We start from the raw sequence: 57,671 nt of genomic DNA on the forward strand, positions 1-57,671 counted from the left end.
CTCTCCGCGCAGCGCCTCGGGCGGGGCCTGGGGCGACGATGGGCTGCTCTATGTGACCGGCCACGACCGACCGGAGATGTACGTCCTGCGGGTTCCCACCAGAAGCGGCGTGCTGGAGCACGTGACGACGATCGCACTGCCCACCGATGGACAGGCTATCGGCTGGGAGCAGGGCGAAAACCGTGTGCTCTGGTCGATCGAGCGCAAGAGCACCGAAATGGTCGCCAGCCGGGTGCCTCCGGTACTCACCCGATAAATTCCGCGCCGCTCTCCGGATCACTCCGGATAAGCGGCAGCGGCGACGTCATGGGTTTGCGGCTCGCGAGTGCGAGGGCGTAACCGAACTGACGCCGTTTCATCATCACGTCGTCAAGCCGGTGGTCTAGCGCGCACGCGGGCGGAAACCCGAATGTGGGGAGCGACGATGTTGGAATATACCGGTCCGGGGGAATCTGCGGGGGCGCAGACTACTCTTGAGGCAACGAAGAACCGTAGAGCACGGACGAGCAGGGCGTATGTGGCAGCAATGCTCTTCGCGATGGCGATTGTGGCGGGGCTGGTGTTGGACGCGTTCCTCAGCCAGCCGGCCGTCGCACTGCCGATCACGGTAAACCCGCTTCCGACCGGGATGCGCGGCGATCTTTCGGTCATGACTTATAACGTCAAGGGCCTGCCCTGGCCGCTGGCGAGCGGGCGTCCGGAGGCGCTGGCGGCAATCGGCCAGCGTTTGGCGCAATTGCGTCGGATGGGCCGCCAGCCGCAGGTCGTGGTCTTGCAGGAAGCCTTCATTCCCGAAGCCAAGGCGATTGCGCGCGAGGCCGGATATGCGTTCGTGGCCACGGGCCCGCAAGGCCGCCCGGCGCCGAATGAGGATCAGGCGGCGACGCGGGCATGGACCTTGGGCGAAACCGGCGAGGCCCATGTCGATAGCGGTCTGGTGGTGATGTCCGACCTGCCGATCCGCCGCGCCGAGCGTGCGGCATTCCCGGCAGTGGCCTGCGCGGGCTATGACTGCCTTGCCGCCAAGGGCGTGTTGGTGGCCGAGCTTGCATTGCCCGGCGGCGGCACGGTGCGGGTGGCGACCACGCACCTCAATTGCCGCAAGGCTTCGGGCACGAGTTCGCAGCGCAGCGACGCGGCCTATGCGCAGCAGGCGGCCTTCCTGAGCAATGTACTGGCCCGCTCACGCGCCGATGGCGTGCCGACGATTCTGGCCGGAGACTTCAATCAGGGCCAGCGGCCGGACCGGATCGCGATGCTTCACGGCGCGCTCGACAAAGTGCCGGGCGCCGAGCGCGAGGATGCCCTGAGCCGTCGGTTTGACGCCGATCCCAGCGGGATGGCGCGGCTCACCGATGCGCAGTGGATCCGCCACAAGGCCCGCGACATGCAGTTCACGTTCGACGGCAGCCCCGCGCGGCTGATGCCGGTGGGGATCGAGATCCCGTTCGGCACCGAGCCCGATGGTTCGATGCTCTCCGACCACATGGGCTACACGGTGCACTACGCGATCCGGCGCGGCAGCCAGCGCGCCTGAGATCAGCGGGCGGGGGTTAAGGCAACTCCCGCCTCACACAGGGTGCGCGCAAATGCCCGGGCTTCCTCCGGCCGGTTCCAGCCGTGGAACGAGGCGCGCAGGATCGCCCCGCGGAAATCGTGCGCGAAGCCGGCTGCGCGGAGCGCCTGCGTTGCAACGGTCGGATCGTTGCAGGTGAGGCACAGCGTTCCGCCTCGCTCGCTCCAGTCGAGCGATTGCCCGGCTTCCTCCTCGAAGGCGGCGATGCAGGCGCGGTTGTTCGCCAGCAGTGCGTGCTGTCCGATTGCCAGCACGGTGCGGATGCCCTCGGCGGCCACCGCGAAGGGAGCGACCGAGGGCGTGCCGCCCTGAAAGCGCCGCGCGTCGGATGCGTAGCGGAAGTCGCGGATATTGAAGGCGAAGGGGGTCTCGTGCGCGAACCAGCCAACGTCGAGCGGTTCAAGCGCAGGAATCCGCTCTGCCTGCACATGAAGATAGGCCGCGCCGGGGCCGCCACAGAGCCACTTCACGCAGGAACCGATCATCGCATCGACCCCCCATTCGCGCGCGGCAATGGGCAGGATTCCGGCGGACTGCGCGACATCGACGATGGAGAGCGCGCCGTGCTTGCGGGCCAGCGCGGCGATCTCGGTAATCGGAGAGACTAGCCCGCTGTTCGAATGGACATGCATGGCGATGATCGCGGCGACTGAGCCGTCGCAATGGCGTTCCCACGTCGCGGGATCGGAGGGATCCTCATGCGCGGGGATAAAGCGCGGCGTCAGCCCGAGGCCGGCCAGCGGCGCGAGCACGAAGCCGACCGTTGGGAAGGCCTGTTCGCTCAATAGCACCACGCCTTTGCCGGGCTCCGGGCGCAGACCCGAAAGCAGCGTGAACAGCGCCGCCGAAACGCTCGTCTGCGGAGCTATCGTTGCGGCATCGACGCCCAGCAATGCGGCCACGGCAGAACGGAAGCCCTCGATGGTGTCCAGCCAGTTCGCCCAGGCATCGCCGCCAGCCGTGCGCCACGGGGCGAGCATGCCAGCTTCCAGCGCCGGACCCGCCGAGCGCGGCAGACAGCCGACCGAATGGGCGAGCAGATAAGGCCCGCCCTCGGGCAGATGGAACAGGTCGCACGTTTCGGTCATGCCGCGTCGGCTTTCCCGATGCTGTCTCGCACGCGGCCGTAATCGTGGCCCCAGTCGTCGGTCATTTCCACGCGCACGTCCCAGAGCGCGGGGAAGAAGCGGTGCTTCGCGCCTGCCTGCAAGAGATCGACCGAGCGGCCCTTGAGTGAGGCGGAGCCCATGCCGATGGAACGGTGGATCAGGAAGATGTGGTGCCAGCGGAACTTGCCGAACAGCTCGTCCAGCTCGATCAGCGCTTCGGCGAGCACATAGGCCTCGTCATGCGCGAAGCCCTGATCGTAGATCTCGCGCACGGTGCGGCCGGCGCCGGAAACGTAGGCCTTGTCGAACGTGTGCCACAGTTCGGGAACGATGCGCAGCAGCACGCGGAAACCGGGCGATTCCTGCCCACTGCCATTGCCGAGCTGAAGCCGGATTTCCTGATATTCGCGCGGGGACATCGTTTCCAGCAGGTCGAGCTGGGCCGTCATCAGCCGCATCAGCCGGTGGCAGCGACCGAGCAGCGTATTGGCGCGCAGGGCCTGCTTCGCGGCGATGCACTCGTCGATATCGAGCACGGTCGAGGCGATCAGCTTCATCCAGAGTTCCTCGACCTGATGGACGATCTGGAACTGCAACTCGTCGGCATTGCACAGCGCGTCCCACGGTTTCTGGCAGGCGAGCAGGCTGTCGGTCTTCAGATAGACCTCATAATCGAGCGCGGCGGGCGCCCCGAGCTGTTCGTAAACCTTGGCGCGATCCATGACCTCTCCCCTTATGCAAGAACGAGGACGATAGCAGTCTACGGGCGAAACATTGGTCTTGATTGGACGGCGATTGCGGGCGTTCGGGGAACGGAATAAGGAGATTTGATAATTCTGGAGAACAATCGTTCCATGCCCGACCTCGATCCCGTCGATATGCGCCTGCTCCGCGCTCTGGAGCACGACGCGCGGCTTTCCTTCGCCAGCCTTGGCGAAGTGGCGGGGGTCTCCAAGACGCCGAGCTGGAAACGGGTGCAGGCGATGGAGAAAGCAGGCGTGATCGCCGGCTACCGCGCGGTGATCGATCCGGCGGGTATCGGGCTTTCGACGAGTGCCTTCGTGCAGGTCTCGATCGAGTTCGACCGGCATGAGGCCTTCGAAAGCGCGGTGCAGGACGAACCTGCGGTGCTCGCGTGTCATGCGACGGTGGGGGATTTCGACTACCTCCTGCAAGTCGCCACGGCGGGTGTTCCCGAACTGGACGACCTGCTGCGCAACCGCCTGCGCAGGTTGCCGGGTGTGCGTCATTTCACTACCACTCTTGCCATGCGCGACGTGAAGCCGCGCGCTTACCTGACGGATGCGGCGAAGGGGTGATACGGGGCACGCCATACCCGCACCGCTCGGCGGAAAACCCGAATAACCCTCGTCATTGCGAGCGCAGCGAAGCAATCCAGAGCGGCTTGGCACGCCCCTGGATTGCTTCGCTAGGCTCGCAATGACGAGAGGGTGGGCGATTCGAGTTCCCTCCGAAGTGCCAAAGTAGAGGGGCCCGCTCACCCCCGCCCATGCGGTGTATCGAGGTCCAGAATCGGCCCCACCGGCACGATCCCGGTCGGATTGATGGTGCGGTGGCTCTGGTAGTAATGCCCCTTGATGTGCTGGAAGTTCACCGTGCCCGCCACGCCCGGGGTCTGGTACATATCGCGCAGGAACCCTTGCAGGTTCGGATAGTCGGCGATCCGGCGCAGGTTGCATTTGAAGTGGCCGACATAGACCGCATCGAAGCGGATGAGCGTGGTGAACAGGCGGATGTCCGCCTCGGTCATGGCCTCGCCGACAAGGAAGCGGCTGCGTGATAGGCGCTCTTCCAGCCAGTCCAGACTGTCGAAAAGCGGGCCCACCGCATCCTCGTAGGGTTCCTGCGATGTGGCAAAACCGGCCTTGTAGACGCCGTTGTTGACGGTGTCGTAGACGCGCGCATTCACCGCATCGATCTCCGCGCGCAGGGCTTGCGGATAGTAATCGCCCGCCTTGGCGCCGAGGCCGTCGAACGCCGAGTTGAGCATGCGGATGATCTCGGAGGATTCGTTGTTGACGATCGTCCCCGTCTGCTTGTCCCACAGGATCGGCACGGTCACCCGGCCGGTGTAGGCGGGGTCCGCCTTGACGTAGACCTCATAGAGATTGCGCGCGTGATTGACGCTGTCCGGCACGACGCCCGGCGCCGGATCGAACGTCCAGCCGCGCTCCAGCATCAGCCAGTTGACCACCGAGACGTCGATCATCGCCTCCAGCCCTTTGAGCGCGCGCATGATCAACGTGCGGTGGGCCCATGGACAGGCAAGGCTGACGTAGAGGTGATAGCGTCCGGCCTCGGCTTTGAAGCCGCGTCCGCCTTCCTGCGTGGGCGCGCCATCGGCGGTCACCCAGTCGCGGAAAGAGGAGTCCTTGCGCACATAGCGGCCGCCGGTCGATTTCGTATCGTACCAGACATCCTGCCAAACGCCGTCGACCAGCTTGCCCATCGCCTTGCCTCGTTCCAATCGGGGGGAGGGGCAGCATCGGCCATTGGCGACGGGCTGTAAACCGGCCCGATCAGGAGAAAAAAGCGAAAAGGGTGCGGCGCGCCGACGCAGGGGTGGGGATGACGTCGGCGCGCCGCGGCGGCACGATGGCGAGGGGCTTAGAAGCCGATCGCCACCGAGCCGCGCAGGGCAAGATTGGTATGGCCGTGGCGATCCTCGGCCGAGAGTTCGCCCAGCATCGTCAGGCCCACGGTGCCGCCGATGGCACGCAGGCGCGCGAACCAGCCGCTCGTCGCGTCGTCGCCTTCGAGGCGGAAGTCCTGCCCGCCGTCGAAATGCGCGGTGGTTGCGCCAAGGCCGCCGCTGACGATCTCGCGCCAGCCGCCCTCGGTTTCCATGCGGAACCAGTTATCGTCGCGGCCCGCCGCGGTCATGAAGTCCACGCCCACGGTCATCGCGCCGTTGACGCCCAGTTCGTCGCTGGTGCGCGAGGCCACGGTGAGGTCCAGCGCCTTGCCGCCGCCGGTCTCGGTATAGCCGTCTTCCTTGAGGCGGACGTAATCGACCGAGACATTCGGGCGGAAGTAGAGGTACTTGCCGCCGCCCTCCCACGAAGCGCCGCCCGCGAAGGTAACGAAGTTGCCGTTCCAGTTGCCGTCGATCGTGCGGTTGACGGTTTCGCTGCCGGTCGTGCCGCTGAACTTGCGCGCGCTGTCATAGCTGCCAAGGCCGACCGAGGCGCGAGCATAGCCCGCCAGCGGGCCGCTCTGGCCGCGCCAGTGGCCTGCGAATTCCCACGAGTTCGACTTGATCTCGCTCGCCGGACCGCGCGTGTAGCGGTTCCAAAGGTAGGAGAACGTGCCGCCGAAATAGCCCACATCGGTCGCGTATTCGCCGCCCAGCGACATGGCGTAGCCCTGAAGGTTGTAGGCGGCGGTGGCGCCCGCGTTCTTGTCGCTGCCCCAGAACGAGAGGTTCAGGCGCGTGGTGAAACGGGAATCGCCGAATACCGGGCCCTGAGGGTCTTGAAGCTGGCGCGTGAGCGTGCGGGTGCCAAGGCTGATGCCCTCGAACGCGCCGCCCGCGTGATCGGGCAGCATCTGGGCGACTTTCTCGCGGAAGGTGTCGCCGTCGGTCACGCCAAGGAATACCTTTTCGATAGCGTCGTCCTTGCCGAGTGCGGCGAAGACTGCGTCATAGGCCGTGGCCTGCGAGCGGTTGAGGCCGAGTTCCGCCACCGTGCGGCGGGCCACGTCGACGACGATCACGTTCGCGGGTGCGTCCTCGTCCAGCGAGGCCTTGAACATGAAGGGGACAAGGTCCGTCGCGGCCTTGAGCTTGTCGCGGCCGGTCAGCGTGCCGGCGGTCAGGACCTGATAGCTGCCCTCGGCGGTCGAGACATCGGCAAGGCGGATCGAGAGCTTGGCACCGTCCGCGAAAGCGGCGGTTCCGGCCACGGTGTAGGCGGAGCCAAGGCCCGCCGCCTTGTCCAGCGTTACCGCCAGAACGCCGCCCGCGCCGACATCGAGCGAGCCGATCGAGGCCGGCTTGTTGACGTCCAGCGTGCCGCCCGAAACCTTGACCGTCAGCGCGCCGGCATTGGCGAGCGCGCCGGAGAACACGGCGGTATCGGCCAGCGTCAGGGTGTCCGCGCCGCCGCCGAAATCCGTAGTTCCGGTGTAGCGGGACGTGCCCGCAAGGGTCATCGTGTCGCTGCCCGAACCGAACGTGACGTTGCCTGTCTGCACCGCGTCGCCCGAGAGCGCTAGCGTGTCATTGCCGCCACCTAACGTGACATTGCCGGACATAGTGCCGTCGGCGATGGAGAAGGTGTCGTTGCCGCTGCCGAGGCGCACGTCGCCGGTGATGGCGGGGGCGGCGAAGCCCGATGCGACTTGCGTCTGGCGGATGGTGACGCCGCTGGTGTTCGCCGAAAGATCGATGGCGACATTGCGGCCGCTGTCGGCCTTGGCGCCGGTAGCGGAGATCGTGCCGCTGTTCTCGATCAGGTTGAGGGTACCGCTGGCGTCGCCGATGGCTACGGCGGTGCCGGTCTCGCCCACGACCGCCTTGATCGTGCCCGAGTTGCGCAGGGCGGGCAGGCTGGCACCGGCCTCGACCTTTACGGCGGTGGCGATCGAGGCGGCGGTGTTGCCGCTGGTGGCCGAGATGGTGCCGCCATTCAGGATCTGCGGCGTGCTGGCGCCCGCGCCGAGGCGGATCGCGGTGGCGGCGGCGTCCTTCGAGGTGGCGGTGACCGAACCGGTCACGCCGATGCCGTTGGCCACGGTGACCTTGCCGCCAAGGCCGCCGATGGCGAGGCCATTGCCGTCGATCCCGGTGTAGACGCCGTTGCCTTCGATCCCGCCCTCGATCTGGAGGCCGAAGCCGCTGGCTGTGCCGGCTACCGCGCCGATGGCGATGTCGCGATCTGCTGCGCCGATCACCATGGCGGGTGCCTTGCCGTAAGTGACGACCTTGGCCGAGCCTTCCTTGGCGTCGTCAATGCCGTCGCCGTCTTCGTCGGCCTTGTTGGGATCGCTGTCCTTGGGCGGCACGGCGAGCACGATGCCGCCGGTGACATTGCCGCCGATCACCAGTGCCGAGCCGCCTTGCAGCAGGTCGTCGGCGTCGAGCTTCGAGGGATCGGCGGGGGCGGTGGTATAGCGATAGCCGGTCGAGGCGATGTTGCCCTGCACGATCATGGCCCCGGTCACATCGCCGCCGAAGTGCGCGCCGACCGAGTTGGCGCCCTGCGCCGTGACCGAGCCTGCAAGCCGCACACTGCCGTTGATCGCGCCGGTTTCGATGCCGACCGAATTGTCGCCAAGGACGTTTGTCGTGCCGTCATGCGTGAACGCACCGTTGAGGGTGCCGCCCAGCGAGATGCCCGCCGAATGATTGCCTTCGACCGTGATCGTGCCGCTCTGGGTGAGCTTGCCGGTGCGATCGCCGTCAACGCGGATGCCGGTGCGGTTCGAGCCGAGCGCGAAAGGCCCGTCGAGGTCGCCGTCCTTGTCGGTATCGGTCGCGGTATAGGGCTCGTCCACGGTGATCGTGCCGGTGTTGACGATATCGCCGCTGGTGCCCGCGAGCGCGCGGATGCCGATGGCGCCGTCGGCATTGCCGACTGCCAGAGCACCGGCATTGGTAACGCCGTTGCTGCTGTCCATCGTGATCGCCGTGCCCGACGAGAGCACGACCGAGCCGTCCTTGGTCACATTGATGGCATCTGCGGCGCCGTTCTTGATGGTGGAGGTGAGGAGGGGCGTGGTCTTCTTGGTCGACACATCTTCCGCATGCGCGGCCGTCGCCACGGCAAGCAGCGCAGTGGAGGCAAATAGGTAGCGAGGCATCTTCGTCCCTTCAGATCGATCTCGAAGGGGAAGACGGAGGCCCTGCGGCGGGGCCTTGAAAATAATTTCGGGCGCGCGGATTTCGCTCTAACTTGGCCTCCCAGACCTCGTCGTCCCCGCGAAGGCGGGGACCCCGCTTGTTCTTGCGGCTGGGCGAAAAGGAAGCGGGGCCCCCGCCTTCGCGGGGGCGACGGAGTGTTGTTTGGCGCAGGGTGGTTTAGCGAATGGCGATTTGGCCAAGGCCGTTTTGGCCAAGGTCAGTTTGGTCGGGGCCGGTTTGGCGAATACCGCCTCGTTATGCGGCTATCGGCGCGACCTCAAAACTTCGCGTCGAAGCCCAGCCGCACCGTGCGCGGGCGCAGCGGCGTCACTTGCTCGCGCCCAGTGGCGAGCGGGGTGCCCAGTGCGAAGCGGTTGCCGCGCTCGTCGGCAAGGTTGGTGACGCTCAATGTCACCCCGTATCCCGGCGTGCCGAGACGAAGGTCGAATCCGCTGTCGAAATAATCGCCCTGCAACATGCCGAGGTCCGGCCCGATCCCGAGCCGCGACTTGCCGAGGTAGCTGGCCCAGGCATTGCCCGAAATCGCAAGATCGCCGTCCAGGTCGTGGTTCCACGCCAGCGCAGCGCGTCCGGCGAAGCGGGCGATATTGGGCACCTGCATCTGCAAGGCCTGCACTGTCGCCGCCGCGTAGAAGTACTTCATCTCCGCACCCGGCTCGGGCTTGTCGATCCGGCTGCGGTTGAACGCCGCGCCCGCCTCGAAGCGCAGTCCCTCCACCAGTTTCACCCCGGCTGAGACGCTGGCCGACCAGACGCGCCCATCGCCGATATTGGCGGTGCTGGGCAGACCCGCGCTGTCGGTGAAGTCGGCCTGGATGTCGCGCCAGCGGGTGTAGGACAGGCTGACTGCTAGGTCGAACGGGCTCACCCCCGCGCGGCCGTGGCGGGCGCCCATTTCCACGGTGCCGGTACGGTCGTTGCGGAAGCGGCGCACATAGTCGCTCTCGATGGCGAAGCCGCCGGGGCGGAAGCCTTCCTGATAGCGCATGTAGAACTGGTCCTCGCCGGAGAACGCGGCGTGGAGCGCCAGCGCAGGCAGGAACGCGGTGAAGGTGCGCTGGGCGGTCGTGTTCCGGGCGGCCATGGCCAGCGCCACCAGCGGTGAAAGATCCTCTCCGTCGCCGCCCAGCCGGGCGTGGGTGAAGCGGCCCCCGGCCGTGGCCGTGAAGGGACCCGTCAGATGCAGGCTCGCCTCGCCGTAGAGCGTGAATTCGTCCACGGTATTGCGCACCCCGGTCGCGCTGCTGCGGAAGGTCTGTTCCTCGAATTCGCGCGTCAGAGTGGTGCGGTTGCGGGTGTAGCTGGCGCCGACCAGCCAGCCGAAGCCATGGCGCTCGGGCTGCCACAGCCGCGTCTCGTGCGCGATCATGCGCGTGGCGTTGTCCTGCTCGAACAGGCGCGGCGGGCCGTCGGGCGTGCCTGCGTCATAGCGTTCGTGGAGGTTCTGGCGCACGGCCCCGGTGGTCGAGCGCAGTTCCAGCCCGCCGATCCGCCCGGCGACGACCAGTTGGCCCAGCGCATAGTCGGCATCCGATCCTTCGCGCACGCGGGCGGAATTCTCCAGCGGCGCGCCGCCGCGATCGGCATATTGGCTGTCCGCCGCGTCGATCGACTGGGCAAGGCCCATGACGTCAACGGTCCAGTCCGGTGCCACCCTTACGCGCAGCGCGGCGCGGCCGCCGAGGACATCGGTGCGGTTGACGTTCTTGCGCCCCATCAGCGGCTTGTCGATATAGCCGCCGTAGCTGGCCGTATCGAACGTGGCGCGGAAGGCGGCGGTATCGGTGACCACGGGCAGGTTCACGGTGGCGCTGAGATCGGTGGAAGGCGCGCCGTGCTGCGTGAGCGCGCCGCCCAGGATGATCGAGCCGCCGGTCGTGTCGAACACGGGAGGATTGGGTACGAGGCGGATGATCCCGCCCAGCGATCCGGCGCCGTAAAGCGTGCCCTGCGGTCCCTCCAGCACTTCGACGCGGGCAAGGTCCGAAAGCCGAAGGTCCGGATCGGGCGCGTTGTAGGTGAGGCGCATGTCGCCGATGTATTGCCCCACGGTCGCCTGTGTCGGCCCGGTGAAGCTGGAATCGGCGATGCCGCGAATGAACAGCTTGTTGCGCCCGCTGCCAAGCTGGGTGGAGGCGACCGTGGCAAGGCGGCGCACGATCTTCTCGCTGCCGCCGACGCCGCCTGCCGTCAGGCTCTCGCCGCCAAGGATGGTGACTTGCGAGGGGACCTGATCGAGCCGCAAGTCGCGCTTGGTGGCGGTGACGACGATGGGCTGCGGTGCGGACTCGGGCTCCGGGCGATGGACCGGTGCCGGTTTGGCGGGCGGCGTTTCGGCAATGACGCGGCGCGGTTCGGGCGCGAGATCGAGCCGCCATGCGCCTCGGCCCGCAGATACCGCGCGGGCGCCGGCCGCACGGGCGAGGCGGGCAACGGCCTCATGCGCTTCCATCCGTCCGCGCAGGGCCGGGATGCGGCGGCTGGCGAGCCGGGGATCGGCGATGACGATGCTGGTGCCGGTCTGCCGCGCGAGTTCGATGGCCGCGTCGCTCGCGGTCCCTTCGCGCGTCGCCACAATTGCCGGTTGCCCCGGCGCTTGCGCAGCGACGGGCAGCGGCACGGCAAGCGCCGTCAGGCAGAGCAGGAACGCGCGGCGCATGGTTTCAGGGCTTGCCGATCGTCCAGACCTGGCCCTCGTGGCGGACCTGTAGCCCCAGAAGGGCGCCGATCATCTGCGGATCGTCATGGATCGGCGTGACAAGGATCGAGCCCGAGACGGGGGCATCGGAACCCGGCTGCGCGGCGAAGGCAATGCCGGTCGCGCGGCTCAGCCTTGCGGCGACTTCGGAAAGCGGGGCGGCGTCGAAAGTCAGGCGGCCCTCGCGCCACTCACCCACTTCGCGCGGGGGGACATGGCCGACCTTTACGCTGCCTGCGTCGGCGATGAGCCGGTCTCCGGGTGCGAGGCGCAAGTTCTCGGCCTTGGGGTTGTAGCCTACCGCGCCTTCGGCCACGCCGACGCTGAGCCGGGCGTCGTCGCGCGACACCTCGAACACGGTGCCGAGGTCCACCAGCGTGGCCTCGCCCGCCTCGACATGGAACGGGCGCGCCGCATCATGGCGCACGGTGAACAGCGCCTGCCCCTTGTCGAGCACCGCAAAGCGCGGGTCCTTGCGGTCCAGCCGGACCACCGTGCCGCCGGCAAGGTCTATGCGGGTGCCGCTCTCGAGTTCGACCGTGCGCATCTGCCCCGGCGCGGTTTCCAGCGAATAGATCTCGCGCGAATGGGTCTGCCAGAACCAGACGCCGCCTACCAAGGCCAGCGAGGCGGCAATCGCGCTGCCCAGCCAGATCCGGCGAGTGGGCCGGGCGGCGGGGGGCTCGGCATGGATCCAGGCGTCGTTCGCGGGGGCGGCGACGGCAAGTTCGGCCGCCTCGGCCACGGCAAGGTTCACCGCGTCGTAAGCGCGCCCGTGCGCGGGATCGGCTTCCAGCCATTGCATGAAGCCTTCCCAATCGTCGAAGCCGGGCTCTCCGGTCAGCACCGCCCAGCGTGCGGCGGCGTCGCGGATCATGTCGTCATTCGCCATCGCGCAGTCCTCCTGCGGCATTGACGGAGACGTTCGGCTCAAGCCTCATCGCGTCGTTCCTTCCATTCGCCGAGCGCGCGATAGGCAAGTCGCAAGTCGCTTTCCACCGTGCTGAGGCTGACGCCCAGTTCCGCCGCGACATCGCGCTGCGCCATGCCGTCTATGCGGTGGCGGCGAAAGGCCGCGGCCACGCGCGGGCCAAGCCCGTCGAGCAGCGCGATGACTTCGGCCGCCTCCTGCGCGGCGGCGACGCGGCGCTCGGGCGAGGGATCGGCGGCAATGCCGGTGGCGGTATCGGCATGGACCTCGGTCCAGTCGCGGTCGCGCTTGTCGGCCTGTCGCTGCGAGCGGTAGCGGTCGATCATCAGCATGTCCGCCATGCGCATGAGATAGCCCAGCGGATTGGCGATGGGGCCGGGGCGGCTGGCGGCGATCCGCAGCCAGACTTCGTGCAGCAGGTCTTCCGCCGCATCGCCCGCGCCGCGCGCGCGCAGAAAGCGCAGCAACGCATCGCGATGCGCGAGGAATGCCGCTTCGAGGCCGGCTCCGGGAGAGGGCAAAGTCACGCGCAGGGCTGTCAGTTCTTGTAGTCGCGCGCCCCGGATAGACGTTCCCGCTGCCGAGGGGAAGGCACATGCGAAAGGGGCGGACCCTGTCGGATCCGCCCCTTCGGTTTGCCGGGAATGGTAAGGCTCAGATGCGGCCCTTACCGAAGGCGACGATCTGCAACAGGCCGCCGGCCATCGCCACGTTCTTGAAGAAGTGGATGAACTGGTTCTGGTCGGCGAAGTTGTTGTGGAAGAAGGCGGCGGTGACGAGGCTGAAGACCGCAAGCACCGCTGCGATCGTGCGCAGGCGATAGCCGGAGATCAGCAGCAGTCCGCCGACCACTTCGACCAGTACCGCGCCGGCCAGTGCCAGTGTCGGGAAAGGCAGGCTGACCGATGCGATATAGGCAGTCGTTGCGGCCGGAGCGGCCAGCTTGGAGAGGCCCGAGAGCACGAAAATGGCAGCGATCAGCACGCGGCCGACGAGCGGCAGGGCGCGGACCAGCGGAGCTTCGGTGGTTTCGGAAGTGAAGGTCTGGGTTGCGGTGTTCATGGCGGATTTCCCTACTTTGCAGTTATGGGCGCCGGTCTTTCCTCATCCAGCGTCCTTCGATGGACCGGTTATGCGGGGAAATCGTTTTTCGGAAAATCCCGATAAGTTTGTTTGATATGTTCTGGAAAATAGAAAAGATATTCAGGCGACGTGCGGGTGGGCTGCTGCCGGATGGCGCACGCAGGCAAGAGTTGCGACGAACACGACCACGCCCGCAAGCGCCAGCGGTGCCGAGAGGCCAAAGCGCATCACCATGACGGCGCCGACCGCCGCTCCTGCGAAGATCGCGAAGATCGCGGCCAACCGTCGCACGAGATTAGGCGCGGTGCCGCCGGCCATGCGGGAATCGGCGGCGATGCCGGTGATCGTGAGCGTCAGCACCGTGGTCGTGAGGTCCGGCACCTTGAGCTGGCGGATCGTCGCATTGCGAAAGCCCATGGCGATCGCGGTCAGTGCGATTACTGCATAGAGCGCGGGCTTGGGCGAAAGCGTCGCCGGATCGTATCCCAGCGCCACCCAGGCCGCGATCCACAGCAGCGTCGCCTCGATCAGCGCCGCCCATGTGAGCCAGTGGCGCAAGGGGCGCGGCGAGAGCAGCTTGCCGGTGCGCCCGGCGATCAGTGCGCCGCCGATGAAAGCGCCCAGCGCCACCAGATAGGGCGCGACCGAGAAGCCCGGCGTGCCCGCTGCGGCAAAGCCAAGAAACACGATATTGCCGGTCATATTGGCGGTGAAGACTTTGCCGAGCCCCAGCACGCTCACCGCATCGACAAGGCCGGTGGTGGACGACAGCAAGAGCAACAGGCCGGGAAGGGGAGAGGAAGGCTTGTCCATCGGGAAGGGTTCCTAAAACCGGAAGTTGCTTTCGAGGCCGAGCATGCGGATCGTTTTCGCAGGCCCGGTATCGCGGATGAAGGCGCCCGGCGCAAAGGCCGACAGCGAGGCGGAAAGTTCGAGTTCGGCAGTGGCCTGCCACGCGACGGTGGCTTCCACTTCCTTGCCGATGAAGCGGGCGCGGCTATCTCCGGCATCGCGGATCAGGTTGCCCGGGATGTCGTAGATCCCGTCCTCCCGCGAATGACGCCAATAGGCCATCGCGGCGAGGCTGGCGGAGAGATCCGGCGCCACTTGCAGGCCGAGCGAGGAATAGGCGTTGACGATGTTGTAGGGCCCGACCGGCGAAAGCTCGCCGAAATACTTGCCCTTGGGGAACAGCGCGTTGAACGTGCCGAGGCGGTTGTCGGTCCTGTCCTGGTCGCCGCTCACCACGTTGACGCGCATCGTCAGGTCCGGCGCCATCGGGGCGTCCGGGAAGGCATGGCCAAGTTCGCTGCCCAGCGTCCAGGCCGAGATCGGGCCATCTGCGAAGCGGCCGAACTGGTAGACGCCCTCGACATTCCAGTGCCAGTCGTCCCGCGTGCCGTGCCAGCGTGCGCCGAGGCTGTGGCGGGTTTCCGTACCTTCGCGAGTGCCCCAATGCGCGGCGTCGTTGCGGTAGCCGAGGTAGTAGAGGTCGAGCCCCGGCAGCGTGGCGTAAGCGCCCCACAGCGATTTGTCGGGCGAAGTGCGGTCGTTGAAATCGCCCTTGCGCGCCTGCACGGGCTTGAATGCCAGCAGGCTCACTTTGGCCGCGCCCAGTTTTACGTCTGCCCGCAGGCCGTCGAAGGCGAGCGGTACGTTGGGGCCATAGCGCGTGCCGATCAGCCGCTCGGTGCCGAGCGACAGCATCTGCCGTCCGCCGCGCAGGGTGACGGGGCCGAGGTCGGCTTCGGCAAAGCCTTGCAGCAGGTCGAGGCCGGAGCCGTCCACCGGGCTCGGCGAGGGGGCGACGCCGATCGAGGTCGAGGCGATGGGCTGAACGAAGGCGCGCAGTTTGCCGACGTGGAGGTCGGCATAAGGCAGCGCGCGGAACCAGACGTAGCTGTCGTTCGGGGCTTCTGCGCTGCCCCAGAGGTTGTTCTCAAGGTTCTCATTGCGCACCCGCAGTTCGATGCCGGTGGAGAGCCATGCGTCGTCGCCGATGGGGATGTACTTGAACGGGCCGGTCCAGTGGTGGCCGCGCTTTTCGGCGTCGGCGAGGTCGGACCAGTCCTCGTCGTAGCGGGTGATCGAGAGGGTGGGGGCCTGCCAGGCTTCGGTGGGTTCGGCGTGGGCGAGGGTGGGCGCGAAGGCTATGATGGCTGCCGCATGGATCGGCGCGAGGCGCTTCATCGAACGGCTCCTGAATCAATCGGATTAAATCCTCCCCCGCTCGTCCTGAGCTTGTCGAAGGACGCTGGCGCTGCGCTGTGGTCCTTCGACAAGCTCAGGACGAGCGGGGGTTGGGGGAGGGACGAGGGAATGGAAGGAGTGGGGGAAGGGACAGCCGGGGAAGGCAGTGCCTGCGATTCAGGCACTTCGCTTCGCCCGGTGCGCAAGGATCGCCACGAGAACAAATCCGCCCACCAGCCCCATGTGCTCGAAGAAGGCATTGGTGGCGGCGAAGCGCTCCGGCCCCATTGGCATGGTCCAGAAAGCATTGGCGACCAGCGCGGCAAAGAATGTGAACACGCCCAGCATCCCCACGCCCAGCCAGACGAGGCGGCCGCTCAGGATCAGCAGCGGACCGACCAGTTCGACCGCGATGGTCAGCGCCGCCCAGAGCGCGGGCGGGGTCAGGCCGAAGTGGGCCTGTTCCGCCACCGCGCCGGGCCAGTCGGTGAGCTTGGTAACCCCGCCGACGAGGTAGGCGCCCACCAGCAGGAGGCGGGCGAGGAACCCGGTCGGCGCGAAGTCCAGCACCGATGCGACGAATTTTGGAGTACCGGTGCCGGACATGGCTCAGATCGCCTCGTTCGAGTGGATCTCGGCGATATAGCCGCCGGGGAAGCGCACGATGGCGGATTGGCGCTTGCCTGTATCGTAAGGCGCGACCAGCGTTTCCACGCCTGCCGCCGAAGCCTTGGCGAGCGTCGCTGAAAGGTCGCTCACCGCATAGCCGGTCATGTCGCGGCCATAGGGCCAGGGCAGTTGACCGTCGGAGACGTAGACCACCATCTTGCCGTAGCCGCTGTCTATAGAGACGCGGCGGATGGTCTTGCCGGGCTCGCCGATCTCGGCGCCGGAGGCAGCCTTGTCATCGGCCGTGACTTTGGCGTGGGCGAAGCCGGTCCAGCTCTTGATGAAGGTGTCGGCGGCATCGGCGGTCAGGTAGATGCGGTTTTCCGGCACCGTTTGGAGCGGGGTGTAGCTGGGCTTGGCGGTGTGCCAGTAGAGCTGCATGTTCACGCCGCCCGGCCATTGGATCACGGAATCCCGGCCGATCGGATCGGGGAAGGTTTCCAGACGGCGCACCGCGCCATGGCTCTGGGCCGACTTTACGGCGGCGTCGAGATCGGTGACCAGATAGCCGGTGCGCTCGTCACCGAACGGATAGGGGATCGGCGTCTTGAAACCGAAGACCGAGACGGTGCCCGCCGGCGTCAGCACGAGCTGCGACTTGGTGAGGCTCTTGGTCGGCGTCACCTGGAATTCGCCCTGCTTGCTGGTGGTGCCGCCGAAGGTGGCGACGAAGCTGGAGACGAACGTGTCGAACTGGTCCTGCGGCACGTAGACGTGCGTGGTGTCGTACTGGGCACCGACCGAGTAGTCGGCCGTGGGAGCGGCGAAGGCAGGCGTGAGGGTGGGGCTCGCGACCAGCATGGCAGTCGCGATGATCAGGGTGAAGCGTTTCATGTCAGTGGCTCCGATGGGGGAGGGCTGTGCCGCTCGGTCGTTGTCGCAAGACCTGTCTAGGCGGTGACCGAGGATCTATCGATCCGAATAATGTCGACTAATATGTTCGAAATTATGGAATAGTTGCGGCACGGCCCCTCCTCGCCCGAAGGGGCCGTGCTGGATCAGACGGCCCAGCAGCCGCAGCCGAGCGAGCCCCAGAAAGTCTGGACATCGGCGGCAGGAACATTGGCGCCCAGCGCGGCGGCGTGGTCGTGGCCGTGGACGCCGCAGGAACTGGCGCAGCCGCAGGCAGAGGCCAGCTTCTGCTTGGCTTCGGGCGTCTGGTAATAGCCGCCGAACGTGGCGACCGGCGACCAGTCCGGCATCGGGCGCGGCAGCTGCGGGGCGAGCGGGCGATAGTCGCCCTCACCGTGCACCACCTTGCCGCCGAGCAGGGTCAGGATCGAGCGGATGTGGACGATCTCATTGTCGGGCACGCTGAAGTAGTCATCGGAGAGCAGCGCGAGGTCGGCCAGTTGGCCTGCCTTGATCTGGCCCTTCTTGCCCACTTCGTTCGAGAACCAGGTGTTCTCGTGCGTCCACAAGCGCAGCGCCTTCTCGCGGCTGACGCGGTTGTCGCCGCGATAGAGCGAGAGGCCGCCCACGGTGCGCCCGGTGACAAGCCACGAGAGCGAGACCCACGGGTTGTAGCTGGCAACGCGGGTAGCGTCGGTGCCGCCGCCCACGGGGATGCCGGCAGCCAGCATCCGGGCGATCGGCGGCGTGCGTTCGGCGGCCTTGGCGCCGTAACGCTCGACGAAGTATTCGCCCTGATAGGCCATGCGGTGCTGCACGGCGATGCCGCCGCCAAGCGCGGCGATGCGGTCGATATTGCGGTCCGAAATGGTCTCGGCGTGGTCGAAGAACCAGTTGATGCCTTGAAGCGGGATATCCGCGTTGACCTTTTCATAAACGTCGAGCGCGCGGCCGATGGTCTCGTCATAGGTGGCGTGGAGGCGCCAGGGCCAGCGATGCTCGGCGAGCAGGCGGATGACCGGTTCCAGATCGCCTTCCATGCTGGGCGGCATGTTGGGGCGTTCAACGCGGAAGTCCTCGAAGTCGGCGGCGGAATAGACCAGCATCTCGCCCGCGCCGTTGTGGCGGTAGGTGTCGTCGCCCTGGCCCGGCGTGACTTGCTTCACCCAGCCGGAGAAGTCCGCCAGTTCCTCTTTCGGCTTCTGGGTGAAGAGGTTGTAACTAATGCGTACGGTCAGCTGGTCTTCGGCATGGAGCTTCTCGATGATGTCGTAGTCATCAGGATAGTTCTGGAAACCGCCGCCCGCGTCGATCACGCCGGTCACGCCTAGCGCGTTCACTTCGCGCATGAAGTGGCGGGTGGAGTTGATCTGATATTCGGGCGGCAGCTTGGGGCCCTTGGCGAGCGTCGAATAGAGGATCGTCGCATTGGGCTGGGCGAGCAGCAGGCCGGTGGGGTTGCCCGAGGCATCGCGCACGATCTCGCCGCCCGGCGGATTGGGCGTGTCCTTGGTATAGCCGACGACGCGCAGCGCGGCGGCGTTCAGCAGCGCGCGGTCGTAGAGATGCAGGATGAACACCGGCGTATCGGGCGCGACCGCGTTCAGTTCCGCGATGGTCGGCAGGCGCTTTTCGGCGAACTGGTGCTCGGTAAAGCCGCCGACCACGCGCACCCATTGCGGGGCGGGGGTCTTGTCGACTTGCGCCTTGAGCATGGCCATCGCCTCGGACAGGCTGGTCACGCCGTCCCAGCGCAGCTCCATGTTGAAGTTCAGCCCGCCGCGAATGATGTGCATGTGACTGTCGATCAGGCCGGGGATCAGGCGGTGCCCCTTGGCGTCGATCACGGTGGCTTCCGGCGCGGCGGCGCGCACCTCCTGCTCGCTGCCGACGGTCAGGAACTTGCCGTCGCGGATCGCCACGGCTTCGGCCTGCGGGTTCTCGCGGTCAAGCGTGGTGATCTTGGCGTTGACGATGATAGTGTCAGTCATTGGGGGGGAAACTCCGGGAATTCTCAGCTATTTCAGGCGTCTTCGCGGTCGCCGGGCAGGCGGCCTAGCACATGTTCGCGGCAATCGGTGCGGACGAAGTGGGCAATATCCTCGTGCGTGATCAACCGCTTGGCGAGCGGCACGACTTGCTCGCCAAGCAGGATGCCGAGCAGGCCGACAAGGGCGATCACCGGGGGCGCGGGTGAGCGCACCCCCAGCAGTCCATAGATCACGCCGACCAGGAGACCGGCGCCGAGCGAGAGGAGGTACATCTTCATGGCCGATTTCCTTTTCCGGTCGGGTCAGGCTGGATCACGTCAATCGCGAGCGAAGGCGAGCAGGTCCGCATTGAGACGGTCCTGATGCGTCTTGGGGAAGCCGTGCGGCGCATCGGCGTAAGCGATGAGCTTGGCATTGGGCAGGATTTCGGCGGAACGCTTGCCGGTGGTCTCGAAGGGAACCACTTCGTCGCGGGTGCCGTGGATGACGAGCGCGGGGATCTCGATGTGCTTCATTTCCTCGCGGAAGTCCGAGGCCCAGAACTGCTCGACACAGGCGTAGAGCGCATTGATGTCGGCCGCCATGCCCTGCTTCCAGAAGTCCATGCGCCAGCCTTCGCTGCGGGGCGCGCCGCCGCCGCGGTGCATGCCGAAGAACACGTCGGGAAAGTCGAGGAAGAACTGCGAGCGGTTGTCGAGCAGCCACTTGCGGGCGCGGTCGGCCACTTCGATGGGCACGCCGTCGGTATTGCCGTTCACGGCGCCCATCAGCGGGGTGACGGCGCCGAGCAGCACCATCTTGGCGACACGGCCGGTGCCGTCAGAGGCCGCGTGGCGGGTGATGTAGCGGGTGATCTCGCCGCCGCCGGTCGAGTGGCCGACAAGGATCGCGTCGTGAAGGTCGAGATGCTGGATCACCGCTGCCAGATCGTCGGCATAAGTATCCATGGTGTTGCCGGTGGCGCTGGCGTCCGAGCGGCCGTGGCCGCGCCGGTCATGCGCAATCACGCGGAAACCGTTGTTGGCAAGGAACTGCATCGTGCCGTCCCACGCGTCCGAACTGAGCGGCCAGCCGTGCGAGAAGACGATTGGGCGGCCCTGTCCAAAGTCGCGGTAGAAAATGCGGGTGCCGTCGATGGTGGTCACGAAAGCCATGATGCAGATCCTTTCAAGTGTGCGAGCGGGGGAGGTGCGCGAATGGGGAACACCCGAAGGCGTCGCTGAAAAGCGGAAAAATGGGAAGCGGAAAGCGGGACCGGCAGCCGGACGGGGGGTGAGGGCTGCCGGTCCCGAGGGGTTCAGTGGCCGCCTTCGGAGGCACCGAACATGGCTTTGGCGTACTTGATGCCAAGGCCGTAAGCGCCGCCCACTTCGGCTGCGATGCCGGTGGTGGAGTCGTAGGTTTCCGTGCGCGCCCAGTCGCGCTGCAGTTCGAGCAGGTACTGGAGCGAGGTCACCGGTACGGCGCCCAGCTGGATCATGCGCTCCACGGCGCGCTCATGCGCTTCGGGGGAGATGTCGCCGGAAGCATCTGTGATGACATAGGCCTCGAAGCCCTGATCGATGGCCGAGGCGACCGGGCCGACGATGCAGACCGAAGTCCAGAGCCCGGCGAAGACGATGCGCGGCTTGCCGATGCGGTTGACTTCGGCAATCACCGCTTCGTCTTCCCAGGTGTTCATGCTGGTGCGGTCGAGCAGCTTCTGGCCGGGGAAGGGATCGGTCACTTCGCTGAACATCGGGCCGGAGAAGCTCTTTTCCGCAACCGTGGTCAGGATCGTCGGGACCTTGAACGAGGCTGCGGCGCGGCTGACGAGCGCAGCATTGTTGCGCAGCAATTCGGGGGCGATCGACTTGGTGGCGAAGGCCATCTGCGACTGGTAGTCGATCAGGATGAGCGCGTGGTTGTCCGGCGAAAGCAGCGAGTTGCCAGGCTTGGCGGTGGCGGTGATCGTCATCGGGAAGCTCCTTGAGAGAGGCAGCGCTTGCTGCGGTGACTTAACGCTATGAGGATTCGCGTTTTTCAGAAATCCGGATAAATCCGTTCGCATCGTTCTAAAGAGTTGAAAAGATTGCCGGACGGCAGTTCAGGAGCGGGGGGTGATGACGGAAACGCTAACGGCGCGCGCGTTACGGGTATTGTACGGAGTCGACGCAATGGGTGCGCCGGCGGGAGGAACGCTGCCAATGCATCGGCGATGGGGAGAGGGTTGGTGAAGCAAAGCCGGTGCTCCAGAGCGATTCGCAACTGGACCATGGATCGCCCGAGGGCATTGCATTCGTAAGGCAATTCTTGATGGACGGCGCGTTTACTTTGTCCGTTCCGGATCGCGCCGCCCATCGGTCTTCGATATTAGGTGTCACACGTCCGGAAGGTCGAATCCCACCGTGTCAGCCTCGCATTGGGCAACGAAGCGGTCGACCAGCCATGCGGCGGCCGGGCCCGGCGGCGCGTCGCGGCGCCAGATGCCGGCAAGGCGGTAGGTGCCGCCCGGATGCTCGGGCATTTGCAGGCGTACCAGCGTCCCGGCGACCAGATCGGATTCGATCATCGCAAACGGCATATTGCCCCAGCCGATGCCCTGCCGCAGCAGGGCGTGCTTGGCGCCGAGGTCGGCAAGGCGCCAGGTCTTGGGACTCATCACCGAGAAGTCGCGCCCTTCGGTAAAGCGCGAGCGGTCCGACAGGACGAGCTGCGTATATTCGCGCCCGGCGCCCGGCGGGATGTCGGACATGCGGCCCAGCGGATGATCGGGCGCGGCCACGGGAATCATTGCGACCGAGCCGACCGAAACGCTTTCCAGCCCTTCCACGCCCGCGAACAGCGGGCCGGACAGGCCGATGGCGGCCTTGCCGTCCAGCACCATGGCGGTGATCGCGCCCAGTGCCTCCACATGGAGGCGAAGCTGCACAGTGGGGAACTCGGCCGCGAAGGCGCGCAGCACAAGGCCGAGCCGCTCCGCCGGGAACATGACGTCGACCGCCAGATCGACTTCGGCCTCCAGCCCCTCCAGCAGGCCTTTCACTTTGGCACGCAGGCCGTCGATGCCTTCGGCCACGCCGCGCGCTTCGGCCAGCACGGCGCGACCGGCGACGGTAAGCTGCGGCTTGCGGGTGCCTTCGCGGTCGAACAGCAAGAGGCCGAGTTGCGTCTCAAGGTTGGCGATACCATAACTGATCACGGAGACCGCCCGGTTCAGCTTGCGCGCCGCCCCTGCGAAACTTCCGGTATCCACCACGGCCAGAAAGATGCGAAGCTGGTCGAAAGTCGGCGTACCCGGATTACTCACTTATCAACTCCGTCGAATAGTTCAGTCGATTTTATCACTCTGATCAGGAAAGATGGCAAGGCCTATATGGGTCTTCGACAAGGCGGCCACCGGGCTTCACCGGCTCCCCGCCAAGACAGGAGATTTAGGACCATGATCGAACTTCGCCCCTTCGACAGCCTCGGCGGCGCCAATCACGGCTGGCTGGATGCCAAGCACCACTTCTCGTTCGCCGGCTACCACGATCCGGCCCGCGTCCACTGGGGTAACCTGCGCGTCTGGAACGACGACATCATTGCCCCCAAGACCGGCTTCCCGCCGCACCCGCACCGCGACATGGAAATCATTACCTACGTCCGTGAAGGTGCGATCACCCACCAGGACAACCTGGGCAACAAGGGCCGCACCGAGGCCGGCGACGTTCAGGTGATGAGCGCGGGCACCGGGATCCAGCATTCCGAATACAACATGGAGGACGTGGAAACCCGTATCTTCCAGATCTGGATCATCCCCACCCGCAATGGTGAGGAACCCAGCTGGGGTTCGCGTCCCTTCCCCAAGGGTGAGCGTTCGGGCCAGTTCGTGACGCTGGCTTCGGGCTACGAGAACGACAACGACGCGCTGCCGATCCGCACCGATGCGAAGGTGGTGGCAGCCACGCTGAAGGCTGGCGAGACTGCCGAGTATCCGCTGGGCAAGGACCGCAAGGGCTACCTCGTTCCCGCCACCGGCGCGGTGCAGATCGACGACGTTCGCGTCAACGCCCGTGACGGCGCTGCGATCAGCGACCTCGACGTACTGCGGGTAACCGCGATCGAGGACAGCGAGATCGTCCTCGTCGACGCAGCCTGACAATGACGGGGCGGGTGCCACGGTGCCCGCCCTTCCTTTTCCCGGAGAAGCCTGAAATGTCCGTGCAAACTTCCGATGTCGAAGGCGTAGACCTCGTCATTCTTCCCTCGGTCCGCGATCTTGGCGATGGCTTCAAAGTCCGCCGCGCGCTACCCGTCGCGCAGCGCCGCATGATCGGCCCTTTCATCTTCTTCGACCAGATGGGCGAGGCCGTGTTCAAGTCGGGCGAGGGCCTCGACGTGCGCCCGCATCCGCATATCGGTCTTTCCACGCTGACCTATCTGATCGAGGGCGAGATCCTGCACCGGGATTCGCTGGGCTCGGTCCAGCCGATCCGTCCGGGTGAGGTTAACTGGATGACGGCCGGCAGCGGCATCGTCCATTCCGAACGCACCTCTCCCGAAATCCGCGCCACGGGCGGCAAGCTGTTCGGCTTGCAGACATGGGTGGCGCTGCCGAAGGAGGCCGAGGAAATCGGCGCCACGTTCGCCCACCACAAGGCGGACGAGATGCCCGTGGCCGAGGATGCTGGCACGCGCCTGACGCTGGTTGCCGGCACGTCCGACGGGATGACCTCGCCGCTCAAGACCTATTCGGACATGATCTATGCCGACATCGTGATGCTGGACGGCGCGCGCTATCAGCTCAAGGCCGAGCATGTCGAACGCGCGATCTATGTCGTCAGCGGCGCGGTCGAAGTCGTGGGGCAGAGCGGCACGTTCGGAGAGGCCGAACTGGTGGTCTTCCAGCCAGGTGCCGAACTGGTGCTGCGCGCCAAGGGGCAGACGCGGCTGATGCTGCTGGGCGGCGAGCCGCTGCCCGAAGAGCGCCATATCTTCTGGAACTTCGTCTCCTCGTCGAAGGATCGCCTTGAGCAGGCGAAGGACGACTGGAAGGCCCAGCGCTTCGGCACCGTGCCGAACGAACCCGACTTCATTCCGCTTCCTGCCTGAGAGTTTTGGCCATGACGCAAGCTACTGCCACTATCGGCCAGACTCCCTGGCGCACCGAAATCGTGGTCAACGGCCACGCCATCACTGCCGACGAACCCGCCGCGCTGGGCGGGCAGGGGGTGGGGCCGGCGCCTTACGACCTGCTGCTCGCCAGCCTTGGTGCCTGCACCGCGATCACGCTCAAGATGTATGCTGCGCGCAAGGGTTGGGAGTTTGGCGACCTGACTGTCGATCTCGCGCTCAAGGGTGGGAAGGGCGATCTGCATATTGCCCGCACGCTGACGATTACCGGGCTCAATGAGGAGCAGAAGAGCCGTCTTGCCGACATTGCTGAGCGGACGCCGGTGACGTTGACGTTGCGGAATGGTTTGCCGATCGAGACGCGGCTGACGTGAGGGGGCGGGCCCGACTGGCAGGCCCGACCGGCAAACCACCCGTGCGCATCTAAACACCCCGTCGTCCCCGCGAAGGCGGGGATCCCGCTTCCTCCCTGCGACCTCGCCTCTGCCTGCAAGGTAGCAAAGAAAAGCGGGGCCCCCGCCTTCGCGGGGGCGACGGATGGCTCTATCGTTATTCTGGGTGGTAAAACGCTCCCAGTCCCGCTCAGCCTGAGCTTGTCGAAGGCCCCTCGGCCAGGCGCTGTGCCAGCATCCTTCGACAAGCTCAGGATGAGCGGGTTGGGGCTTGGTGACCGGGTTGGGAAGGGTGCATTCCCGCAAACTCGCCCGATCCCGCAATCCCGCACCAACCCACAAAAACCACTTGGAACCCGCCCGCAAATCGCACAGGGTCCCGCGATGTCTACGCCGGCCATCGTGGGATGTGCGCGGCGCCAGGGAGCACAAGACGGGTCCATGCATACCGCTTCGTTCGAGCCGGAGCAGCCTGCCAAGCCGAAGCGCTGGTATGGCCATCTCTATTTCCAGGTCCTCGTCGCCATCGCGGCGGGGGTACTGATCGGCTATTTCCGGCCCGAAACGGGCGAGGCGCTGAAGCCGCTGGGTGATGCCTTCATCAAGCTGGTGAAGATGGTGATCGCGCCGGTCATCTTCCTCACCATCACCACCGGCATTGCCTCTATGCGCGACCTGAAGGCCGTGGGCCGGGTGGCCGCCAAGGCTTTCGCCTATTTCCTGTTCTTCTCCAGCCTTGCCCTCGTTGTCGGCCTGATCGTGGCCAACGTGGTGCAGCCGGGACACGGGCTCAATATCGATCCCGCCTCGCTCGATGCCTCAAAAGTCGCGCTCTATTCGGAGAAAGCGCATGAGACGAGCGTGAGCGGCTTCCTCATGGCGATGATCCCCGAGACGTTCCTGTCCTCGATGACCGAGGGCAACATCCTGCAAGTACTGGTGGTGGCGATCCTTTTCGGCATTTCGCTTGCCATGCTGGGGGATCGCGGCGCGCCTGCGCTCTCGCTGCTGGAGACGATCTCGATGGTTTTCTTCAAGCTGGTGTCCATCGTCATGAAAGCCGCGCCCATCGGCGCTTTCGGGGCCATGGCCTTCACCGTGGGCAAATACGGCGTCGGCACGCTCGCCAATCTCGCGGGGCTGGTGGCGACGTTCTATTTCACCTCGGCGCTGTTCGTCTTCGTCGTGCTGGGCGCGATGGCGCGGATTGCCGGGTTCTCGATCTTCTCGCTGGTCGCCTATCTCAAGGCCGAGCTGCTGCTCGTGCTGGGTACCTCGTCCTCGGAAAGCGCGCTGCCGCTGCTCATCGAGAAGCTGGAGCGCGCGGGCTGCCCGCGCCCCATCGTCGGCCTCGTGGTGCCCACCGGCTACAGCTTCAATCTCGATGGAACGAACATCTACATGACGCTGGCCGCGCTGTTCATCGCGCAGGCCTGCAACGTGCATCTTTCGCTGGGCGAGCAACTGCTGCTGCTGAGCGTTGCCATGCTCTCTTCCAAGGGCGCGGCGGGCGTTACTGGCGCTGGGTTCATCACGCTGGCGGCCACGCTTTCCATCGTGCCGTCGGTGCCGGTGGCAGGCATGGCGTTGATCCTCGGCGTCGACCGCTTCATGTCGGAATGCCGCAGCCTCACCAACTTCATCGGCAATGCCGTGGCCACCGTGGTCATCTCGCGTTGGGAGAAGGCGATCGACATGGACCGGTTCCGCGCAGTGATCGCCAATCGCGCCGATGCGGGCGGCGTGCAAACAGCGCAACTTGCCGCCGCGGATTAGCTGGCCTTTCCACTATTGCCCGTGCAGTAATTGCACCTGCTGCCGCGTGACACGGCATGTCCGCCGGTCTATCGAGCAGACGCTAGCTCGCGCCGATCCCTCGGGGGCCTTCCCGGCCCTCTCGTGGTGAGCATTGCCCTTTCTCGGCATTGCCGCCCCGTCCGGCCGGGCGCCTGAAGTCTGTTGAAAGGTCGCCGATGTCCCCCACCCGCCACGCCGCTGCCCGCGCGCTGCTCTCCGATCCGCTGACCAACAAGGGGACGGCTTTCACCGAGGACGAGCGCGACCGTTTCGGCCTGCACGGGCTGCTGCCCCCCCACGTGGGCACGCTCGAAAGCCAGATCGAGCGTCGCCGCAAGGCGCTGGAGGAGAAGGAAAGCGATTTCCAGCGCTACGCCTTCCTGCGCGAGCTTCAGGATTCCAACGAAGTGCTGTTCCATGCGCTGGTCCAGAGCGATCTGCCGCGCATGCTGCCGCTGGTCTACACGCCGACCGTGGGCGAGGGCTGCGAGCGTTTCAGCGAGATCTACCGCCGCCCGCGCGGCCTGTTCCTGAGCTATCCCAACAAGGACCGCATCGACGACATTCTGGCGGACCCCGCCTATGACCGCGTGAAAGTGATCGTCGTCAGCGATGGCGAACGCATCCTCGGTCTGGGCGATCAGGGTGCCGGCGGCATGGGCATCCCGATTGGCAAGCTGGCGCTTTATACCGCCTGCGCGGGCATCCACCCGGCCGAAGTGCTGCCGATCCTGCTGGACCTCGGCACCGACAACCACGCCCGCCGCGAAGACCCGCTCTACATCGGCTGGCGCGCGCCCCGCGTGCGCGGCAAGGACTACGACGATTTCGTCGAGGCTTTCGTCAGCGCCGTGAACGACCGCTTCCCCGGCGTGCTGCTCCAGTGGGAGGATTTCGCGGGCAAGAACGCCTACGACCTGCTCGGCCGCTACCGCGACCGCCTGCTGAGCTTCAACGACGATATTCAGGGCACGGCCGCGACCGCCGTGGGCACGCTGCTTTCGGCCATCCGCAAGACCGGCGTGCCGATCACCGAGCAGCGCGTGGTCCTGTTCGGCGCCGGTGCGGCAGGCAGCGGCGTGGCCGAGATGCTGGTGCAGGCCATGCAGCATGACGGACTGAGCGAGGCCGAGGCCCGCGCGAAGATCTGGGCGGTCGACCGTGACGGCCTGATCCTCTCCGACATTCCGCGCCTGCCGCCCCAGCAGGTGAAGCTGGCGCGCGATCCGGCCGAGATCGCGGCATGGAACCTCACGGGCACCAATCTCATCACCTTGCACGATGTGATCGCCAACGTGAAGCCGACCGTGCTGATCGGCACTTCGGGCCAGAAATCGGCCTTCGACGAGCGCGCGATCCGCACCATGGCGGAAAACGTGGATCGCCCCGTGATCTTCCCGCTCTCCAACCCGCTGTCGCGTGCGGAGGCGCATCCCGAAGACGTTCTCGAATGGACCGGCGGCAAGGCCATTGTCGGTACCGGCAGCCCCTTCGGCACGCCGGGCGTCACGCAGGTCAACAACGTCTACGTGTTCCCCGGCATCGGTCTCGGCGCATTGGCGAGCGGCGCCAGCGGCGTCAGCGACGGCATGTTCATGGCCGCTGCCCGCCGCCTTGGTGAACTGCATGAAGGGGACGGCGGACTGCTGCCGCCGGTGACGGCGCTGCGCGAAGTGGCGCTGGAGATTGCCGTCGCCGTGGCCGCGCAGGCAGTTGCCGAAGGCCTCGCCACCGCCGAGCCCGATACGCTCACGCGTGAAAACATCGCGGCGAGCATGTGGATGGCCGAGTACGCCGCCCATGGCTGAGGCGCAGGACATCGTCAGGGTCGGCCTCATCGGTTACGGCTATGCGGGGGCGACGTTCCACGCGCCGCTGATCGCGGCCGTGCCGGGGCTTTCGCTCGATGCTTTCGTCTCGGGCCAGCCCGAGCGGATCCTGGAGCGTTTCCCGGACGCGACGATCCATGCCGATGCCGAAGCGCTGCTGGGCGATCCGGCGATCGATCTGGTCGTTATCGCTACGCCCAACCAAACGCATTTCCCGCTGGCGCAGGCGGCCCTGCGCGCGGGCAAGCATGTCGTCGTGGACAAGCCGTTCACGCTGGATCTCGCCGAAGCGCGGGCCTTGCTCGCGCTGGCGGCAGAGACCGGGCGGCACCTCACGGTGTTCCACAACCGCCGCTGGGACAGCGACTTCGCGAGCGTGCGCAAGGCCATCGACGAGGGTCTGGTGGGCGATCCCGCGCACCTTGAAATCCACTTCGACCGCTTCCGCCCGCAAGTCCGCGACCGCTGGCGCGAGGGCGACGGACCCGGCGCGGGGATCTGGTTCGACCTTGGCCCGCATCTCACCGATCACGCGCTGCTGCTGATGGGCCTGCCCCAGCGGGTGACCGCTTCGCTTGCCCTTCAGCGGGATGGCTCGCGCAGCACGGATTGGGCGCATGTTGTGCTCGATTTCGGCGGAAAGCGCGCCATTCTGCACGCCTCTATGCTGGTGGCGGGCGGCTCCGGGCGCTTCATCGTCCACGGGACTGCCGGTAGCGCGGTCAAGCAGGGCATGGACGTGCAGGAGAGCCAACTCCTCGCTGGCATGACCCCCGGTGCGCCGGGTTGGGGCGAGGACCCCGATCCGCTCGTGCACTATGACGGTGAAGGCAAGCCGCACAGCATCCCGGCCGAGCGCGGAGATCAGCGCGAGTTCTATCGTCTCGTCGCCGAAGCCGTGCGGGGCAGGGCCGCGAACCCGGTTCCGCCGGTCCATTCTCTGGCCGTGATGGCGGTGATCGAGGCGGCGCAGCAATCGGCGGCGGAAGGGCGCTCGGTGGAACTGCCGCTGAGCGAGGCAGAGCGCTCGGCTTGGGCTGAAAGTCGGTAAGAAAAAGGGATTCTGGGGGATGATCCCCCAGACCCACAAAATGTCTTCGTCGAGCCCAGACGAAGCGTTGCGCTCGCATTCCGGCTTCGAATGGCCTTCGGCCGATGAGCGTAACGACTGCGCGTCAGGATGACATCCTCACACAAATAACCCCGTCGCCCCCGCGAAGGCGGGGGCCCCGCTTTTCTTTGCGTCCTCGCACAAGGCCAGAAGAACAAGCGGGGTCCCCGCCTTCGCGAGGACGACGGGGTGGTATCGCTTAGGCCGAGATCAGAGGATCCCCGGAAGGTCCAAACCCTTCTCCCGCGCACAATCCAGCGCGATCTCGTACCCGGCATCGGCGTGACGCATCACGCCTGTCGCCGGATCGTTCCACAGCACGCGCTCCAGACGCTTGGCGGCCGCTTCGGTGCCGTCGGCGACGATCACCATGCCCGAATGCTGCGAATAGCCCATGCCGACGCCGCCGCCATGGTGCAGCGAAACCCAGGTCGCGCCGCTCGCGGTGTTGAGCAGGGCGTTGAGCAGCGGCCAGTCCGAAACCGCGTCCGAACCGTCGCGCATGGCCTCGGTTTCGCGGTTGGGCGAGGCGACGGAGCCGCTGTCGAGGTGGTCGCGGCCGATGACGACCGGGGCCTTGAGTTCGCCATTCGCTACCATCTCGTTGAAGGCGAGGCCCAGCCGGTGGCGGTCACCCAGACCGACCCAGCAGATGCGCGCGGGCAGGCCCTGGAACTGGATCTTCTCCCGCGCCATGTCGAGCCAGTTGTGCAGGTGCGTGTGGTCGGGCAGCAGTTCCTTCACTTTGGCGTCGGTCTTGTAGATATCCTCGGGATCGCCGGAGAGCGCGGCCCAGCGGAACGGCCCCACGCCGCGGCAGAACAGCGGGCGGATATAGGCGGGCACGAAGCCGGGGAAGTCGAACGCGTTCTCGACGCCTTCGTTCTTGGCCATCTGGCGGATGTTGTTGCCATAGTCGGTGGTGGGCACGCCCGCCGCCTGGAAGTCCAGCATGGCCTGCACGTGGACCGCCATGGAGGCCTTGGCCGCCTTGGCGACCGCTTCCGGTTCACGCTCGCGCTTTTCGATCCATTCGGCGACGGTCCAGCCGGCGGGGAGGTAGCCGTTGACGGGATCGTGGGCGGAGGTCTGGTCGGTCAGCAAGTCAGGACGAATGCCGCGCGCGAACATCTCGGGCAGCAGTTCCGCCGCGTTGCCGAGCAGGCCGACGGAGACCGGCTTCTTGTCGGCATTGGCCTTCTCGATGATCGCCATGGCTTCTTCGATCGTGCTGGCGGCAACGTCGAGATAGCCGGTGCGCAGGCGCATTTCGATGCGGCTGGGCTGGCATTCGATGGCAAGGCACGAAGCGCCCGCCATCACGGCGGCCAGCGGCTGCGCGCCGCCCATGCCGCCAAGGCCGGCGGTCAGCAGCCACTTGCCCGAAAAGTCGCCGTTGTAGTGCTGGCGGCCCATCTCGACGAAAGTTTCGTACGTGCCCTGAACGATGCCCTGCGTGCCGATGTAGATCCACGACCCGGCGGTCATCTGGCCGTACATGGCAAGCCCGCGCTTATCGAGTTCGTTGAAGTGTTCCCAGTTCGCCCATTCCGGCACAAGGTTGGAATTGGCGATCAGCACGCGCGGCGCATCGGCGTGGGTGCGGAACACGCCGACCGGCTTGCCGGACTGGACCAGCAGCGTCTCGTCCTCGTTCAGGCGGCGCAGCGTCTCGACGATCTTGTCGTAGCTTTCCCAGTCGCGCGCGGCGCGGCCGATACCGCCGTAGACCACCAGTTCCTCGGGCCGTTCGGCCACGTCGGGGTGGAGGTTGTTCATCAGCATGCGCAGCGGCGCTTCGGTGAGCCAGCTTTTCGCGGAAAGTTCGGTGCCGGTCGCAGGCTTGATGACGCGGCTGTTGTCGAGGCGGGTCATTGTGTTTCCTCAGGTCAGGATTGCGCGAAGGCGATTGCGGCCTTCAACACGTCTTGCAGGATCGGGGTGAGGGCGGCGGCACGCGCCGCCGAATAGGGCAGGGGCCAGTTGGCTTCGCTCGGCACTTCGGGCTCGTCTATGTAGCCGCGAATGGCGAGTTCCATCTGGATCGCATGGACGCCGCTGGCGGGCTCTCCGTAATGCCGCGTGGTCCAGCCGCCACGGAAGCGGCCATCCAGAACGTGGCTGAGTCCGCTTGCCTTGCAGACTTCGACCACGGCGGCGGAAAGCGCCGGATCGCAGGTCTGGCCGAGGTTGGTGCCGATGTTGAACTGTGGCAATTCGCCGTCGAACAGGCGCGGCACATGGCTGCGGATCGAGTGCGCGTCATAGACCACGACTTTGCCGTGGAGCGTGCGCAGTCGCTCGATCTCGGAGCGTAGCACGGCGTGATACGGATCGAACCAAAGCGCGCGGCGGCGGGTGATCTCGGCCTCATCAGGGCCTTCGGCCTTATAAAGCGGCTCTCCGTCGAACGTGGTCGTCGGGCAGAGTTCCGTCGTCGCCTGCCCGGGATAGAGCGAGGCGCCAGAAGGATCGCGGTTGAGGTCGATCACGCTGCGCGAAACGCGTGCAGCAATCGTCGTCGCGCCAAGCTCGCGGGCGAAGGCGTAGAGATCGTCCACCCACCAGTCGGCATCGCGCCGCGCCAGCCATTCCGAGCGGAAGGCCGGGCCGACGTCGGCGAGGTCGGTGCCGACATGTGGAAAGGCGACGACCAGCGGCGCCTCCCCGCGATGAAGCGTGAAGCTCGTGCTCATGCGCTGCGCCTCACACAACTGCCATTACCCACCATCTCGTCATTGCGAGCGTAGCGAAGCAATCCAGGGGCGGCCTTATGCTGCACTGGATTGCCGTGTCGGCTTCGCCTCCGCCTCCTCGCAATGACGAAGGAGGGGGAAGGGACGGAGCGGTGCATCATGCAACGCCGGGCAGCAGGTCGCCGCCGATGTCCACCAGTGCGCCGGAGCGGATCAGCACGTTCGCGGCTTCCATGTCGGGGTGGAAGTGGCGGTCATCCTCCAGCGTCGGTACCTGTGCGCGCAGGGTTTCGCGGGCCTGTTCCAGCACTGTGCTCGATGCCAGCGGGGCGTGGAAATCGATGCCCTGCACGGCGGCGAGCAGTTCGATGCCGATCACCGCGCTGGCATTCTCCACCATGCCGATCAGGCGGCGGGCGCCGTGGGCGGCCATCGAAACGTGGTCTTCCTGATTGGCCGAAGTCGGGATCGAATCGACCGATGCCGGATAGGCCTTCTGCTTGTTTTCGGAGACCAGCGCGGCGGCGGTGACCTGCGGGATCATGAAGCCCGAATTGAGGCCGGGGCGCGGCGTCAGGAACGCGGGCAGGCCAGACAGCGCCGGGTCAACCAGCATCGCCACGCGGCGTTCGGAGATCGAGCCGATTTCGCAGACGGCCAGCGCGATCATGTCGGCAGCGAAGGCGACCGGCTCGGCATGGAAGTTGCCGCCGGAGAGCGCTTCGTCCGCTTCGGGGAAGATCAGGGGGTTGTCGGAAACGCCGTTGGCCTCGATCTCCAGCGTCGTTGCCGCCTGGCGCAACACGTCGAGCGCGGCGCCCATGACCTGCGGCTGGCAGCGCAGGCAGTACGGGTCCTGCACGCGGGCGTCGTTTTCAAGGTGGCTGGCGCGGATGGCGGAACCGTCCATCAGCGCGCGCAGGGCGCCCGCTACCTCGATCTGGCCGGGATGGCGGCGCAGCGCATGGATGCGGCGGTCGAACGGAGTGTCGGAACCTTTGGCCGCCTCGGTCGAGAGCGCGCCGGTGACGAGCGCGGACTGGAACAGGCGCTCCGCCTCGAACAGCCCGGCAAGGGCATTGGCGGTCGAGAACTGGGTGCCGTTGAGAAGGGCGAGGCCTTCCTTGGCGCCGAGTTCGACCGGCGCGAGACCGGCCTCAGCCAGCGCTTCGGCGGCGAGGAGGCGCTTGTCGCCCACGAAAATCTCGCCCACGCCGATCATCGTCGCGGCCATGTGCGAAAGCGGGGCAAGGTCGCCGCTGGCGCCGACCGAACCTTGTGAGGGCACTACCGGCGTCAGGCCCTTGGCCAGCATCGCCTCAAGCAGTTCCACCGTTTCGACGCGCACGCCCGACGCGCCTTGGGCAAGGCTGGCGAGCTTCAGCGCCATCATCAGGCGGATCACCGAAACGGGCGAAGGCTCTCCGGTGCCGGCGGCGTGACTGAGCACGATGTTGCGCTGCAGCGTGGCGAGGTCCTCGTCACCGATGCGCACGCTGGCCAGCTTTCCGAAGCCGGTGTTGATGCCATAGACCGGCTGGCCCTTGGCAAGAATGCGGGCGACGGCAGCCGCGCTTTCGGCGATCACCGGCATGCACTTGGAATCGAGCTTTACGTCGGCGCCGCGATAGATCGCGCGCCAATCCCTGAGGCTCACCGTGCCGGGGGTTAGCAGCACTTCGTTCATTGACCACTCCAGATGCGGGCATGGAGCGGGTTCAGCCCCATGCGATAGACAAGTTCGGACGGATGCTCGACATCCCAGATCGCCAGGTCGCAGCGCTTGCCGGCTTCCAGCGTGCCACGGTCCGCAAGACCGAGCGCGAGCGCGGCATTGCGGGTGACGCCGAGCAGGCATTCATCGACGGTGAGGCGGAACAGCGTCGCGCCCATGTTCATCGTCAGCAGCAGCGAGGTGAGCGGCGAGGTGCCGGGGTTGCAGTCGGTCGCCAGTGCGATCGGCACGCCGGCTGCGCGCAAGGCAGCAATCGGCGGCAGCACGGTTTCGCGCGTGAAGTAATAGGCACCCGGCAGCAGCGTGGCCACGGTGCCGGATGCGGCCATGGCGTCGATCCCGGCAAGATCGAGATGTTCGAGATGATCGGCGGAAAGCGCGCCGAACCGGGCAGCGAGCGCCGCGCCGTGGAGGTTCGAAAGTTGCTCTGCGTGGAGCTTTACCGGTAGGCCATGCGCGCGGGCGGCGGCGAACAGGCGCTCGGTTTGCTGCGGGGAAAAGCCGATGCCTTCGCAGAAGGCGTCCACCGCGTCGGCAAGGCCCTCGCGGGCGACTTCGGGCAGCATGACCTCACAGATATGCTCGATGTAGCCATCGGCATCGCCTGCGAATTCGGGCGGCAGCGCATGAGCGCCGAGGAATGTGGTGGCGATGGAGACCGGCCGCTCGCTGCCCAGCCGCCGCGCGGCGCGCAGCATTCGGAGTTCGCTGGCAAGGTCGAGGCCATAGCCGGACTTTACCTCGACGGTGGTCGTGCCTTCGCCGATCAGCGCGTCGAGGCGGGGCAGGGCGCTGGCGACGAGGTCGTCCTCGCTGGCGGCGCGCGTGGCCGTCATGGTGGAGACGATGCCGCCGCCGGCGCGGGCAATTTCCTCGTAGCTGGCGCCCGCCAGGCGCAGTTCGAATTCGCGCGCGCGGTTGCCGGCGTGGATCAGGTGCGTGTGGCAGTCGATCAGGCCGGGGGTGATCCAGCGGCCCTCGCAATCGGTGACGATGCGGCCTTGCAGCGTGGGTGCATCCGCCTCGGGGCCCGCATAGACAATCCGCCCGTCGGTGACGGCAACCATGCCGCGCTCGATCACGCCGATGCCATCCGCTTGCGGGGCCATCGTGGCGAGGCGGGCGTTGGTCCAGATCGTATCGCAGCGCATGGCGGGCCAGTCTCTCCGGGCGGATCACTCTCTGCCGCGTCTTATTGCATCGGCTCGCGATAATGTATAGACAAAAAGAAATCCAAGGGAGTGCCCGATGTCTCAAGCCCAGCCGCGTCAGTCCTTTACGATCCATGCGGGGCGCGCCTTGTGCGAGTCCGGTTGGGCTCGGGATGTGCGCTTTACGGTCGCGGATGGGCGGATCGCGCGGATCGAGTCGGGTGCCCAGCCGGAAGCGGGCGACGAGCGCCACGCCTGCGTGGTTCCGGGCATTCCTAACCTCCACAGCCACGCCTTCCAGCGCGGCATGGCGGGGCTGGCCGAGCAGCGCGGCAATAGCGACGACAGCTTCTGGACATGGCGTGAAGTCATGTACCGGTTCCTCGACCGCATGACGCCGGAGGACCTCCACGCAGTGGCGGCGCTGGCGGCCATGGAGATGCTGGAAGGCGGCTTCACGCGCCTCGGCGAGTTTCATTACCTCCATCACGATGCCGACGGGCGCGCTTATGCCGATCCCGCGCGCATGTGCGCTGCGGTTGCCGAGGCGGCGGCGGAAACCGGCATCGGGCTGACGCTGCTGCCGGTATTCTACGCCCATTCCGGCTTCGGTGCGGTGGCGCCCAACCATGGGCAGCGGCGGTTCATTCACGATCTGGACGGTTTCGCGCGCCTGCTGAAGGGCGCCCGCGCGGCGGTGTCCGGGCTGGACGAGGCGGTGGTCGGCCTTGCGCCGCACAGCCTGCGCGCGGTGTGCCCGGATGAATTGCTGCGTCTCGAAACGATGGCAGGCGAGGGGCCGGTCCATATCCACATCGCCGAACAGATGCGCGAGGTGGAGGACTGCCTGGCATGGAGCGGTCAGCGTCCGGTCGAATGGTTGCTCGATCACGCGGAAGTGGATCGCCGCTGGTGCATGGTCCACGCCACGCACATGACGCGCGAGGAAACCACGCGGCTTGCCCTCAGCGGCGCGGTGGCGGGGCTCTGCCCGATCACCGAGGCCAATCTGGGAGACGGCCTGTTCCCGATGGCGGACTGGCTGGCGGCGGGCGGCGCTTATGGGCTCGGCAGCGATTCCAACGTGCTGATCGACGCGACCGAGGAAATGCGCCTGCTCGAATACGGCCAGCGACTGTTCACGCGCAAACGCAACCTGCTGGCCGACGCGCAGACGGCTTCGACCGGCGAGGCGATCTGGCAGGCATCGCTCAAGGGCGGTGCACAGGCTTTGGGCGTCGAGGCCGGGCTGAAAGTGGGCTGCGCGTTCGACGCGGTTTCGCTCGATCTCGACCATCCCTCGCTCTGCGCGCGGGGTGAGGGTCGCCTGCTCGACGGGCTGGTCTTTGCGTCCGGGCGATCGGGCATCGATTGCGTCTGGCGCTTCGGCAAGCAGGTGGTTAGCTCTGGCCGCCACCACGCACGCGACGGGATCGTCCGACGCTATCGGATGACTCTGGACCGACTCTGCGCATGACCCTTTCCGAACGTATCCGCCACGATTTCGAGAGCCGCATCCTCTCCGGCACGCTTACGCCCGGCGAACGCCTGCCGACCGAGCAGGACCTGATGGAACTCTACGGCTGCGCGCGGATGACGGTGAACAAGGCACTCTCCGCGCTGTCCGCTGCCGGGCTGGTCGAGCGGCGGCGTAAGGCGGGCACGTTCGTCGCCCGGCCGCGCGTGCATTCGATGGCGATGGACATTCCCGACCTTGGCGCCGAAGTCGCCGCGCGCGGGCAGGCCTATCGCTTTGCGCTCTCGCGCCGCAAGCTGCTGCGCGCGTTCGATGCGGCGGTGAAGTGGGATGTCGATGGCGAGGTGCTACTGCTGGAGCTTTCGGGCATTCATTTCGCGGACGACGCGCCGATGGCGTGGGAAAACCGCTTCGTGAACGCCGCCGCCGTGCCCGAGATTGTCGAGGCCGAGTTCTCGTCTCCGGGCGGCTGGTTGCTGGAACATGTACCATGGACCGAGGCGGATGCCCGCATCACCGCCGCCGCCGCGACGGGCGCAGAGGCCAAGGCGCTGGCCGTTTCTGCCGGCGCGCCGTGCCTCTGCATCGAACGCCGCACATGGCGCGGGGCCGAGCCGATCACTTATGTCCGCCAGCTTTTCCTTGCCGGGGCTTACGAACTCAACGCCCATTTCGGCCCCTCGGCGGGAAGCCGCTGATTAGCGCCTAATGATTAGTGCCCAATGATTAGTGATAGTGCCCCATGGTCACTTTCAGCATGACCGGTTCCGGGCCGATGTTGAAGCCGTAGTCGATCTGGTCGCCGTTCCAGCGGCGCTTCATGATCCAGCGTCCGTTCTCGAAATGCCCTTCCTCGGCAGAGAGGATTTCGGCCGGACGGCGCGGGTCGGCGGTGGCATCGTCGAGCCGGATGCGCACGTGCTGGCCCATCAGCAGGAACGTGTCGGGGCCGAGCTGCGCCACTGTCGCGCCGCCAACCGGCTTGTCCTTGAGCGGGTGGGCCGTGCCGTCGCTGCCATTCGCGCCGAAGGCCCAGCGTGCGTATTGGACAGTGACTTTCCACGTGCCCATGACGGTCGACTGGTCCGCGGCGTCCGCCGCTTTGGCCGTGCCCCATGTCGGGTTCTCCAGGGAGATCCGAGCCCAGTCCGACGCCATCGGCGCCAGCAGGCCATAAGCGGCGCCAAACGCGGTCACGGCCTCCGCGTCCTCATCGGGCCGGGCGCCGAGCGGATAGTTCGAATAGCCTGAGCTATCCATGCCGAACGGCGCGAAGCCGATCCCGCCGTGCCCCAGTACGGGCCAGAGGAAGCGCGCATGGTCGGGCGAATTGCCGATCTCGGGCACGAGGAGCGGGTTGTCCGCCCGTCCATATCGGTCGAGGATCTTGGCGACGAAAGCCTTGTCGCGGTTGTAGATATCGGGCGCAAGCGCGGCGATGTGCGGGGCGGCGGCTTTCCATACGGCGATCATGTTCCAGCTCGGGCCGCCGTAGGGGCCGGTCTCGCCCGGCTTGTCGCTGTCGGCCGAGCCGAGCGAGGCGTTCACGTACATCGGCAGGTCAAGCTGCGCCTGACCGGCGGCGGCGACCTTGTCGATGTAACCGGCGAAAGCCCATGTGCTGAAGGCCTGCTCGGCGTGGAGGCCGAAGACCTGCTCCCACGTTCCGTTCCTGCCCACGGTGCGGGCGAGAGCGGCGGGAACCGGTCCCCGGAACTGCACTTCGGCTTCGGGCGCATGATCGCGGGCAAGGCCGTAGCTGCCGACTTCGTTTTCGACTTGCACCATGACGACGGTGTGGTCCGGGTCGATCGCTTTCACATGCGCCATCAGCGCGGCAAAGGCGCGGGCGTCGGCCTTGAGCGTGTCGGGATCGTGCGGACTCAGGACCATGTGCGGCGTGCCGTCCGCCTTGCGCATTCGCGCGAAGCGATCGGGCGCGGACTTGACCCACTGGGGCGCATAGCTGGCGCCGGTGTTCTTCCATGTGCCGAACCACAGGATCACCAGCCGCTTGTCATGCGCGCGCGCCTCGCGGACGAGGGTGTCGGGCCACGAAAAGTCGAACTTGCCTTCCTCGGGCTCGATCTGCTCCCAGGCGACGGGCATTTCCAGCGTGTTGGCGTGCATCGCGTCGAGTACGGGCCAGACGGTGGGCAACATCTCGGGATAGTTCGAGCTGTTGTTGGCCTGCGCGCCGAGCACGAGGAACGGCTTGCCGTCCACTTCCAGCGCATGGCGGCCATTCCGCGCGACGATGCGGGGAAGCGGCGTATCGGCAGCGGCAGGAACCGTGCCGAGCACGGTCAGGCCAAGCGCCAGCGAGGACCATCCGGTTACATGACGCACTCGGCGATGAGCCACCGAAAATCCCCTAGACATCAAACGATTTGCCCCTCTTGGTCTTGGCCTGCGCCTCTTGGCATTGGCCCTGCGCATCGTCTTGCAAGTATTGCTTTGCGGATCAACCGGCTGACGAGCGGTCGACCGCCCGAGGGATGCCTGATGGCACTCACTTTGCCTGTTGCTACGGGGTTGCTAAACACCCGTTCAACACGGACGGAGGCAGTCCGTCCCCGAAACGGGAGAAGGCATGACGCAGCAGGCACCCATCGCGCTGGTGACCGGCGCCAGCAGAGGCGCGGGGCGCGGGATCGCCCTGGCCCTCGGCAGTCACGGCTATACGGTCTATGTCACCGGGCGCAGTCAGGTACCGGGCGGCAACGCGCTGCCCGGCACGATCTACGAGACCGCCGAGGCAGTGACCGCCGCCGGGGGACGGGGCGTTGCCGTGGCCTGCGACCACTCCGACGATGCGCAAGTCGCCGCGCTGTTCGAGCGTCTGCTGGCGGACGAGGGGCGGATCGACCTGCTGGTCAACAATGCCGCCGCCATCCATGACGAACTGACCCAGCCCGGCGAATTCTGGGAAAAGCCGCTGAAACTTGTCGATCTCATCAATGTGGGCGTGCGTAGCGGCTATGTCGCCAGTTGGCATGCGGCAAAGGCCATGGGCGCGCGCAATCACGGGCTGATCGTCTTTACCTCGGCGTCGGGCGCGGCGCACTATTCGCTCGGGCCCGCCTATGGCGCGCACAAGGCGGGGATGGACAAGATGGCCTTCGATATGGCGTCAGACTTCCGCCACGCCGGCCGCAAGGTTGCCGCGCTCTCGATCTGGATGGGCGCGCTGATGACGGACCGGCTGAAGGCGATCATGGTCGCCGATCCGGTGAAGTACGGCCATCTCGAAGGACATTGCGAGAGTCCGGAATTCACCGGCCACGTGATTCACGCGCTCTACGGGGATCCGGATCTTGCCGCGCTGAGCGGCCGTACGCTGGTGGGCGCGGAGATCGCGCGCAAGTACGGACTGACCGATGGCGGCCGCGTGCCGCCGACCGCCGCCGAACTCCACGGCGTGGAGCCGCTGAACTTCCACCCCGCCGAAATCCGCTGATCGGACCGCTTGCCATGGGCCGGGTGGCTGACCGTCATCCGGCCACGAATTGGATCAGGTCGTCAACGGCTCGATCAGCGGCGGTGTCAGTGCCCGTGCGGAAAGGGCGACGCTGGCGCGGGTGGATTCGCCGGGAGCGAGCCATGCCAGTTCCTCTGGCTCGCGGTTGTGCGCATCCGTTGCATGGCTCACGGGTTCGACGCAGAAATAATCCTCGCCGGCCGGGCTGAAGACCACCGTGGTTCCCAGGATGTCCGAAGGCGCGAGCGTGAGGGCAAGGTCCCGCAGCGGCCATTCGATCGTGAGCGGGCCCTCCCGTTCGGTATAGGCGGTGTCGACCGCGCGGGCATCGACGGGCTCGCCCTCCCACCAGTCACGGGCCTCGCTGCGCGTGTCGAGCATCAGTGGCAGGCATTCCGCCGTGTTGCGCCACTCGCCCCGATGGGCGCCGCGATAGCGGGTGGCATGGTCGCGCGGGAAATAGGGATGGAAACCAAGCCCGGCCGGCATCCGCTCGGCGCTGAGATTGGTCACCGACAGACCCATGACCAGCCCGGACTCGTCAAGGTGGAAGACCTGCCGCGCACGATACTCCCACGGCCATTCGCCTGCCGGGTGGACATGCTGAAGCACGGCATGGAAATCCGACGCCTCAACCACGTCCCACTCTGCGAGCCAGCCGAAGCCGTGCAGCGGGTGAGGGTGGTCGGAGCCCGGAAAGTTGGGCGCCAGTGCCACCTCGCGGCTGTCAGCGCGAAAACGGCCGTGGGCGATGCGGTTGGAGAATGGCACCAGCGGGAAGCTGGCGACATCGAAAATCGAAGGTCCACTGGCGGGGCGCATCAGCGCCTTCCCCTGCCAGTCGAACCGTGTGACCGAACCGCCCCGTGCGGGATCGAGTTCCAGCCTGTAGTCGCCTGCCCCCAGCACGATCATCAGCGTGTCTCCATCAGAATGCGTTGACTTGGTTTTCCAGCCATTCCTGACGGCCCGGCTTCGGCTCGGGCGTGCGGTTGGACTGGATGCCATGCCCGGCGATCGAAGACAAATGATGCTTCGGGGATGGGGGACGTGCCGATATCGATGCCGAGAAACATGTTCAGGCCCACTCCCACGGGTAACTTCGATTGTGCGACGCCAGGTATTGAACTCTCGTCGGCTGGACAAATAGGTAGCGCTACCAATCAGGATTGACAAGCGTGCGCTGGCTTCTGCCGAGCGGCTTGCCAAGAGGCGTCCGGGAAGGATAGGCAGGCGGATGTGATGGGGTAGGCCAATAAGGCCAATGGTGGGGTGATGGGGCAATGATCGAGGGCGACGTATCGGGCGAATCGCGCCGAACCGCGCGGCGCGGGGGCGCGAGCGTGACTGTCTCTCAAGTCGCGCGCGAGGCGGGTGTCTCGCCGATGACGGTCTCGCGCGTGGTCAACGGCGACCCGCGCGTTTCGCAGGCGACCCGCGAGAAAGTGGACGAGGTGATCCGCGATCTTGGCTATGTGCCCAACCCGGCGGCACGTAGCCTTGCCAGCGGACGGCAGTGCCGGATCGGGCTGCTCTATTCCAACCCCAGCGCCTCCTACCTGAGCGAATTTCTTGTCGGTGCGCTGGCCGAAGCGGCGCGGCACGATGCCCAGATCATCCTTGAACAGTGCGAGGCCGAAGCGGATGCCGCGGCGCTGGTGGGGCAGCTCCGCCGCCACCGGCTCGACGCGGTCCTGCTGCCGCCGCCTCTTTGCGACGATCCGCAACTGGTAGGCGCGCTCGTGGGCGTCGGCATGGCGGTGGCGCAAGTGGCGACCGGCAGACCGGCCGAGGGCGCGCATACCGTCTGCATGGATGACGAAGGCGCGGCAGCGGCGATGACCGCGCGGCTTATCGCGCTGGGCCATCGCCGGATCGGGTTCATCGGTGGCGATCCGCGTCAGGCGTCCAGCCAGCTCCGCCTGACCGGCTATCGCCGCGCGCTGGCCGAAGCGGGGATCGCGATGGAGGCCGCGCTGGAGACGGCGGGCGACTATTCCTATCGCTCCGGCCTCGCGTCCTGCGAAGCGTTGCTTGACCTTGCCGTGCCGCCCACGGCGATCTTTGCGGCCAACGACGACATGGCCGCTGCCGCTGTCGCCGTCACGCATCGGCGCGGGCTGGACGTGCCGCGCGACGTATCGATCTGCGGCTTCGACGATACCGCGATCGCCACCACCATCTGGCCCGAACTGACCACGGTGCGCCAGCCGGTGGCCGAAATGGCCCGCATGGCGACGCAACTGCTCGCCGGGGCCATCGCCGGGGGAGCGGAGGAGAGACAGGCGGCCAGCGATGAGAGCGTCGCCTTCAGCCTGATCGCAAGGGATTCTGACGGTCCGCCCCAGCGGGCTTGACACAGGCCGCAACAGCGGCTCGATAGCGCTAACAATCCCGGGCGGGTCCGGGCCGGAGAATCCGGGGAGAGGTGAGTAAATGACTGGTAAATCCACGGGTCCCGGGGCGAATCTGGGGTTCATCGGCCTGATTGTCGCGGTGGCGACCATCGGCGGTTTCATGTTCGGGTACGATTCGGGCGCGATCAACGGCACGCAGGACGGCCTGCGCCATGCGTTCGGACTGACTGAAGGGCAACTGGGCCTGACCGTCAGCGCACTGCTGCCCGGTTGTGCGCTCGGCGCCTTCCTCGCCGGTCGTTTCGCGGACGTGTTCGGCCGCCGCACGGTGATGATGATGGCGGCACTGCTGTTCCTCATCAGCGCGCTGGTCTCGGGCGCGGCGCCTTCGGCCATTATCCTTGCCATCGCCCGTTTCTTTGCAGGTGCGGCAGTCGGCGCGGCGAGCGTGCTTTCGCCCGCCTACATCAGCGAAGTCACGCCGGCCGCCATTCGCGGCCGTCTGTCGAGCGCGCAGCAGGTCATGATCATCTCGGGCCTGACCGGCGCGTTCCTTGCCAACTACTGGCTGGCCGGCGCGGCGGGCTCGTCACTCGGCATCTTCTGGGGCGGCTATCCGGCCTGGCGCTGGATGTTCTGGGTTCAGGCCCTGCCGGCGCTGCTGTTCTTCGTGACGCTGCTGCTGATCCCCGAAAGCCCGCGCTTCCTCGTTTCCAAGGGCCGTAACGCCGAGGCACTGACGGTGCTGGGCAAGCTCTTCGGCGCCGACGCCGCGCGCGTGAAGCTGGGTGAGATCGAAGCCTCGCTCACCAGCGACCACGCGCCCAGCCTTGCCGACATTCGCAAGCCCGGCGGCGGCTGGCGTCCGATCGTCTGGGTCGGCATCGGCCTTGCCGTGTTCCAGCAGCTCGTCGGCATCAACGTGGTGTTCTACTACGGCGCGGTGCTGTGGCAGGCGGTCGGCTTCAGCGAAGCGGATGCGCTCAAGATCAACATCCTTTCGGGCGCGCTCTCGATCCTCGCCTGCCTGCTTTCGATTGCGCTGGTTGACCGTATCGGCCGCAAGCCGCTGCTGCTGTGGGGCTCGATCGGCATGACGGTGACGCTGGCGACGCTGGTCTGGTGCTTTGCACAGGCGAGCATCGTCGACGGCAAGCTGGCGCTGCCGGGCGGCGTGGGCACGATCGCGCTCGTTGCTGCGAACGTCTACGTCGTGTTCTTCAACATGAGCTGGGGCCCGGTCATGTGGGTCATGCTGGGCGAGATGTTCCCCAACCAGATGCGCGGTTCGGCACTGGCAGTCGCCGGTGCGGCGCAGTGGCTGGCGAACTTCGCGGTCAGCTCCAGCTTTCCCTGGCTTGCCGCGAACATCGGCCTGCCGGTGACTTACGGCTTCTACACGCTGGGTGCGGCGCTTTCGGTGATCTTCGTGCTGCGTGCGGTGCATGAGACCAAGGGCATCGAACTGGAAGCGATGAAGGGCTGATATCCCGGCCATCGCTGGAAATCGCGAACGGCGTCCCGATAACGGGGCGCCGTTTTCGTTTCAGTTCACTGTTGCGTCGAACCGGATCGCAAAGCTCGTTCCCGCCGCCAATGTGGGCGCGCTGGCCTTGACGGTGCCTGAGGCATAGGACGCGCCGTAGGGATCGCTTTCGTCGCTGCCGGTATCGTTGTCGTCCTCCGCCGTGTTCGCGCTGGCACAGTCGCCGCCGGAATAGATGCTCCCCGCAACATATGTGAGCGTCGTCGGAATCGGATCCGAAGCCGCGACGCTGGTGGCCGCGCTGCTGCCGGTGTTGGCTACGAGGATGCAGTATCGCACGGTTGCGCCGGGGATCGCCTTGGGATTGTTGGCCCCGCTCACCGGATCGCTGACGACCGAACTGGTCTTGGAAACGGCCAGCGTCGTACTCGGGCGGCAGAAGGTGATATCGTGCAGGGCGATGGCCTGCTGGCCGGGATCGCTGGGCGCCATGGAGTGGTTGCCATAACGCACGATGATCGTGTCGATCGGCTGCGAGAAGGTGGCGGTGACGGTGCCGTCCGCGCTGGCGTCGTCGCTGAGGCCGTCGCCATAGGCGCTGTTGCCGATCACGTAGTTGGAGACGCCGTTGGTCAGCGTGGGGGTGACGGTGGCGCCGTTGTAGCGGCCTTCCACGGTCACTTTGTCGGCAAACTGGCCGGAATAATAGTCGACGTCGAAGATCTTGAACTGCGCGCCGGGGAGGGCCGTGGGCAGGGTGATTGTGGTCGTCGCCTCGGCACTGATGTTCGGCATGTTGACCATCTCGAACAGCGCATAGTCGTTGAGGCCGCCGTTGACGACGTTTTGCCGCACCGGCGACTGGCCGCCATAAGTCGAACTGCTCAGCCATGTCCCCTGATTGGCGAGCGCGAAGCTGATCGTGCCGAGTGTGTCGAACGAATAGGAATTGCTGGTGCTGCCCGCCGTCCACGCGCGGTTGCTCCAGTCGAACACCACCGTTCCCGCCGCGCAGGAAAGCGTGGGCGGCGTGCCGGCGACGCGGCTGCCGGTGACGGTGAGCGTGGCGCTGGCATAGTCGTCCTCGCTGGTGACGCCGTTGCCAGGGGTGGAGTCCGGATCGTTCTGATCGCTGGCGGTGATCTCCGCCGTGTTGGTGAGAATGGCGCCAGCGCTGGCGTTGACGGTGCCAGTTATGTCGATGGTGACGCTCGCGCCCGGCGCTACCGATCCCACCGTCCACACGCCGGTCGTGGCGTTAAAGGATCCGGTGCCGTTCGAGGAGACATAGGTGAAGCCATTCGGCAGCGTGTCAGTGACTTTCACGTTGGTCGCGGTGTCCGTGGACGTGGCGGCGTTGGCTACCGTCAGGCGGAACGTTGCAAGTCCGCCCGAAGTCGGGCTGCTGGTGAGCAGGGTATTGGCCAGCGAAAGGTCAGCGCCCTTGGCATTGAAGGCAAGGTTGGAGAGCACGATGTACTGTGCGCTCGGGTTGCTGTTTCCGGAGACGGCGTAGCTGTTGTAGACGATGCGAATGCGCTTCACGGACTGGGTACCGAAGTCGAAGGCGATGTTGCCGCGCGTCTGCGATGTGGAACTGGCGGCATTGCCATACCAGCCGTCCGAACTGGTGCTGACGGCGCTGCCGTCCGTCCAGTAGGAGGTGCCGAGGGCGTTCACGAAGGTGCCGTTGCCGGTGTCGTAATAGACCGTCACCGCGTCCTGATTGGAGGATTCCTTGTCGACGTCGGCTAGGCTGAAAGAGAGCCCGGTCACACTGCGGTTCAGCGTGATGTCCAGGGTGATCTTGTTGGCGGCATCGTAGCGAGTGGAATCGAAGTTCAGCAGCAAGTTGGGGCTGACGTTGCCGATGGCGCTCGTGTTGTAGACCACGTAGTTGTTGTAGCCCGACGCTACCGACATCGAACTGCCATTCGTCGTGCTTTGAGTTGTGCTCCATGCGGTGCTGACCGTGGTGCCGTCGCTGGCGGTGATCGTCGTCGATGCGCCGACCGATCCGCCGTTCGACAGGCCAAGGCTCGACCATGCCGCCGTGGCGCTTTGCGCCTGTGCGGTGCCGGCCAGCAGCAGCGCGGCCAATGCGGCGAAAAGGGCAAACAGGCGCGCCGTCATCGGCCCAGCCCCAGGAAGCCCAGGCTGTTCTTGTCGAACTTGGCGCGCAGGGTGGCGAACACGCCCTTGTTGGTGCTGCGTGCGGCCGAATAGTCGCGGTCGCGGAAGCCGGTGACGTTGTAGCCGATGGTCAAGAGCATGTCCTGCGTAGGCACTACGCTGATCTGCGGGCCGAGCGCGAAGCTGGTGGTGTGTTCGGAGAAGGCACGGCGCACCGTGGCGGTGCCGCCGACCGCGATGCGGTTGCCGATGCCGACGCCCAGATCGAGGCCCGCGACGGCGGTGAAGCCGGCCAGATCGAAATCCTCGTAACGGTCAAAGCTGTAGCGCCCCCCCACGAACAGGCCCAGCTCCATGCGGTGGACCATGCTTTTCCCTACCCCACCATTAACCAACTTTGCGTTAACCAAACCGAGCGGCGACCAGTTGGTGGACAGGCTGGCGAGCAGGCGACGCGCCGTCGCATTGTCGCTGGCGGAAAGCGCGCTGTTGCCGGCCGCGTCCGAATTGCCGTCGGTGCCGACGACCGAACGGTCGCTGCGGTATTCCAGCTTGGCGAGTGCGGCGAAGGGCGATTCCGCCGGGCGGTGGGCGAGCGAGATGGCGGCGTCGGTCACTTCGCTCACGGTGCCGTCTTCCGCCTTTGCATGCGTCCAGGTCACGCCGGAGCCGACCACGCTGCCTTCGCCCAATTGGCGGATTGCGCCGAAGGTCAGACCCTTGCGGTCGGTCACTTCGCCGTCCCGCCATTCGGCGCGGCCGGTTACGGACCAGCGGTCATGCCGCCATGCCGCGCCGAAGGTCAGGGCGGTGAAATCCTCGAACAGCAACGCGTCGGAGGTGCTGATTTGGCCGCCGCTGGTGACGGGCTGGAACTCGTTGATGATCTTCGAAGCCGATACGCCGCCCACCGTGCGGTTGCCGTCCACGGTGGCGTCCAGCGTCAGGCTCTTGGTCACCGGCAGGCTTTGGGCAAGGCCATAGGCGGCGAAGGCGCGGTTGCCGTATTCGCCGATGTCCTGAAAGCCCATGCCGCCCGAAACGCGCGCATTGGTCCATGCAGCGGTCTCGAACCCGCCCTTCAGCGTGCGCGCGTTGATCGCATCGCCCAGCGCGATCTCGTAACTGGCAGTGGCGCGAATATCCTGCGTGACCGCATAGCGCAGGCCAAGGCGGTGACGGGTGGGCAAGTCCACCGAATCCGTGCGGCCCAGCGGCAAGCTGGAATCGGCGGAGAGTTCCAGCCGGTTGCCCAGCAGGCGGCGGGTCGCGCCGAATTCGAGGACGGTGGAATTGGCGTCGCTACCGTCGGCCAGATGGTCGGCCACTTCGGTCACGCCCGCGCGCAAGTCGGTCTGGCCGTTGCGCCAGTTCACTTGCGCCTTCACGGCATCGCGGCGGGCGGCGTCGGTCAGGCTCTCGTCGTGCCAGGCGCTGGCGGTGAGGCTGAGGCCCTCGGCAAAAGTGTAGCGCCCGTCCACGCCGAACTTGCGGCGGCCGCGCTCGGCAATGGACTGCTGGTTGGTGCCGTAATCGGCATCGATCGAGCGGGCATAGGCCAGCATGTCCAGCTTGCCGGTGTGGTGCTCCACTTCGACCAGCCATGCCTCTGACGTCTGCTCGTTCGCGCGGCTGGCGCCCAGTTCTGCGCGCAGTTCGGACCGGGGGCCGAAGCGCAGGCGGGCATCGACCGCGCCGATCTCGGTATGGGTTTCGCCATCGCGGTCGGAGATGGCCGAGGCGCCGAGGCGCAAGGCGCCGTTCGCCAGCGTCACGTCGCCGCGCAGGCCCGCATTCCACTGGCCATGGTCCAGATTGTTGTCGACTTCGTAATCGATGACGATGAAGCGCGGGTTCAGGTCGGAATCGCGGCTGAGCACCGGCGACTTGAACGTGATCGTGCCCGAGATCAGATCGACATCGTAATCGAGGTACCGCGTCAGCGGCGTGCTCTCCACCACCAGTTCGGAGCGGAAGCGGTCGCGCACGACCAGCGTCACCGTTTCGCTATTGGCGACGATGGCCTTGGACGAAAGGCTGTAGGGCCCGGAAATGCCCGCGCCCTGAATCTCGTCATGGCGGTGGCTGGTCTCGATCTTCGCGGCGAAGCCCTGCACATGGACCGCGCCGAGGCGTCCCTCGGCCTTGGTGCCGGTGGCGGTGCGGACGTAGCGGGCAAGCTGGGTCTGGTCGAAGCCCGTGTCGATATCGCCGTAGATCGCGTAGAACGTGCGGCTTTCGATGCGCACGTAGAGCTTGTCGCGGCTGGCGGCGTCGAAGCGGCGGGTCGAGCCATCGGCAAAGACGGTGTAATAGGCCTTGGGATCGATGGTGCCCAGCAGCACCTGATCGTCACGCTGCTTGGCGCTGTCATAGGCGGCGGTGACAAGGAATCTGCCCAGCACGCGGCCCTTGGCATAGAAGGCGGTGCGGGCGTGCTTGCCAAGGTCGCTGTCGAACGTGCCGCTCTGCTGCATGGCGTCGGCGATGGACTGCGAACCGACTGAACCTTCGGCAAGACCCACCAGCGTCCATTTCTGGTCGCCCGGAACCACCCAGCTTTCGAGATCCTGCGTGCTGGAAACTTCGCCGTCTGCGAAAGTGAAGGTCAGGTGCAGCGGGCCGGAGACCATGGTGGGCGCCAGCTCGACCATGGCAACACCGTCGTCGCCCTCGACCGTCCAGGTGGGCGAAGTGCTGCCGGAATCGCTGAGCTGCCGCTGCTGCATCCGTTCGATGGCGGCGGCGCTTTCGTAAGGTGCGTTGATCGAGAGCGCGCCGGAGACGCCCGCGCGCACCGGGTTGCCCTTGCGGTCGGTCAGGCGCAGCGCGATCACCGGGCGCGAGCGGCCATCGGCGACAAGGTGCGAACGCTCGCGCAGGATCTGTGCATGGGCGGGCGCGGCGGCGAAATGCACGTTACGGGAGAGTTCTGCCGCCACCGAGCCATCGGTATTGCGCACGGTCGCGGCCAAGTGCGTCACTTCCCCGTCAAGCGGCACGCCGCGCCAGATGCTGACGGCATAGCGGCCATCGGCGGACTTCTTCACGCCATCGAAGCTGAGCGCGGGAACCGTCTTGCCGGCGGCGGTGAGGTCCACCTTCTGGCCGGGCTTGTGGCGGATCACCACGCGGATGGCAGGCGCGCGCGGGTTGTGATCGGGCGCGGGGAACAGGAAATCGATGGGGCCGTCACCCATGGCCAGCCAGTCGACGCCGCCGCCTGCAGCCTTGGCATCGTCGAGCACGGGTGCGCCGTCTGGAGTGGGCTCGGTGGGCGCAGCAGTCTTGGTATCGACGGGCGCGGGCAGGGCACTCGCGGGAATCACGGCATAGAAATCGGCGGTGACGAGGCTGCCGCCCTGACCGATGGCGAACAGCGAGTTCGCCTTGCCCGCATTGCGCACCGAGCTTCGGCAATCGACGAAATGACCACCTGCGGGCAGCGTATCGGGCGCTGCCTGCACGACATGGGTGCCGGGGACGAGGCCCTCGAAGTGGAAACGGCCATCGGCATCGGTAATGGCAAAGCTGCCGTCCTCCAGCATCACGCGCACGCCGGGAATGCCCTGCCGGCCCGAGGTTAAGGTGCAGTCCCCGGTGCTGACGCGGCCGATCACGGTCACGCGCGATGCGATGGTGTCTTTCTCGATCTTCACCACGGCGCTGGCCTTTTCGACATCGCCGCGCAGGTCCGTGGTCTCGGCAAGGTTGAGTGCCTGCCCGGCCGGGGCATCGCCGCGCACGCTCATGGCGTAGACGACCGTGCGGGTGCCGCCGGCAGGGATCGCGGCGAGGTTGATCGTCAGGCGGCTGCCGTCTGCGGCGACGGTCACTGCACGATGCTCCGGCTTGGCGCCGTCGACGCGGATTGAGGACTTGCGCAGCCGCAGCCATTCCGAGGGGGTATCGACCAGCACCACCCCGGACTTGGCGCGTCCGGCGTCCGAATTGCGCACGCTTACCGTGTAGAATACCACGTCGCCGGGATTGGCGCTGGCGCGCGAGACGGTCTTGGTCAGCGCGACGGCACTTTCCTTGCCGTCCACTGGGATGTCGACACGCACCGGCGCGGGCGAGGAGAGCGTCACCACGCCCCCGAAAGAGGCGTCCTCGATCACCATCGTATTGCCGTCCGGCCGGGTAAACTTCGCCAGCGCCGAGCGCGCAACGGTGGAGGGCGCGGAGTAGCCCTCGGGCGGCTCGATCTCCAGCCGGTAGCGGCCGAGCGGGGCCAGCGGGAAGCGGTACTCGCCCGCCGCGAAGGCATAAGTATTGCCCGCGCCATCCGTCACTGGCTCGCCCGACACCACGGTCGAGGGCCACGACGTGACGCCGTCATCGGCGTAGACCTGGGTGGGAAGGCCGGTGTCGGCATTGATGAGCGTGATCCGCGCACCGCTGACGGCGCTGCCGCTCTCGCTGTCGAACACCATGCCGTAGGGATCGGCCAGCACGGCGACCACGGTGCTGGCGATGGTCTTGTGCGTGGTGGCGGAGTTGTAGGCGATGGTGATCGTATCGTTGTTGGCGACGCTAAGGCGGCAGTCGTTGGCCTTGGGGGCGGGCGGGATTGCGGTGGTTGGGATGGATCCTGCGAAGACGCCGGTATTGGTGCCGGTTTCGTAGATCGTGATCTCTTCCGCGTCCCCCTGCGAGGTGGTGAGGGTGACGGTAATGGTATCGATGGCCGAGGCATCGAGATTGGCGCTGGCCGCTTCGATCCGGATCACCAGATCCTCGCCGATATGGAAGGTCTTGGCGCTGGCGATGGCGGTCAGCGTGGCGCTCGTTGTCGTGCGCGCCGTGGCGGAGAGTTCGGTGCCGCCGCAAGTGGATGCGGCCAGGGGCGTCGACAGCGAGGAGGACGAGACCGGGCGAAAGGTCTGGATCGTCGCAATGGTCTGCACGACATCAAAGCTGACTTCGTTGGAGCGGATCGTGCGGGCACCGCCGTCCTGCGACCATGCGGCATCGGCGATATTGGAAATGGTGCCGGCTTCGGCCGGCTGGACGCAGGCAAGCGACAACAGCGCCCCGAAGGACGCTGCTGCCTGCTTGAAGTTCGTCCAGTATCGCACCCGGCCCGCCAGCAGCCGTCAGTTGATCGTGGCGCGGAAGATGAGCGTGCGGGTCACGCCCGCCGCGATGTCGGAGAGCGTGCCGGTCACGGTATTGCTTGCGAAAGTGCCGCCCGAAGTGCCGTCCGCGTTGCAGGTGCTGCCGCTGACGGTGCCGTTGAGCAGGATCGAACTGGTGACGTAGGTCACGTTCGTGGGCAGCGGGTCGTTCACCGAGATGTTGGTGGCCGTGGCGCTGCCGGTCGCATTGGCGATGGAGATGCAATACTCGATCGTCGCGCCCGGAATGGCCTTGGGATTGGTGGTCCCGCTGACCGGATCGCTGACCACGCGGCTGGTCTTGAGGACCGTAAGCGCGGCGGCGCTGACCTTGTAATCGTCCTTGGCGGAGAACGCGCCGTCATTGGCTGCGTCGGTCGCGCCCGCGGCGTCTGCCAGCACGGTATCGACACCGGTGGTGTTGGTCGCGCTGGTGGTGAGCGCCGCACCCATCGATCCCGACGTGCCGCCCGCGCGCGCGGTGGCGGTGAGGACGACGGTGGCGATATCGCCGGTCACTTGCGTGGAGGGGATGTCCATCACCACGAAGATCGTCTTGGCGCCATCGGCCGCCAGTTCGTCCAGATAGGTGACTTGCGTATCGGCGGAGGTGAACACGCCGTCGCCATTGCTGTCGACGTAGATCTTGACGTTGGAACCGTCGAAGTTGTCGGTGCCGCCCCAGGCCGCGCTGCCGCCCGATTGCTGCGCGGCAGTCAGTGCGAAATCGAGCGTGTCGTTCGACAGGTTGGTGACCTTGAATGTCGAGACCGCCTGAAGCTGACCCGGCGAGACGACCGTGGCCGAACTGCCGACTTCGGTGACGGTGACGTTGACCTTGCGGTCGACCGTGAACGTGTCCGACGCGGACTTGGAGGTCTGGGAGACCCCGCCGACCTGATAGCCGACCGTCACGGTATTCTGGATAGTGGAGCCGGCCGTGGTCCCCGTGGCGAAGGCGGGGCTGGAGCCAAGCGCGACGAGCGCAAGCGAGCTCACCGCACCCAGCAGCGTGCTGGTGCGTGTCATGAACGAAGTTCCTTCAAGTAGGGTGAGCCGCGCCTACCCCCGCCCGCGGCCCGTGGCGGAAATCTCTTGCCGGGTCAGCGGACCACGGCGTGATACTCCAGGGCGCCCGCCGCGCGAGGCGCGAGGTGCGCCAGCGTCCAGCGGATATGCGTAACGTCCTCAAGCTGTGCTGCGCGGCGCGTGCCTGCCGCATCGGCGACGGTCAGCGCGGCCAGCTTGCCGAAGGTCTTTCCGCCGTCGACCGAGACGTCGTAGCCGCCCTCATCGGCGGCAAGGCGCACCGGCGCGGGCAGGGGATTGGTGACGACGAAATTGTCGACCGGCTTGTCGCCATCGTTGCTGTAGCGCGTGGTGAACAGCAGCCTGTCGCCCGGAACGACCGTGGTCGGTGGGGCCAGAACGGTCTTGGCCGCGCCGTTTTCGGTCACGACCTTCTCCACCTGCACATCGCCCTTGAGTGAGACGGGCTCGGCCGCCGAGGCGGCTCCGGCAAAGGCAATGCCGAGAGCGGCAGCTGCTGCTGAGGAAATCAGGCGGGCAGGGATATTGCGGTTCATCGCTGGGCGACCTTTACTGGATGGTGACGTTGAACGTGACGGTATGCGTGGAGCCCGCAGCGGCCGTGCCCACCAGCACGTCGATGCCGCTGGCAGAGGCCTTGCCCGCGTCCGCATCGGCCGCATCGCTGAGCGTTGTGGTGTCCAGCTTGAGCGTGCCGGCAGTGTAAGTCGTGCCGGTCGGGATTGCGTCGGTCAGGCGCAGGCCGCTGATGGAGCCGCTGCCGCCGATGGTTGCGACCAGCTTGTAGGTCACCGTCGCGCCGGGAACCGGCTGAGTGCCGCCGAAGGGATCGGCAATGGTCGCGGACTTCACGAGGCCGACCGTGGCGACGCTCGCGATTAGCGGTCCGTTGGCATTGGCACTGGCGCCGGAGGCACCGACCACGGCATCGCCCCCGCCCTGACCCTTGCCGGCATAAGTGGTGCCCGGCGTGCCGCTGCCGGTAACGGCGCTGGCCGCAAGGTTCACCTTGCTGGTCTGCGCGTCGGTCATGCCGCTTGGACCGGTAACGATCACGAAGAGCGTGAGCGACTTGTCCTGATCGACCGAAGGCGTCGCCGTGCCCGAAGGGAGCACGGTATCGACCCCCGCGTCATAAACGCCGTTGCCGTTGCTGTCATAGGCGATCGAGGTGACCGTGGCGGTGAACTGGTTGCCGGAAACGGTCGGGTTCGCGGTAAGGTTGAAGGCTTCCGGTCCGTTGCCGGTATTGGTCAGCTGATAAGTCAGGACCGCGCTGCCGGTGGAGATCGAAACCGGCGCGCTGTCCTTGGTAACCAGCGTTACGTCCAGCAGTTCGTCCACCTTCACTGTCACCGTGTTCGAATCCACTGTGCGGGTGGCGGTTCCGGTGGTGAAACTGGCCGAGGCGGTGTTCTGGATCAGCGTTCCCGCGGCCACATTGGCGGCATGCGCCTGCTGGGACGCGAGCAGGGTCGCCAGGACGGCGGTGCTGGTTGCAATACGGGTTTGCGCGTAAGTCATGCCATTCGAGGTGAACTCGTCTGGTTAGCGAAACCTTTCCATTCTCATGGGTTCATACCAAGGTATGCAATCGTTGCTGGATCGAACATACTTTTGGATGTAAGTGTGGATTTAGTGGCAGATTCTCGCGCTAGACGGGGCAGTTGCGCGATTGACGAACACTTGGGGGGGCTTCTTGATTCGACGTCTGATCATTGCCGACGACCACCCGATCTGCGTATCGGCGTTAACCTCGGCTGTTCACGCAGTTGACAATTCCATGCTGGTTTCGACAGCGGAAACGCTTGCCGGAATTCGGGATTTGCTTGCTGCCGAAAGCTTCGACGCTTTGCTGCTGGACCTTGCGCTCAAGGATTGCCAGGGGCTGGCCAACCTTGCCGCGGTTCAGGCGATCGCGCCACGGATGCCGGTGCTGGTGGTGAGCGGCAATGCCGCTGCCGACCTTCCCGCCAAGGCGGCGACGCTGGGCGCGCGGGGGTTCCTCAACAAGACTGCGCCGCTTGCGGAGATGAAATCGGCGATCGCCGTGATCCTTGAAGGCGGAACCTGGTTCCCTCCGCGTGAGGAGCAGGGCGAAGGTCTGGCGAGCAAGCTGTCTCCGGCGCAGCTTCGCGTCATGTCGGAGCTGGCGCAGGGCAAGTCCAACAAGCTGATCGCCTACAGCCTTGGCCTCACCGAACCGACCATCAAGTCCCACCTCTCGGCGATCTACAGGGCGCTGGGCGTACACAACCGTTCGCAGGCGCTGCTGGCCTTGCGACAGGGGGCGGACGAAGCGGCCTGAGCGGTCTAGTCTGGATAGCGCCGGGCGATCCAGTCGCCGGTTTCGCGCGCAGTTGCCAGAAGCAGCGCGAGTGCATCGGCGTCGAGGTTCTGCGTCTCCAGCACTTCGGCCGCGCGTGCCAGACGGGTGGCGCAAAGGTTACAAGCCGCGCCCTTGATCGCATGGGCCAGCCGCCGCGCCCGCTCGGGCTCGCGCCCGGAGACGGCCGAGGCAATCTCCCATGCCTCGTCCATCACCGTTGCCGCGAAGGTCTGGAGGATCGGCACCAGCCGTTCCTCACCCAGCGCCTCCATCGCGCGCGCCAGTTCCTCTTCATCGATGAGCGGAGCCTCGGCGGTCTGCAACATGATCCAACTCCGCTGCGTGCTGTCCGGCGGCTTGTCTTGCTGGCCGGATCGGTCTTGTTGGCGACAACATGGCGCGCGGCGCCCTGCTGTCGACGGGTTTCGGCAGGATACCCGGGGAAAACCGCAGTGCAAGCGCATGGTTCGGGACGATATCGCGCTAAGAATCGGGGATGACGGGCATGGCTCGGTTTTTTGCGCGCGACAGGGCTCATGGCGATTCCGTGGGCGCAAGTGTGGTGCTCGCCCGGATGGCGGTTCTTGCCGCAGCCTATGCGCTGGCTGGCGCGGCGGGCCTCGATCTCGCGGTTCCGCCCGGTTATGCGACGCTGGTCTGGCCTGCTTCGGGTGTGGCGCTGGCAGGGTTGCTGGTCTGGGGGCGGCGCTGCTGGCCGGGAGTCTGGCTTGGCTCGCTGACAGTCAATCTGTGGCATACTCTGGACGGGGCCCCGGGCCATCTTCCGTTCGGGCTTGCGCTTGGCATGGGGGCGATACTGGGCCTGGGCGCCAGCGTGCAGGCTACGGTGGGCGCGGCAAGCGTGCGGCGGCATTTTTCCGCCGGGGTCGAACTGACCGATGTGCGGCGCACGGCCACTTTCCTTACACTCGTGGTGTTCGGGCCCTGCATGATCGCGGCGAGTGCGGGTGTTTCGGCATTGGCGCTGGCTGGCCGCGTCGATCCGGGACTGGCGCTTCGCAACTGGGGCACATGGTACCTTGGCGACGTGCTCGGCGTTGTCGTTGTGCTGCCGACGCTGCTGTTCTCGCCGGGTTCGCCGGTGCCGCTGCGCTGGCGGGGGCGGCCGATGCGGGGGGTGACCGCCACGGTGGCGATATGCCTGGCGCTTTCCATCGGCGTGACGTTCGCCTTGTGGAAGCACAGCGCCGAGCAGCAATTCTCGCGCGCGCACGCCAGTTTCTTCGCGCTGACCACAGAGACCGAACGCGCGCTGGACCGCCGCTTCGAAATCTATTCGCAGGCGCTTGACGGTGCCGCCGGGGTGCTTGCGGTCAACCCGGCGATGAGCGAGCAGGGCTGGTCCGACTATGTCGCCGCCACCGGGATCAAGCGCCATCTGCCCGGAATGCGCGGTATCGGCACGGTCGAGGCGGCCGCGTCGGGCGATATCGCGCGCCTTGTCGCCAATTCCGCACGGGGCGGCATGTCCCCGCCGAACATTCGCCTCGGTCCGGGCCGCTCCGAGCATTTCATCGTCACGCTGGTCGCCCCGATGGAACACAACCGCATGATCTACGGGCTTGATCTCGGTTTCGAACAGCACCGGCGCGAGGGGTTGGAACAGGCGCGGCGAAGCGGCCGCCTGACGATGACCGCACCGATCGCGCTGCTGCCGCACCGTCCGCCGCAGCCGGGCTTTCTGCTGATCCTGCCGCTCGGCAATGCGGCGCATGGTCATGACGGCGAGAAGAACGGCTTCCGTTGGGTCTATGCGCCGATCGGGCTCGATGACATCGTCGCGGGGCTCACCTCGCGGCAGGGGCAGGACTTCGCGCTGGAAGTGTTCGATGGCGATCATGCCGATCCCGCGCATCGCCTCTATGCGGTTGGCACCGAACAGATAAGCGGCACGCCGCTGTTCGTCAGGACCGAGAATGTCGATGTGTTCGGGCGCCGCTGGACACTGCAATGGTCCAGCCTGCCGCCGTTCGAGGATCGCACGCTGTCGAACGAGCCGCTCAGCGTGCTGCTGGGCGGCGGGTTGGTCACGGTATTGCTGGGCATGCTGCTCGGCCATTTCGTGCGGCGCGAGGGGACGATCTCGCGCGAGGTGGAGCGCGCCACCGGCGAAGTTGCCCGCGTGGCCGAACAGCGGCGGCTGGCGGTTGAGGAACTGAACGAGAGCAACCGCCTGCTGATGCTGGCCGAAGCGACGGTCCATGCCGGCCACTGGCGGCTCGATTTCATCTCGGGCACGCTCATGTGGTCGGACGAACTGTACCATATTCACGGGGTGGAGAAGGGCAGCGTCGTGCCCACGCCAGCGGAAGTGCTGACATTCTACTATCCCGATGACCAGCCCATCGTTTCCGCCGCGATTGTCGCCGCGCGCGAGCATGGCACCCCGTGCCGTTTCGCCGCGCGGCTCTACCGCGCCGACGGGGCGCTGCGTCATGTCGAGGTGGTGGCCAACGTCGAGCTTGACGAGCGGGGCCGTCCGGCGGGGCTGTTCGGCGTGCTGGCGGACCGCACAGAAGAGGCCGAACTGCGCAACGAACTGCTGCGCACCCGAGACGAGGCCTGTGCCGCCGCCGATGCGAAAAGCGCGTTCCTTGCCAACATGAGCCACGACATCCGCACGCCGATGAACGCCGTGCTGGGTTTCGCCGAACTGCTTCACCGCGCCGAACTGCCGCCCGAACAGCACCATCAGGTCGAGGTCATCCTCGATTCCGGGCGCAACATGATGAGCCTTCTCAACGACATCCTCGATCTTTCGAAGATCGATGCGGGGCGGCTCGAACTGGTCGAGCGCAATTTCGATGTGCGTTATCTGCTGGCCGGGTCGATTGCACTGTTCCGGCAGGCCGCCGCGGACAAGCAGATTACGCTCGATCTCGCGCTCGATCCGGCAGTGCCGCAGTGGATCCGGGGGGACAAGCTGCGCCTGCGCCAGATCCTCGACAACCTGATGAGCAATGCGATCAAGTTCACCGAGAGCGGCAAAGTCACGCTGGCTGCGCGGGTCGAGCGTGAGAGCGGTGCGCGGCGGCTGGTTGTGGCCGTCAGCGACACCGGCATCGGCATCGCCTCGGACCGCCAGCAGCGCATCTTCGACGGGTTCACGCAGGCCGATCCCACCATCCACGAACGCTTCGGCGGTACCGGCCTTGGCCTCGCGATCTGCGCGCGGCTGGCGGCGCTGATGGGGGGCACTGTCACGGTCGAAAGCCTGCCGGGCGAGGGTTCGACATTCGGCCTGCGCCTGCCGCTGCAACTGGCGCTCGACGCGAACGAGGGCGGGCCGGGTGAGGGCGGGGATGAGCCGCTGGAACTGGCCGGCCGGGTGCTGGTGGCCGAGGACAATCAGGTCAACCGCATGGTCGCCGGGGCCATGCTCGACCGGCTCGGTGTGCCATACGAGTTCGCGGAAGACGGCGAGGA

Annotated in this window: 45 protein-coding genes (2 of these 45 only partly in view); 16 read left to right on the forward strand and 29 right to left on the reverse strand. The window is 66.4% G+C overall.

Annotated elements, in window-relative coordinates:
* Both AC1VVK_RS16465 and AC1VVK_RS16470 read left to right on the forward strand, forming a co-directional pair.
* Positions 1-256, forward strand: the end of a protein-coding gene (locus tag AC1VVK_RS16465) for a hypothetical protein (protein WP_482903817.1). Its footprint begins 548 nt before the window's first position; only the last 256 of its 804 coding nucleotides appear in the window; its start codon lies off the left edge, out of view; its stop codon occupies positions 254-256.
* Between the two features lie 270 nt (positions 257-526).
* A complete protein-coding gene (locus tag AC1VVK_RS16470) occupies positions 527-1,537 on the forward strand; it encodes an endonuclease/exonuclease/phosphatase family protein (protein WP_482905187.1) in 1,011 nt (336 codons plus the stop codon).
* 2 nt (positions 1,538-1,539) lie between these two features.
* On the opposite strand, the gene AC1VVK_RS16475 is transcribed toward AC1VVK_RS16470, so the two are convergent.
* Together AC1VVK_RS16475 and AC1VVK_RS16480 are read right to left on the reverse strand one after the other, a co-directional pair.
* Positions 1,540-2,664, reverse strand: coding sequence for an aminotransferase class V-fold PLP-dependent enzyme (locus AC1VVK_RS16475; RefSeq protein ID WP_482903818.1), 1,125 nt, complete (start codon positions 2,662-2,664; stop codon positions 1,540-1,542).
* Positions 2,661-3,407 (reverse strand): tryptophan 2,3-dioxygenase family protein, encoded by a 747-nt coding sequence (locus tag AC1VVK_RS16480; RefSeq protein WP_482903819.1) that lies wholly within the window; start codon positions 3,405-3,407, stop codon positions 2,661-2,663. Before AC1VVK_RS16480 ends, AC1VVK_RS16475 begins: the two co-directional genes overlap by 4 nt.
* A 132-nt stretch (positions 3,408-3,539) precedes the next feature.
* On the opposite strand from AC1VVK_RS16480, the gene AC1VVK_RS16485 reads away from it, so the two are divergent.
* Positions 3,540-4,004, forward strand: coding sequence for an Lrp/AsnC family transcriptional regulator (locus AC1VVK_RS16485; protein ID WP_132384998.1), 465 nt, complete (start codon positions 3,540-3,542; stop codon positions 4,002-4,004).
* Positions 4,005-4,183: 179 nt separating this feature from the next.
* On the opposite strand, the gene AC1VVK_RS16490 is transcribed toward AC1VVK_RS16485, so the two are convergent.
* The 15 genes from AC1VVK_RS16490 to AC1VVK_RS16560 form a co-directional block, all read right to left on the reverse strand.
* Positions 4,184-5,155, reverse strand: a complete 972-nt coding sequence (locus AC1VVK_RS16490) for a glutathione S-transferase family protein (RefSeq protein WP_482903820.1) — start codon at positions 5,153-5,155, stop codon at positions 4,184-4,186.
* A 158-nt stretch (positions 5,156-5,313) separates the two neighbouring features.
* On the reverse strand, positions 5,314-8,511 hold the full coding sequence (locus tag AC1VVK_RS16495; RefSeq protein WP_482903821.1) for an autotransporter outer membrane beta-barrel domain-containing protein: 3,198 nt from the start codon (positions 8,509-8,511) through the stop codon (positions 5,314-5,316).
* A 317-nt stretch (positions 8,512-8,828) separates the two neighbouring features.
* Positions 8,829-11,231 (reverse strand): TonB-dependent receptor, encoded by a 2,403-nt coding sequence (locus AC1VVK_RS16500; protein ID WP_482903822.1) that lies wholly within the window; start codon positions 11,229-11,231, stop codon positions 8,829-8,831.
* 4 nt (positions 11,232-11,235) lie between these two features.
* Positions 11,236-12,162: a FecR family protein gene (locus AC1VVK_RS16505; protein ID WP_482903823.1), complete on the reverse strand. Its 927-nt coding sequence runs from the start codon at positions 12,160-12,162 to the stop codon at positions 11,236-11,238.
* 38 nt (positions 12,163-12,200) lie between these two features.
* On the reverse strand, positions 12,201-12,728 hold the full coding sequence (locus AC1VVK_RS16510; protein ID WP_482903824.1) for an RNA polymerase sigma factor: 528 nt from the start codon (positions 12,726-12,728) through the stop codon (positions 12,201-12,203).
* A 127-nt stretch (positions 12,729-12,855) separates the two neighbouring features.
* Positions 12,856-13,263, reverse strand: coding sequence for a DoxX family protein (locus AC1VVK_RS16515; RefSeq protein WP_482903825.1), 408 nt, complete (start codon positions 13,261-13,263; stop codon positions 12,856-12,858).
* 141 nt (positions 13,264-13,404) lie between these two features.
* A complete protein-coding gene (locus AC1VVK_RS16520) occupies positions 13,405-14,097 on the reverse strand; it encodes a YoaK family protein (protein WP_482903826.1) in 693 nt (230 codons plus the stop codon).
* A 12-nt stretch (positions 14,098-14,109) separates the two neighbouring features.
* Positions 14,110-15,474, reverse strand: coding sequence for an alginate export family protein (locus AC1VVK_RS16525; RefSeq protein ID WP_482903827.1), 1,365 nt, complete (start codon positions 15,472-15,474; stop codon positions 14,110-14,112).
* A 177-nt stretch (positions 15,475-15,651) separates the two neighbouring features.
* Positions 15,652-16,080, reverse strand: a complete 429-nt coding sequence (locus tag AC1VVK_RS16530) for a DoxX family protein (RefSeq protein WP_482903828.1) — start codon at positions 16,078-16,080, stop codon at positions 15,652-15,654.
* A gap of 3 nt (positions 16,081-16,083) precedes the next feature.
* Positions 16,084-16,977 carry a glyoxalase gene (locus AC1VVK_RS16535; protein WP_482903829.1) on the reverse strand — a complete coding sequence of 298 codons (894 nt, stop codon included), beginning with the start codon at positions 16,975-16,977 and terminating at the stop codon, positions 16,084-16,086.
* 164 nt (positions 16,978-17,141) lie between these two features.
* Positions 17,142-18,986: an amidohydrolase gene (locus AC1VVK_RS16540; protein WP_482903830.1), complete on the reverse strand. Its 1,845-nt coding sequence runs from the start codon at positions 18,984-18,986 to the stop codon at positions 17,142-17,144.
* A 32-nt stretch (positions 18,987-19,018) separates the two neighbouring features.
* A complete protein-coding gene (locus AC1VVK_RS16545) occupies positions 19,019-19,264 on the reverse strand; it encodes a DUF1427 family protein (protein ID WP_482903831.1) in 246 nt (81 codons plus the stop codon).
* A gap of 39 nt (positions 19,265-19,303) precedes the next feature.
* Positions 19,304-20,140, reverse strand: a complete 837-nt coding sequence (locus AC1VVK_RS16550) for an alpha/beta fold hydrolase (RefSeq protein ID WP_482903832.1) — start codon at positions 20,138-20,140, stop codon at positions 19,304-19,306.
* A 143-nt stretch (positions 20,141-20,283) separates the two neighbouring features.
* Positions 20,284-20,943, reverse strand: a complete 660-nt coding sequence (locus AC1VVK_RS16555) for a hydrolase (RefSeq protein ID WP_482903833.1) — start codon at positions 20,941-20,943, stop codon at positions 20,284-20,286.
* Positions 20,944-21,345: 402 nt separating this feature from the next.
* Positions 21,346-22,275, reverse strand: coding sequence for a LysR family transcriptional regulator (locus tag AC1VVK_RS16560; RefSeq protein ID WP_482903834.1), 930 nt, complete (start codon positions 22,273-22,275; stop codon positions 21,346-21,348).
* 132 nt (positions 22,276-22,407) lie between these two features.
* Here AC1VVK_RS16560 and AC1VVK_RS16565 point away from each other — a divergent pair, with 132 nt between their 5' ends.
* From AC1VVK_RS16565 to AC1VVK_RS16590, 6 genes are all read left to right on the forward strand, one after another.
* Positions 22,408-23,106: a pirin family protein gene (locus AC1VVK_RS16565; protein WP_482903835.1), complete on the forward strand. Its 699-nt coding sequence runs from the start codon at positions 22,408-22,410 to the stop codon at positions 23,104-23,106.
* A gap of 56 nt (positions 23,107-23,162) precedes the next feature.
* Positions 23,163-24,059, forward strand: coding sequence for a pirin family protein (locus AC1VVK_RS16570; RefSeq protein WP_482903836.1), 897 nt, complete (start codon positions 23,163-23,165; stop codon positions 24,057-24,059).
* Between the two features lie 11 nt (positions 24,060-24,070).
* Positions 24,071-24,454: an OsmC family protein gene (locus tag AC1VVK_RS16575; protein ID WP_482903837.1), complete on the forward strand. Its 384-nt coding sequence runs from the start codon at positions 24,071-24,073 to the stop codon at positions 24,452-24,454.
* A gap of 459 nt (positions 24,455-24,913) precedes the next feature.
* The gene (locus AC1VVK_RS16580; RefSeq protein WP_482903838.1) at positions 24,914-26,248 is read left to right on the forward strand and encodes a dicarboxylate/amino acid:cation symporter; all 1,335 of its coding nucleotides are present in this window, start codon (positions 24,914-24,916) and stop codon (positions 26,246-26,248) included.
* Between the two features lie 197 nt (positions 26,249-26,445).
* Positions 26,446-28,077: an NAD-dependent malic enzyme gene (locus AC1VVK_RS16585; protein WP_482903839.1), complete on the forward strand. Its 1,632-nt coding sequence runs from the start codon at positions 26,446-26,448 to the stop codon at positions 28,075-28,077.
* On the forward strand, positions 28,070-29,149 hold the full coding sequence (locus tag AC1VVK_RS16590) for an oxidoreductase (RefSeq protein ID WP_482903840.1): 1,080 nt from the start codon (positions 28,070-28,072) through the stop codon (positions 29,147-29,149). Before AC1VVK_RS16585 ends, AC1VVK_RS16590 begins: the two co-directional genes overlap by 8 nt.
* A 270-nt stretch (positions 29,150-29,419) precedes the next feature.
* On the opposite strand, the gene hutU is transcribed toward AC1VVK_RS16590, so the two are convergent.
* The 4 genes from hutU to hutI all read right to left on the reverse strand — a co-directional run bounded on the left by hutU (position 29,420) and on the right by hutI (position 34,791).
* On the reverse strand, positions 29,420-31,084 hold the full coding sequence (gene hutU, locus AC1VVK_RS16595) for a urocanate hydratase (RefSeq protein WP_482903841.1): 1,665 nt from the start codon (positions 31,082-31,084) through the stop codon (positions 29,420-29,422).
* Between the two features lie 14 nt (positions 31,085-31,098).
* Positions 31,099-31,905 carry an N-formylglutamate deformylase gene (gene hutG, locus AC1VVK_RS16600; RefSeq protein ID WP_482903842.1) on the reverse strand — a complete coding sequence of 269 codons (807 nt, stop codon included), beginning with the start codon at positions 31,903-31,905 and terminating at the stop codon, positions 31,099-31,101.
* A 157-nt stretch (positions 31,906-32,062) separates the two neighbouring features.
* Complete coding sequence (gene hutH / locus AC1VVK_RS16605) at positions 32,063-33,592, reverse strand: histidine ammonia-lyase (protein ID WP_482903843.1); 1,530 nt, start codon at positions 33,590-33,592, stop codon at positions 32,063-32,065.
* Entirely contained in the window at positions 33,589-34,791 is a 1,203-nt protein-coding gene (gene hutI, locus AC1VVK_RS16610; protein WP_482903844.1) for an imidazolonepropionase, read from the reverse strand. The genes hutH and hutI overlap by 4 nt, the downstream gene beginning before the upstream one ends.
* Before the next feature lie 97 nt (positions 34,792-34,888).
* On the opposite strand from hutI, the gene AC1VVK_RS16615 reads away from it, so the two are divergent.
* Positions 34,889-36,268 (forward strand): formimidoylglutamate deiminase, encoded by a 1,380-nt coding sequence (locus AC1VVK_RS16615; protein ID WP_482903845.1) that lies wholly within the window; start codon positions 34,889-34,891, stop codon positions 36,266-36,268.
* Positions 36,259-36,966 carry a UTRA domain-containing protein gene (locus tag AC1VVK_RS16620; RefSeq protein ID WP_482905188.1) on the forward strand — a complete coding sequence of 236 codons (708 nt, stop codon included), beginning with the start codon at positions 36,259-36,261 and terminating at the stop codon, positions 36,964-36,966. The genes AC1VVK_RS16615 and AC1VVK_RS16620 overlap by 10 nt, the downstream gene beginning before the upstream one ends.
* Positions 36,967-36,994: 28 nt before the next feature.
* On the opposite strand, the gene AC1VVK_RS16625 is transcribed toward AC1VVK_RS16620, so the two are convergent.
* Positions 36,995-38,632: a DUF5597 domain-containing protein gene (locus AC1VVK_RS16625; protein ID WP_482903846.1), complete on the reverse strand. Its 1,638-nt coding sequence runs from the start codon at positions 38,630-38,632 to the stop codon at positions 36,995-36,997.
* Positions 38,633-38,861: 229 nt separating this feature from the next.
* Here AC1VVK_RS16625 and AC1VVK_RS16630 point away from each other — a divergent pair, with 229 nt between their 5' ends.
* On the forward strand, positions 38,862-39,728 hold the full coding sequence (locus AC1VVK_RS16630) for an SDR family NAD(P)-dependent oxidoreductase (protein WP_482903847.1): 867 nt from the start codon (positions 38,862-38,864) through the stop codon (positions 39,726-39,728).
* A gap of 54 nt (positions 39,729-39,782) precedes the next feature.
* Here the strand turns inward: AC1VVK_RS16630 and AC1VVK_RS16635 are convergent, their stop codons facing one another.
* Positions 39,783-40,664, reverse strand: a complete 882-nt coding sequence (locus AC1VVK_RS16635) for an aldose 1-epimerase (RefSeq protein WP_482903848.1) — start codon at positions 40,662-40,664, stop codon at positions 39,783-39,785.
* A 368-nt stretch (positions 40,665-41,032) separates the two neighbouring features.
* Between AC1VVK_RS16635 and AC1VVK_RS16640 the strand changes: the two genes are divergently transcribed.
* Together AC1VVK_RS16640 and AC1VVK_RS16645 are read left to right on the forward strand one after the other, a co-directional pair.
* Positions 41,033-42,106, forward strand: a complete 1,074-nt coding sequence (locus AC1VVK_RS16640; protein ID WP_482903849.1) for a LacI family DNA-binding transcriptional regulator — start codon at positions 41,033-41,035, stop codon at positions 42,104-42,106.
* A 79-nt stretch (positions 42,107-42,185) separates the two neighbouring features.
* Positions 42,186-43,592, forward strand: coding sequence for a sugar porter family MFS transporter (locus tag AC1VVK_RS16645; protein ID WP_482903850.1), 1,407 nt, complete (start codon positions 42,186-42,188; stop codon positions 43,590-43,592).
* A gap of 60 nt (positions 43,593-43,652) precedes the next feature.
* Here the strand turns inward: AC1VVK_RS16645 and AC1VVK_RS16650 are convergent, their stop codons facing one another.
* The 5 genes from AC1VVK_RS16650 to AC1VVK_RS16670 form a co-directional block, all read right to left on the reverse strand.
* Positions 43,653-45,725: a proprotein convertase P-domain-containing protein gene (locus AC1VVK_RS16650; RefSeq protein ID WP_482903851.1), complete on the reverse strand. Its 2,073-nt coding sequence runs from the start codon at positions 45,723-45,725 to the stop codon at positions 43,653-43,655.
* Positions 45,722-50,806 carry a hypothetical protein gene (locus AC1VVK_RS16655; protein ID WP_482903852.1) on the reverse strand — a complete coding sequence of 1,695 codons (5,085 nt, stop codon included), beginning with the start codon at positions 50,804-50,806 and terminating at the stop codon, positions 45,722-45,724. Before AC1VVK_RS16655 ends, AC1VVK_RS16650 begins: the two co-directional genes overlap by 4 nt.
* 18 nt (positions 50,807-50,824) lie before the next feature.
* Entirely contained in the window at positions 50,825-51,874 is a 1,050-nt protein-coding gene (locus tag AC1VVK_RS16660; RefSeq protein ID WP_482903853.1) for a hypothetical protein, read from the reverse strand.
* 74 nt (positions 51,875-51,948) lie between these two features.
* Positions 51,949-52,431: a hypothetical protein gene (locus AC1VVK_RS16665; protein ID WP_482903854.1), complete on the reverse strand. Its 483-nt coding sequence runs from the start codon at positions 52,429-52,431 to the stop codon at positions 51,949-51,951.
* Between the two features lie 13 nt (positions 52,432-52,444).
* Entirely contained in the window at positions 52,445-53,419 is a 975-nt protein-coding gene (locus tag AC1VVK_RS16670; RefSeq protein WP_482903855.1) for a hypothetical protein, read from the reverse strand.
* A gap of 175 nt (positions 53,420-53,594) precedes the next feature.
* On the opposite strand from AC1VVK_RS16670, the gene AC1VVK_RS16675 reads away from it, so the two are divergent.
* The gene (locus tag AC1VVK_RS16675) at positions 53,595-54,203 is read left to right on the forward strand and encodes a response regulator (RefSeq protein WP_482903856.1); all 609 of its coding nucleotides are present in this window, start codon (positions 53,595-53,597) and stop codon (positions 54,201-54,203) included.
* Between the two features lie 5 nt (positions 54,204-54,208).
* Here the strand turns inward: AC1VVK_RS16675 and AC1VVK_RS16680 are convergent, their stop codons facing one another.
* The gene (locus tag AC1VVK_RS16680; protein ID WP_482903857.1) at positions 54,209-54,550 is read right to left on the reverse strand and encodes an Hpt domain-containing protein; all 342 of its coding nucleotides are present in this window, start codon (positions 54,548-54,550) and stop codon (positions 54,209-54,211) included.
* Between the two features lie 179 nt (positions 54,551-54,729).
* On the opposite strand from AC1VVK_RS16680, the gene AC1VVK_RS16685 reads away from it, so the two are divergent.
* Positions 54,730-57,671, forward strand: the 5' portion of a protein-coding gene (locus AC1VVK_RS16685; protein ID WP_482903858.1) for a CHASE domain-containing protein. Its footprint extends 295 nt past the window's final position; the window shows 2,942 of its 3,237 coding nt (coding positions 1-2,942); its start codon is at positions 54,730-54,732; its stop codon lies off the right edge, out of view.

The sequence above is a fragment of the Novosphingobium sp. BL-S-32 genome (assembly GCF_056857055.1).

Excerpts from the sequence above, each read along its gene's own strand:
- AC1VVK_RS16505 (WP_482903823.1), bottom strand. The coding sequence starts at position 12,162 with ATGGCGAATGACGACATGATCCGCGACGCCGCCGCACGCTGGGCGGTG.
- AC1VVK_RS16565 (WP_482903835.1), top strand. The coding sequence starts at position 22,408 with ATGATCGAACTTCGCCCCTTCGACAGCCTCGGCGGCGCCAATCACGGC.
- AC1VVK_RS16585 (WP_482903839.1), top strand. The coding sequence starts at position 26,446 with ATGTCCCCCACCCGCCACGCCGCTGCCCGCGCGCTGCTCTCCGATCCG.
- hutG (WP_482903842.1), bottom strand. The coding sequence starts at position 31,905 with ATGAGCACGAGCTTCACGCTTCATCGCGGGGAGGCGCCGCTGGTCGTC.
- AC1VVK_RS16520 (WP_482903826.1), bottom strand. The coding sequence starts at position 14,097 with ATGGACAAGCCTTCCTCTCCCCTTCCCGGCCTGTTGCTCTTGCTGTCG.
- AC1VVK_RS16490 (WP_482903820.1), bottom strand. The coding sequence starts at position 5,155 with ATGGGCAAGCTGGTCGACGGCGTTTGGCAGGATGTCTGGTACGATACG.
- AC1VVK_RS16635 (WP_482903848.1), bottom strand. The coding sequence starts at position 40,664 with ATGATCGTGCTGGGGGCAGGCGACTACAGGCTGGAACTCGATCCCGCA.
- AC1VVK_RS16480 (WP_482903819.1), bottom strand. The coding sequence starts at position 3,407 with ATGGATCGCGCCAAGGTTTACGAACAGCTCGGGGCGCCCGCCGCGCTC.
- AC1VVK_RS16525 (WP_482903827.1), bottom strand. The coding sequence starts at position 15,474 with ATGAAGCGCCTCGCGCCGATCCATGCGGCAGCCATCATAGCCTTCGCG.
- AC1VVK_RS16550 (WP_482903832.1), bottom strand. The coding sequence starts at position 20,140 with ATGGCTTTCGTGACCACCATCGACGGCACCCGCATTTTCTACCGCGAC.
- AC1VVK_RS16530 (WP_482903828.1), bottom strand. The coding sequence starts at position 16,080 with ATGTCCGGCACCGGTACTCCAAAATTCGTCGCATCGGTGCTGGACTTC.
- AC1VVK_RS16500 (WP_482903822.1), bottom strand. The coding sequence starts at position 11,231 with ATGCGCCGCGCGTTCCTGCTCTGCCTGACGGCGCTTGCCGTGCCGCTG.
- AC1VVK_RS16555 (WP_482903833.1), bottom strand. The coding sequence starts at position 20,943 with ATGACGATCACCGCCACCGCCAAGCCTGGCAACTCGCTGCTTTCGCCG.
- AC1VVK_RS16570 (WP_482903836.1), top strand. The coding sequence starts at position 23,163 with ATGTCCGTGCAAACTTCCGATGTCGAAGGCGTAGACCTCGTCATTCTT.
- hutU (WP_482903841.1), bottom strand. The coding sequence starts at position 31,084 with ATGACCCGCCTCGACAACAGCCGCGTCATCAAGCCTGCGACCGGCACC.
- AC1VVK_RS16630 (WP_482903847.1), top strand. The coding sequence starts at position 38,862 with ATGACGCAGCAGGCACCCATCGCGCTGGTGACCGGCGCCAGCAGAGGC.
- AC1VVK_RS16680 (WP_482903857.1), bottom strand. The coding sequence starts at position 54,550 with ATGTTGCAGACCGCCGAGGCTCCGCTCATCGATGAAGAGGAACTGGCG.
- AC1VVK_RS16470 (WP_482905187.1), top strand. The coding sequence starts at position 527 with ATGCTCTTCGCGATGGCGATTGTGGCGGGGCTGGTGTTGGACGCGTTC.
- AC1VVK_RS16590 (WP_482903840.1), top strand. The coding sequence starts at position 28,070 with ATGGCTGAGGCGCAGGACATCGTCAGGGTCGGCCTCATCGGTTACGGC.
- AC1VVK_RS16485 (WP_132384998.1), top strand. The coding sequence starts at position 3,540 with ATGCCCGACCTCGATCCCGTCGATATGCGCCTGCTCCGCGCTCTGGAG.
- AC1VVK_RS16615 (WP_482903845.1), top strand. The coding sequence starts at position 34,889 with ATGTCTCAAGCCCAGCCGCGTCAGTCCTTTACGATCCATGCGGGGCGC.
- AC1VVK_RS16640 (WP_482903849.1), top strand. The coding sequence starts at position 41,033 with ATGATCGAGGGCGACGTATCGGGCGAATCGCGCCGAACCGCGCGGCGC.
- AC1VVK_RS16475 (WP_482903818.1), bottom strand. The coding sequence starts at position 2,664 with ATGACCGAAACGTGCGACCTGTTCCATCTGCCCGAGGGCGGGCCTTAT.
- AC1VVK_RS16575 (WP_482903837.1), top strand. The coding sequence starts at position 24,071 with ATGACGCAAGCTACTGCCACTATCGGCCAGACTCCCTGGCGCACCGAA.
- AC1VVK_RS16670 (WP_482903855.1), bottom strand. The coding sequence starts at position 53,419 with ATGACTTACGCGCAAACCCGTATTGCAACCAGCACCGCCGTCCTGGCG.
- hutI (WP_482903844.1), bottom strand. The coding sequence starts at position 34,791 with ATGCGCTGCGATACGATCTGGACCAACGCCCGCCTCGCCACGATGGCC.
- AC1VVK_RS16645 (WP_482903850.1), top strand. The coding sequence starts at position 42,186 with ATGACTGGTAAATCCACGGGTCCCGGGGCGAATCTGGGGTTCATCGGC.
- AC1VVK_RS16660 (WP_482903853.1), bottom strand. The coding sequence starts at position 51,874 with ATGACACGCACCAGCACGCTGCTGGGTGCGGTGAGCTCGCTTGCGCTC.
- AC1VVK_RS16545 (WP_482903831.1), bottom strand. The coding sequence starts at position 19,264 with ATGAAGATGTACCTCCTCTCGCTCGGCGCCGGTCTCCTGGTCGGCGTG.
- AC1VVK_RS16535 (WP_482903829.1), bottom strand. The coding sequence starts at position 16,977 with ATGAAACGCTTCACCCTGATCATCGCGACTGCCATGCTGGTCGCGAGC.
- AC1VVK_RS16665 (WP_482903854.1), bottom strand. The coding sequence starts at position 52,431 with ATGAACCGCAATATCCCTGCCCGCCTGATTTCCTCAGCAGCAGCTGCC.
- AC1VVK_RS16650 (WP_482903851.1), bottom strand. The coding sequence starts at position 45,725 with ATGACGGCGCGCCTGTTTGCCCTTTTCGCCGCATTGGCCGCGCTGCTG.
- AC1VVK_RS16580 (WP_482903838.1), top strand. The coding sequence starts at position 24,914 with ATGCATACCGCTTCGTTCGAGCCGGAGCAGCCTGCCAAGCCGAAGCGC.
- AC1VVK_RS16515 (WP_482903825.1), bottom strand. The coding sequence starts at position 13,263 with ATGAACACCGCAACCCAGACCTTCACTTCCGAAACCACCGAAGCTCCG.
- AC1VVK_RS16495 (WP_482903821.1), bottom strand. The coding sequence starts at position 8,511 with ATGCCTCGCTACCTATTTGCCTCCACTGCGCTGCTTGCCGTGGCGACG.
- AC1VVK_RS16540 (WP_482903830.1), bottom strand. The coding sequence starts at position 18,986 with ATGACTGACACTATCATCGTCAACGCCAAGATCACCACGCTTGACCGC.
- hutH (WP_482903843.1), bottom strand. The coding sequence starts at position 33,592 with ATGAACGAAGTGCTGCTAACCCCCGGCACGGTGAGCCTCAGGGATTGG.